The 57,671-nt window shown below is 57.9% G+C and carries 50 protein-coding genes and 1 riboswitch (1 of these 51 running past the window's edge); of the genes, 31 read left to right on the top strand and 19 right to left on the bottom strand.

The genetic code is table 11. The features are described 5' to 3' along the window. Nucleotides 1–144, bottom strand: the start of a protein-coding gene (locus tag AAA069_RS04850; RefSeq protein ID WP_347478567.1) for a tRNA threonylcarbamoyladenosine dehydratase. It extends 654 nt beyond the left edge of the window; only the first 144 of its 798 coding nucleotides appear in the window; the start codon lies at nt 142–144; its stop codon lies off the left edge, out of view. A 459-nt stretch (nt 145–603) separates the two neighbouring features. Here AAA069_RS04850 and AAA069_RS04845 point away from each other — a divergent pair, with 459 nt between their 5' ends. The 5 genes from AAA069_RS04845 to AAA069_RS04825 all read left to right on the top strand — a co-directional run bounded on the left by AAA069_RS04845 (nt 604) and on the right by AAA069_RS04825 (nt 5,230). After that, a complete protein-coding gene (locus tag AAA069_RS04845; protein ID WP_349127706.1) occupies nt 604–882 on the top strand; it encodes an autorepressor SdpR family transcription factor in 279 nt (92 codons plus the stop codon). After that, on the top strand, nt 875–1,579 hold the full coding sequence (locus AAA069_RS04840) for an SdpI family protein (protein WP_349127705.1): 705 nt from the start codon (nt 875–877) through the stop codon (nt 1,577–1,579). Before AAA069_RS04845 ends, AAA069_RS04840 begins: the two co-directional genes overlap by 8 nt. 184 nt (nt 1,580–1,763) lie before the next feature. Continuing rightward, a complete protein-coding gene (gene ettA, locus AAA069_RS04835; protein ID WP_055251458.1) occupies nt 1,764–3,443 on the top strand; it encodes an energy-dependent translational throttle protein EttA in 1,680 nt (559 codons plus the stop codon). A gap of 280 nt (nt 3,444–3,723) precedes the next feature. Beyond that, nucleotides 3,724–4,851, top strand: coding sequence for a hypothetical protein (locus tag AAA069_RS04830; RefSeq protein WP_349127704.1), 1,128 nt, complete (start codon nt 3,724–3,726; stop codon nt 4,849–4,851). Beyond that, nucleotides 4,829–5,230, top strand: coding sequence for a hypothetical protein (locus AAA069_RS04825; RefSeq protein WP_349127703.1), 402 nt, complete (start codon nt 4,829–4,831; stop codon nt 5,228–5,230). The genes AAA069_RS04830 and AAA069_RS04825 overlap by 23 nt, the downstream gene beginning before the upstream one ends. A 46-nt stretch (nt 5,231–5,276) precedes the next feature. On the opposite strand, the gene AAA069_RS04820 is transcribed toward AAA069_RS04825, so the two are convergent. Together AAA069_RS04820 and AAA069_RS04815 are read right to left on the bottom strand one after the other, a co-directional pair. Beyond that, the gene (locus tag AAA069_RS04820; RefSeq protein ID WP_349127702.1) at nt 5,277–6,584 is read right to left on the bottom strand and encodes a hypothetical protein; all 1,308 of its coding nucleotides are present in this window, start codon (nt 6,582–6,584) and stop codon (nt 5,277–5,279) included. Nucleotides 6,585–6,720: 136 nt separating this feature from the next. Further along, entirely contained in the window at nt 6,721–7,671 is a 951-nt protein-coding gene (locus AAA069_RS04815; protein WP_349127701.1) for a hypothetical protein, read from the bottom strand. A 495-nt stretch (nt 7,672–8,166) separates the two neighbouring features. On the opposite strand from AAA069_RS04815, the gene AAA069_RS04810 reads away from it, so the two are divergent. The 8 genes from AAA069_RS04810 (at nt 8,167) to AAA069_RS04775 (ending at nt 19,088) form a co-directional block, all read left to right on the top strand. Then, nucleotides 8,167–8,448, top strand: a complete 282-nt coding sequence (locus AAA069_RS04810) for a DUF2087 domain-containing protein (RefSeq protein ID WP_055251466.1) — start codon at nt 8,167–8,169, stop codon at nt 8,446–8,448. Continuing rightward, on the top strand, nt 8,426–9,610 hold the full coding sequence (locus AAA069_RS04805; RefSeq protein ID WP_148332709.1) for an MFS transporter: 1,185 nt from the start codon (nt 8,426–8,428) through the stop codon (nt 9,608–9,610). Before AAA069_RS04810 ends, AAA069_RS04805 begins: the two co-directional genes overlap by 23 nt. Before the next feature lie 7 nt (nt 9,611–9,617). Then, the gene (locus AAA069_RS04800; protein WP_349127700.1) at nt 9,618–11,939 is read left to right on the top strand and encodes a radical SAM protein; all 2,322 of its coding nucleotides are present in this window, start codon (nt 9,618–9,620) and stop codon (nt 11,937–11,939) included. A gap of 312 nt (nt 11,940–12,251) precedes the next feature. After that, nucleotides 12,252–14,252 carry an NAD(+) synthase gene (locus AAA069_RS04795; RefSeq protein WP_349127699.1) on the top strand — a complete coding sequence of 667 codons (2,001 nt, stop codon included), beginning with the start codon at nt 12,252–12,254 and terminating at the stop codon, nt 14,250–14,252. A gap of 118 nt (nt 14,253–14,370) precedes the next feature. Continuing rightward, a complete protein-coding gene (locus AAA069_RS04790) occupies nt 14,371–15,534 on the top strand; it encodes an aminotransferase class I/II-fold pyridoxal phosphate-dependent enzyme (protein ID WP_006234344.1) in 1,164 nt (387 codons plus the stop codon). 201 nt (nt 15,535–15,735) lie between these two features. Then, the gene (locus AAA069_RS04785) at nt 15,736–16,686 is read left to right on the top strand and encodes an L-lactate dehydrogenase (protein ID WP_349127698.1); all 951 of its coding nucleotides are present in this window, start codon (nt 15,736–15,738) and stop codon (nt 16,684–16,686) included. Nucleotides 16,687–16,812: 126 nt separating this feature from the next. Further along, a complete protein-coding gene (locus tag AAA069_RS04780) occupies nt 16,813–17,973 on the top strand; it encodes an Mbeg1-like protein (protein WP_349090807.1) in 1,161 nt (386 codons plus the stop codon). 110 nt (nt 17,974–18,083) lie between these two features. Further along, nucleotides 18,084–19,088 (top strand): nucleoid-associated protein, encoded by a 1,005-nt coding sequence (locus AAA069_RS04775; RefSeq protein WP_316367139.1) that lies wholly within the window; start codon nt 18,084–18,086, stop codon nt 19,086–19,088. Between the two features lie 254 nt (nt 19,089–19,342). Here the strand turns inward: AAA069_RS04775 and dapD are convergent, their stop codons facing one another. The 3 genes from dapD to dapA are packed head-to-tail and all read right to left on the bottom strand — an operon-like array spanning nt 19,343 to nt 23,144. Then, nucleotides 19,343–20,062 (bottom strand): 2,3,4,5-tetrahydropyridine-2,6-dicarboxylate N-acetyltransferase, encoded by a 720-nt coding sequence (gene dapD / locus AAA069_RS04770; RefSeq protein ID WP_230317452.1) that lies wholly within the window; start codon nt 20,060–20,062, stop codon nt 19,343–19,345. Nucleotides 20,063–20,101: 39 nt separating this feature from the next. Further along, nucleotides 20,102–20,842, bottom strand: coding sequence for a 4-hydroxy-tetrahydrodipicolinate reductase (gene dapB, locus AAA069_RS04765; protein ID WP_349090806.1), 741 nt, complete (start codon nt 20,840–20,842; stop codon nt 20,102–20,104). Continuing rightward, nucleotides 20,835–23,144, bottom strand: coding sequence for a 4-hydroxy-tetrahydrodipicolinate synthase (gene dapA / locus AAA069_RS04760; RefSeq protein ID WP_349127697.1), 2,310 nt, complete (start codon nt 23,142–23,144; stop codon nt 20,835–20,837). The genes dapB and dapA overlap by 8 nt, the downstream gene beginning before the upstream one ends. A 65-nt stretch (nt 23,145–23,209) precedes the next feature. Next, nucleotides 23,210–23,378, bottom strand: a riboswitch (Lysine riboswitch). A gap of 144 nt (nt 23,379–23,522) precedes the next feature. Between dapA and AAA069_RS04755 the strand changes: the two genes are divergently transcribed. The 7 genes from AAA069_RS04755 to AAA069_RS04725 all read left to right on the top strand — a co-directional run bounded on the left by AAA069_RS04755 (nt 23,523) and on the right by AAA069_RS04725 (nt 28,295). Beyond that, nucleotides 23,523–24,710 carry an N-acetyldiaminopimelate deacetylase gene (locus tag AAA069_RS04755; RefSeq protein ID WP_349127696.1) on the top strand — a complete coding sequence of 396 codons (1,188 nt, stop codon included), beginning with the start codon at nt 23,523–23,525 and terminating at the stop codon, nt 24,708–24,710. 102 nt (nt 24,711–24,812) lie between these two features. Next, nucleotides 24,813–25,094 (top strand): type II toxin-antitoxin system RelE/ParE family toxin, encoded by a 282-nt coding sequence (locus tag AAA069_RS04750; protein ID WP_349090803.1) that lies wholly within the window; start codon nt 24,813–24,815, stop codon nt 25,092–25,094. Beyond that, nucleotides 25,066–25,407, top strand: a complete 342-nt coding sequence (locus tag AAA069_RS04745) for a HigA family addiction module antitoxin (protein ID WP_055309779.1) — start codon at nt 25,066–25,068, stop codon at nt 25,405–25,407. Before AAA069_RS04750 ends, AAA069_RS04745 begins: the two co-directional genes overlap by 29 nt. A gap of 83 nt (nt 25,408–25,490) precedes the next feature. After that, entirely contained in the window at nt 25,491–25,760 is a 270-nt protein-coding gene (locus AAA069_RS04740; protein WP_349127695.1) for a hypothetical protein, read from the top strand. A gap of 164 nt (nt 25,761–25,924) precedes the next feature. Further along, nucleotides 25,925–26,368, top strand: a complete 444-nt coding sequence (locus AAA069_RS04735) for an FxLYD domain-containing protein (protein ID WP_347478277.1) — start codon at nt 25,925–25,927, stop codon at nt 26,366–26,368. 32 nt (nt 26,369–26,400) lie between these two features. Next, complete coding sequence (locus tag AAA069_RS04730) at nt 26,401–26,823, top strand: hypothetical protein (RefSeq protein ID WP_022094127.1); 423 nt, start codon at nt 26,401–26,403, stop codon at nt 26,821–26,823. Between the two features lie 98 nt (nt 26,824–26,921). After that, nucleotides 26,922–28,295 (top strand): protein kinase, encoded by a 1,374-nt coding sequence (locus tag AAA069_RS04725; RefSeq protein ID WP_349127694.1) that lies wholly within the window; start codon nt 26,922–26,924, stop codon nt 28,293–28,295. 37 nt (nt 28,296–28,332) lie between these two features. Here AAA069_RS04725 and AAA069_RS04720 read toward each other — a convergent pair whose 3' ends face one another. Further along, complete coding sequence (locus AAA069_RS04720; RefSeq protein ID WP_349127693.1) at nt 28,333–29,466, bottom strand: hypothetical protein; 1,134 nt, start codon at nt 29,464–29,466, stop codon at nt 28,333–28,335. Between the two features lie 234 nt (nt 29,467–29,700). After that, a complete protein-coding gene (locus tag AAA069_RS04715; protein WP_349105275.1) occupies nt 29,701–30,333 on the bottom strand; it encodes an MOSC domain-containing protein in 633 nt (210 codons plus the stop codon). A 234-nt stretch (nt 30,334–30,567) separates the two neighbouring features. On the opposite strand from AAA069_RS04715, the gene AAA069_RS04710 reads away from it, so the two are divergent. Together AAA069_RS04710 and AAA069_RS04705 are read left to right on the top strand one after the other, a co-directional pair. After that, nucleotides 30,568–31,824, top strand: coding sequence for an ATP-grasp domain-containing protein (locus AAA069_RS04710; RefSeq protein WP_349105277.1), 1,257 nt, complete (start codon nt 30,568–30,570; stop codon nt 31,822–31,824). Nucleotides 31,825–31,908: 84 nt separating this feature from the next. Beyond that, the gene (locus AAA069_RS04705) at nt 31,909–32,655 is read left to right on the top strand and encodes an aspartate/glutamate racemase family protein (protein WP_349105278.1); all 747 of its coding nucleotides are present in this window, start codon (nt 31,909–31,911) and stop codon (nt 32,653–32,655) included. A 125-nt stretch (nt 32,656–32,780) separates the two neighbouring features. Here AAA069_RS04705 and AAA069_RS04700 read toward each other — a convergent pair whose 3' ends face one another. The 5 genes from AAA069_RS04700 to AAA069_RS04680 all read right to left on the bottom strand — a co-directional run bounded on the left by AAA069_RS04700 (nt 32,781) and on the right by AAA069_RS04680 (nt 39,612). Continuing rightward, nucleotides 32,781–33,527 (bottom strand): energy-coupling factor transporter transmembrane component T, encoded by a 747-nt coding sequence (locus tag AAA069_RS04700; RefSeq protein ID WP_349105280.1) that lies wholly within the window; start codon nt 33,525–33,527, stop codon nt 32,781–32,783. Beyond that, nucleotides 33,520–35,271 (bottom strand): energy-coupling factor transporter ATPase, encoded by a 1,752-nt coding sequence (locus AAA069_RS04695; protein ID WP_349127692.1) that lies wholly within the window; start codon nt 35,269–35,271, stop codon nt 33,520–33,522. The genes AAA069_RS04700 and AAA069_RS04695 overlap by 8 nt, the downstream gene beginning before the upstream one ends. Before the next feature lie 106 nt (nt 35,272–35,377). Beyond that, nucleotides 35,378–35,953 (bottom strand): hypothetical protein, encoded by a 576-nt coding sequence (locus tag AAA069_RS04690; protein ID WP_347478283.1) that lies wholly within the window; start codon nt 35,951–35,953, stop codon nt 35,378–35,380. Between the two features lie 401 nt (nt 35,954–36,354). Beyond that, the gene (locus tag AAA069_RS04685; RefSeq protein ID WP_138339782.1) at nt 36,355–38,286 is read right to left on the bottom strand and encodes a C69 family dipeptidase; all 1,932 of its coding nucleotides are present in this window, start codon (nt 38,284–38,286) and stop codon (nt 36,355–36,357) included. 408 nt (nt 38,287–38,694) lie between these two features. Further along, the gene (locus AAA069_RS04680; protein ID WP_138339781.1) at nt 38,695–39,612 is read right to left on the bottom strand and encodes a diacylglycerol kinase family protein; all 918 of its coding nucleotides are present in this window, start codon (nt 39,610–39,612) and stop codon (nt 38,695–38,697) included. 98 nt (nt 39,613–39,710) lie between these two features. On the opposite strand from AAA069_RS04680, the gene rnd reads away from it, so the two are divergent. From rnd to AAA069_RS04645, 7 genes are all read left to right on the top strand, one after another. Next, nucleotides 39,711–40,844 (top strand): ribonuclease D, encoded by a 1,134-nt coding sequence (gene rnd, locus AAA069_RS04675; protein ID WP_148345575.1) that lies wholly within the window; start codon nt 39,711–39,713, stop codon nt 40,842–40,844. A gap of 64 nt (nt 40,845–40,908) precedes the next feature. Continuing rightward, nucleotides 40,909–41,613, top strand: coding sequence for a zinc metallopeptidase (locus AAA069_RS04670; protein WP_006234314.1), 705 nt, complete (start codon nt 40,909–40,911; stop codon nt 41,611–41,613). A gap of 115 nt (nt 41,614–41,728) precedes the next feature. Then, entirely contained in the window at nt 41,729–43,180 is a 1,452-nt protein-coding gene (gene xseA / locus AAA069_RS04665; protein WP_349127691.1) for an exodeoxyribonuclease VII large subunit, read from the top strand. A gap of 42 nt (nt 43,181–43,222) precedes the next feature. After that, a complete protein-coding gene (gene xseB, locus AAA069_RS04660; RefSeq protein ID WP_006234311.1) occupies nt 43,223–43,489 on the top strand; it encodes an exodeoxyribonuclease VII small subunit in 267 nt (88 codons plus the stop codon). A gap of 49 nt (nt 43,490–43,538) precedes the next feature. Then, the gene (locus tag AAA069_RS04655) at nt 43,539–43,874 is read left to right on the top strand and encodes a histidine triad nucleotide-binding protein (RefSeq protein WP_035137921.1); all 336 of its coding nucleotides are present in this window, start codon (nt 43,539–43,541) and stop codon (nt 43,872–43,874) included. Nucleotides 43,875–44,021: 147 nt separating this feature from the next. Next, on the top strand, nt 44,022–45,200 hold the full coding sequence (locus AAA069_RS04650) for an acetate kinase (RefSeq protein WP_006234305.1): 1,179 nt from the start codon (nt 44,022–44,024) through the stop codon (nt 45,198–45,200). A 164-nt stretch (nt 45,201–45,364) separates the two neighbouring features. Then, on the top strand, nt 45,365–46,543 hold the full coding sequence (locus AAA069_RS04645) for an acetate kinase (protein WP_349127690.1): 1,179 nt from the start codon (nt 45,365–45,367) through the stop codon (nt 46,541–46,543). Between the two features lie 550 nt (nt 46,544–47,093). Here AAA069_RS04645 and pta read toward each other — a convergent pair. Then, nucleotides 47,094–48,074 carry a phosphate acetyltransferase gene (gene pta, locus AAA069_RS04640; protein ID WP_006234296.1) on the bottom strand — a complete coding sequence of 327 codons (981 nt, stop codon included), beginning with the start codon at nt 48,072–48,074 and terminating at the stop codon, nt 47,094–47,096. 232 nt (nt 48,075–48,306) lie between these two features. Between pta and glf the strand changes: the two genes are divergently transcribed. Both glf and AAA069_RS04630 read left to right on the top strand, forming a co-directional pair. Continuing rightward, on the top strand, nt 48,307–49,509 hold the full coding sequence (gene glf, locus AAA069_RS04635) for a UDP-galactopyranose mutase (RefSeq protein WP_349127689.1): 1,203 nt from the start codon (nt 48,307–48,309) through the stop codon (nt 49,507–49,509). Then, complete coding sequence (locus tag AAA069_RS04630) at nt 49,502–50,533, top strand: glycosyltransferase family 2 protein (protein ID WP_215673854.1); 1,032 nt, start codon at nt 49,502–49,504, stop codon at nt 50,531–50,533. The genes glf and AAA069_RS04630 overlap by 8 nt, the downstream gene beginning before the upstream one ends. A gap of 371 nt (nt 50,534–50,904) precedes the next feature. Here AAA069_RS04630 and AAA069_RS04625 read toward each other — a convergent pair whose 3' ends face one another. From AAA069_RS04625 to ppk1, 5 genes are all read right to left on the bottom strand, one after another. Beyond that, the gene (locus AAA069_RS04625) at nt 50,905–51,906 is read right to left on the bottom strand and encodes a P1 family peptidase (RefSeq protein WP_349127688.1); all 1,002 of its coding nucleotides are present in this window, start codon (nt 51,904–51,906) and stop codon (nt 50,905–50,907) included. A 101-nt stretch (nt 51,907–52,007) separates the two neighbouring features. Beyond that, nucleotides 52,008–52,589, bottom strand: a complete 582-nt coding sequence (locus tag AAA069_RS04620) for a Maf family protein (protein WP_055309802.1) — start codon at nt 52,587–52,589, stop codon at nt 52,008–52,010. Next, entirely contained in the window at nt 52,586–53,128 is a 543-nt protein-coding gene (locus tag AAA069_RS04615; protein ID WP_055287259.1) for a DJ-1 family glyoxalase III, read from the bottom strand. The genes AAA069_RS04620 and AAA069_RS04615 overlap by 4 nt, the downstream gene beginning before the upstream one ends. A gap of 105 nt (nt 53,129–53,233) precedes the next feature. Further along, entirely contained in the window at nt 53,234–54,562 is a 1,329-nt protein-coding gene (gene rlmD, locus AAA069_RS04610) for a 23S rRNA (uracil(1939)-C(5))-methyltransferase RlmD (protein WP_349127687.1), read from the bottom strand. 98 nt (nt 54,563–54,660) lie between these two features. Continuing rightward, entirely contained in the window at nt 54,661–57,063 is a 2,403-nt protein-coding gene (gene ppk1 / locus AAA069_RS04605; protein WP_349127686.1) for a polyphosphate kinase 1, read from the bottom strand. Between the last annotated feature and the right edge of the window lie 608 nt (nt 57,064–57,671).

The raw sequence follows: 57,671 nt of genomic DNA, 5'->3' as shown, positions 1-57,671 counted from the left end.
CTCGCAGCAGTTGGAGCCCACGCCTCCGCAGCCGAGCACTAGCACCGTAGCATCGGCGAGCTTATCGAGTGCCTCGCGGCCCATGATAATCTCGAGCTTGGTGTCGCGTGTCTCGATGGCGGCTGCGGCTGTGGTTTCGGTCATAGATATCCTCCGATGGGGAGTCGGTCGTGTTTTAGCTATCGCCATTATAGGTATTATTGCGATTCCATTTGAGCCCTTGGGCTTGTTGAAATGGGATCGGGATTCGCATAAGATTGAAGCAGATGGCACCCGTTGCAGCGGGTTGGCCAACTCCGAAACACGTTTATGGCGTGAGAAGTGGCCGTCTTCGCATTACGCGGGGGCGGCTATTTCATTCGACCTCCAATGTGGATGCCGAGCTCCACAGCCGCGATTACAAGCAATAACAACGTCAGGACATCGTCAATACTCATAGTCCATCTCCTTCTCGGGTAGAGGGAGCTGGCCCATCTGCTTCAACTTCCATTGTAGCTAAATACGAACGAGTGTTCTATAGATGTTCCTGTATTAGATAGTTAGACAAACATCTAAATATCGAGTATAGTGTGCGCGTCATGAGAGATGATGAAAGGAGGTCTTATGCCGGGAGAGGGTTTTAAGGCGCTTGCCGATCCAACGCGACGGCGCATTTTGGAGTTGCTGCGCGAGGGTAATTGCACAGCGGGGAAGCTTGCCGAGCATTTCGATATCAGCAAGCCGTCATTGAGCCATCACTTGGCGACGCTTAAAAACGCCGGGTTGGTGACCGACGAACGTCATGGCCAAAATATCGTTTACAGCTTAAACACCACCGTCATGCAGGACTTGATTGGCTGGTTTATGGGCTTTACAGACACGGAAGGTGATAAGGATGAATAACGAAAACAAGGGCATTCACGCCACGGGGGTATCGTCGCGCGTGTGGATTGCGCTGGTCGCTCTGTGCGTCGCCAATGTCGTAGTGCACCTCATGGTGATGCCGAGCTTGCCTGAGCAGATTCCCACGCACTGGGGCGCGAACGGCGCCGTCGACGGTTGGGGTCCTAGCTGGATGGCCTCCGCGCTCGGCGTGCTGCCTCTGGCGCTTCTCGCAATGTTCTGCGTGGTGCCGCGCATCGACCCCAAAGGTGAGGCATATCGAACCTCGGGCAAGTTCTATCAGGGCTTCGTAATCGCCTTCACCTTGTTCATGTGCGCCATAAGCTGGCTGGGAGAGTTTACGGTCTGGGGCGTGGTGCCGGCGGTCGGTTCGGTTAACGTGCTGATTTCCGGTGTTGTCGGTTTGCTGTTCATCGGCGTAGGCAACTACTTGCCGCGTGTGAAGCAGAACTATACGCTCGGTATCAAGACGCCTTGGGCGCTTGCCGATCCCGAGAACTGGCGCCGTACGCAGCGCTTTGGCGGTGCCTGCTTTATGGTGCTGGGTGTTGGCCTGATTGCGATGGGCGTGGCAGGTGCGGTGCTTTCGAATGAAGTCGTCGCCGCGGTGATTGCGGTTCTGGCGTTTGGTTCGGTCGGAGCCGTCTACGTCTACTCGTATCTGCTGTGGCGCAAATCGCAGCGAGCCGCTCGTTAAGGTTGCGGAAAACTAGCGTACGCAGTTCATAGTATGTTCCGGGGGACTTTTCCCAGGTAGTATTAGGGGGTATGGGCAACCATGCCCCCTTTTCGTTAAGTTTCAGAGCTGGTTTCCTCATTTCGTTTCCACTAAAGCGAATCAAGAATAGGGAAACAGCAGGTAGAAAGGATAGAACAGACATATGGCGGAGTTTATCTACCAGATGTATCAGGCTCGCAAGGCCCATGGCGACAAGGTAATCCTTGACGACGTGACCCTGAGCTTCTACCCCGGTGCCAAGATCGGCGTCGTGGGCCCCAACGGTATGGGCAAGTCGACCCTGCTCAAGATTATGGCCGGCATCGAGGAGGTCTCCAACGGCGATGCCAGGCTCACCCCCGGCTACACCGTGGGCATCCTGCAGCAGGAGCCGCCGCTCGACGATGACAAGACCGTCATCGAGAACGTGCGCATGGCGTTTGGCGATATGATCGCCAAGGTCGATCGCTTCAACAAGATCGGCGAGGAGATGTGCGACCCGGACTGCGACATGGACGCCCTCATGGCCGAGATGGGCAAGCTCCAGGACGAGATCGACGCCGCTGACGGCTGGGATATCGATTCCAAGCTCGGCCAGGCCATGGACGCCCTGCAGCTGCCCGATTCTGACATGCCGGTTAATGTGCTTTCCGGCGGCGAGCGCCGTCGCGTGGCCCTGTGCAAGCTGCTGCTCGAGGCTCCCGACCTGCTGCTGCTCGACGAGCCCACGAACCACCTGGACGCCGAGTCGATCCTGTGGCTCGAGCATTTCCTGCACAACTACCAGGGCGCGGTGCTTGCCGTCACACACGATCGCTACTTCCTGGATAACGTTGCCGAGTGGATCTGCGAGGTCGACCGCGGCCACCTCTATCCCTACAAGGGCAACTACTCCACGTATCTGGAGACCAAGGCCGCCCGTATCGAGGCGCAGGGCAACCGCGACGCCAAACTCGCCAAGCGCATGGAGGCCGAGCTCGAATGGGTGCGCAGCTCGCCCAAGGCTCGCCAGGCCAAGAACAAGGCCCGTCTGGCTCGCTACGAGGAGATGGAGGCCGAGGCCCGCGCAAGCCAGAAGCTCGACTGGACCGACATCCGCATCCCTGTGGGCCCGCGTCTGGGCAACAAGGTGCTCGAGGCTCATCACCTGCACAAGGAGTTCGATGGCCGCGTGCTCATCGATGACCTTTCGTTCACCCTGCCGCGCAACGGCATCGTGGGCGTCATCGGCCCCAATGGTGTGGGCAAGACCACGCTGTTCAAGACCATCGTGGGCCTGGAGCCGCTGACTTCGGGCGAGCTCGAGGTGGGCGAGACCGTCAAGATCTCCTATGTCGATCAGAACCGTTCTGGCATCGACCCCGATAAGAACCTGTGGGAGGTCGTCTCGGACGGCCTGGACCACATGATGGTCGGTGAGACCGAGGTTCCGAGCCGTGCTTATGTGGCGAGCTTTGGCTTTAAAGGCCAGGACCAGCAGAAGCGCGCCGGCGTACTCTCCGGTGGCGAGCGCAACCGTCTGAACTTGGCGCTTACGCTCAAGCAGGGCGGCAACCTGCTGCTCCTCGATGAGCCCACGAACGACCTCGACGTCGAGACGCTGTCCTCGCTCGAAGCGGCGCTGCTCGAGTTCCCGGGCTGCTCGGTGGTCATTAGCCACGACCGTATGTTCCTGGACCGCGTTGCCACGCACATCCTGGCGTGGGAGGGCACCGACGAGAACCCGGGCAACTGGTATTGGTTCGAGGGCAACTTCGAGGCCTATCAGGCCAACCGTATCGAGCGCCTGGGGGAGGACGCAGCCCAGCCGCATCGTATCCACCGCAAGCTCACGCGTGACTAGTAGCAAGTAGAAAGGCCGCCAGCAAGGGCGGCCTTTCTTGTAGCAATTGCACTGCAGCTATGCCCTGGCTGCCGGTTTGATTCATAATCAAAGTCATCTCTTTGGGATTAAAGCCCGTTTTTGCTATGAGTGATTTTCTAATTCCGTTTAAAACGTAAAGACGTATTGGGTTACAAGGACATAAGCGAATCGAATTGAAATATAACCAGTGCTGTAACGTTACAAAAAAGGTTATAGAATAGGAGTATCTTATAAGTCGCTCCTCTAGAAAGAAGAACATATGCTTTCGCGTCGTCGTTTTCTGCAACTTGTCGCGTCTTCAATTGTCGCCTTAGCCGCACGTCCGAAAGAGGTTTTTGCTTCGACGGGCAATATTGATGGTGAGCAGATACAATTTACTTCTGAAATTGCGCAAGAGCTTGCCGATAAATATATAAAGGGACTCCTCGGCTCTTCGTATACGCCTTCTGACCCTATTCCTTTTGTAGACGTTGATGGGTCCCCGCTTGGTTACATTGTTCCGGTTGTGACATCCAATAGAGCCGCGGGCTATTTGGTTTTAGATGCTTCAGATGATGAAATACTTACGGGATATCGTTTTGGAGACGGCTTAGTCAGCCCTATGGATCGGGGAGGAGATCTTGGTGTCGAGCCTTATTCTTTCAATAACCCAGTCGTAATGATCAATCCATTCGAATTCGGCGTGCAATCTTTGGACGGTTCAATAACAACAAATTGCGGAAGAACAATCCCGGCTGTTTCCATAGAAGGACGGCCTGTCGTTTTATCGAATAAACCTTCAAGCTGGAACGATGTTGTAATTTACGCAACTCAAATGCAGGATTACACAGTATCTGGATTTCGTTCCATTTCTCAGTTTATGTCATATGATGAAAGCGAGATTAAGAGGCTTACCGCCCACTATGCTTGTATGGTGACAGCTTTTTCGAACGTTGCGGAACTGTATGGCATTGCCAATTTATATAGCGACCCTTCGCAATATATGCAGATATGGAATTACACCAATACCCATGCTCTTTCCGATGAAGAACAGACTGTTCCCGGTGTTGTTTTGGGCGGAACGCCGATTTCAACCTGTGCAACGGGGTTTACAAATTACTGCGCAAGCAGAGGGAGTAATCTTATCGCTCGCACTGTCTCCTCCCCGGCTATCGCGAACATTCAAAATGAGATTAACTCTAATAGACCGAATGTTTTACATGCGAGTTTGTACAACGGATCAGCCCATTCTGTAACAGCGGAGGCTTACGCCACACTTACTGGTAAGAAAACTGGAGAGACAAGGCAGATGATTGGCATAGCGGACGGCTGGAATTCATCCTTATCCTTCCTGAAGTATGATCAGAGTTATTATGCGTGGACTTATGGAACGACTTTTTCGAAGTAGGACGATTCGTTTAGTCCTGTCTTTGGTGTTGATGGCTTTATTGGTGAGCTGTTCAACAAAAGAAGAGATGCCGCGCGGAGATTCCGGAGAAATGTCTGTGACAAACTCAGATTCATTGGAAATAGCTGGTGGGCATGCCGATGTGATGTTGCAAGGTAAAGGCATGCTTAGGTCGATTGATGCTGAAGACGCTGTCTGCTCAATAGAGGAATTAAAGACAGGTGAAACTGCATCGTACCGTGTTTCAGATAATGCTGCGAATATGATTGAGTCGATACCGATTGGAGCACAAGTTTCTTTTAGGTATTTTGCTCCGCAACTTGAGGAGGAGCTTGCTTCTCTGGTGTCTATATGTGCTGATGACAGCCAAAAGGTCTGATTTCAAACGGCCCTGGATGGTCAAATGGCTATCCAGGGCCGTTTTGTCACTCGGCCGGGGCGTTGACCTTGTCGATGGTCCAGGCGGCTCCGAGGCCGCCGGTGGTGTTGCGGCGGATGCGCACGGTGACTTCGTGGCGCTCGCCTGCCTGCGTGTAGCGCAGGGGGAAGCTTGCGCGGTTTCGCGCGGCCTCGATGGTGCCGCGTTCGCGGGCGATCCAGTAGTACTCGCCGACGATGCCGAGCGTGTCGGCACCGTAGGGGAGATAGGTCGACAGCTGGTGCAGAAGCGGGCCGGGGCAGAAGACTTCGGTTGCGAAATCGACGGGGAAGTCCTCGGGGATGGCGGGCGCTGCAGGTGCGGGGGCCGGTACTGCAGCGGGGACCGGAGCCGGTGTCGGTGCGGGAATTTGGTCGCAAGCAGCGGCGGGCACGGATTCGATGACGGGTGCGGGCTCCGGCGTTACTTCCGGCTTGACCTCGGAATCTGCGGGCTTCACGGTGACGGGCGCGTCTGCAACTGCGGCTTCAACCTCAACCTGCGTCGCGTTCTCATTCTCGACGCTCGACTTTGCTTCGATGGGCGTGGATGCCATGGTGGTGATGCCGGCATTGGCGTTCTCGGGGTCATAGACGACCGTGAGCGAGATGGCGGGCTGCGGCGTCTCGGGCTCCGGCGCCGACTCGGTAGCGTCTTGATCTGCGGGCTCGTCGGACTGATCGTCCTCGGCCTCGTTGCCAAAGACATCGCTGTTTTGGAACGCAGACGTCTCGGGCTGGTCAGCGGCTTCTTCGGTTGTCGACTTGGGCGCTTCGTTGAGCTCCACAGTGGCTTCCTGCTCGGATATGACTTCGGAATCGGTCGTGGCGGCGATTTCGGCTTCGGCTTCTGCCGTTACCTCAATAGCGACTTCGATCTCTGTCTCGGGCTCGGGTTCCGGCGCGGCTTCAACCATGGCTTCGGGCTCGGGACGCTTAACGTGCTTGGGGCGTACGGCCTTGAGGTCCTTTTCGCCGCGTTTCTTCTTTTTGTAGGACTGCTTGGCACCCTTGGCAGCCTTGGGCTTGTCCTCGCCCTTGGCAAGGGCGGTATCCCAGGCCTCGTTGGCGATGACGGTGGCATACAGGCGGCCGCCCTTAAAGACGGTCAGCTTAATGCAGTCGTTGAGCTCCTCGAGCAGCTCGCGCGTGGACTCGAAGCCCAGGTCATAAGCGGTCATGTCGCCGGCGGCGAGCGCCTCCTCGACCTGCGTCATAAACGTTTGCTTGCCGCACCCAATCGCGTCGCGCAGCAGGCGATACAGATAGATGTGGTTGCCCAGCGAAAGCGTGGGCCTAACTATTGTCTTGCTCATGGCAAATCTCCTCTTTACACATGTAAAGCATCTTACCATCGCATAGCGTTCGCCATGGCGGCGCCCAAGGCAAACGGGCGCAAACCGATATCGATTCGCGCCCGTTGTACAGGTTGCCTATCTGGGGATGCAGGGCCTAGTTGCCCGATGTCGTGCCTTGGCTTGAACTGTCAGATGTCGTGCCCGATGTGGTGCCACTCGAATTGCTGTTGTTGCTGTCTGCTGCGCCCGTTCCCGACGTGGTGTCGCTCGTCTGGCCTCCCGTGTTCGGCTGTGAACCGTCAGTCGTTTGGCTTGAGTCGGTCGTGCCGGACGGCGTGCCACTGTTGGCCGTAGAGGAATCGGTGCCCTGCGATTGGTTTTGGGTGTTCGAGGACGAATCGGTAGAGGTAGAACTGTCTTGCGTGCCGTCCGCCTGTGCCTGCTGATCTTGCGACTGGGTGTCGCCATTTACATCGCTCTCCGTCGTGCGCGACGACAGAATCGGCTCGGGGCGCTCGCCCAGACCCTCACCGGCGGTGGTGATAAGGATGGCACCGGTGCAGGCGATGACCGCGACGATGGCGATGGCGATCGAGAAGATGATGACCTTCTTTTGCGTCTGACTGCGCTCTGCCGCGGCCTTGGCGCGCAGGCTGTCAGGGGCGACGCGGGCCGTGGTCGCGCGCCCCGCAATCTGGCGCATCTCTTGCGTGGTCGCGGCGCCGCCCAGGTGCTCCTTGGCCTCAAACTCAACGGGCTCATAGGCGCCGGCGGGGTAGTCGACGGCGGCATGCGTGCCTTTGAGGGCTTTGGCGCTGGCAGAGATAAAGTGGCGGTAGACCTGCGAGGACACAACGGTGATGACCGAGCTCACGGCGGCGCCAATTACTGAACCAGCGATACCGATCTTGGAGGCAAGCGCGACGCTCGTGGCGGCAGCTGCGGCGCCGGCGATGATCTGGGGAATGGAAATGTCGTCGAATAGGCCCTTTTTGGGCGCGATGGCCATGGTCTGTCCGATGGAATGGTTCTCGTGCACGCCGTTGTTGAGCGATGCCGGTGTCATGACGCGCGTGCGCGGCGCGTCGGTGTACTTGGTTGTCATACGGGGTCCTCCCGGTGTAAATCTGCTTCGTTTCGTGTAGCCATCAGGGTACCCACCAGATGTGAATCGTACGTGACATTTAACAGATACCATCAACTCATCAAGGGGGGGCTTGCTGTCTTTGGCGAAATAGCTTGATGATAAACTGGACTTACGATTGCGAGGTGGTTTACGTGATGTACCCGTATATGACATTCGAAGACGGTACCGAGGTCATTCATTCTGACCTGATTACAGATGGCGATATCGAAAAGGTTATCGTGCATTTTGAGCGACCGACGGCAGAGGGCTTCGACTCCGCTCGTTGTGAGTTGCCTTCCTGTTCGTGGACTGACTGGGAAGGGCATTTTACTCAGAGTGAAAAACGAGCTTTCGAAGAGTGTTTGAGCAAATAATATAGATTAGTTCGAGTTTAGTTCGAATAAAGAAGCCGAATGCGACGACCTAAAGCGTATGCATTTTTAGTATTAGATGCGTATGAAATGGAGGATGTGAATGGATGAGCTAATAGACTTTAAAAAACGATTTCTCAAGAATGGCGAGCTGGTTTCAATTCCAAAAAAGGAAAGCTATAAAAGAATCATGCTGCTATGGGCCGTCTCTTTCTTTGAATTAAATACAAGTTATACGGAGCTTCAGGTTAATCGTGTGCTTTCACAGCTCTATCCTGATTATGCCGTGTTGAGGCGGTATTTGGTTGATTATGGATTCCTATTAAGGGATGAACGAGGCCTGAAATACGAGGTTAATCGTGATGTTCACGGTATTGAGAGCTAGCCGTCCGGTTCGGGTCCTATATATTGCTAGAGGGATAAGCGAAATAGGCAATTGGTGTGCGAATATTGCTTTGCCAATGCTGATTTACGAGGTAACTCACGATGTTTCTGCAACTGCTTTGATGGTCTGCTGCAGATTTGCCCCCTCTCTGTTTTCAGTTGCGCTCGCGCAGCTGCCTCAGAAGATGGGTATCGGGACACTGCAGGCCATGAGATTGGCAGACTTAATTCGCGCGGGATTATTCGTTTGCTATATTTTTGTTGATAGTAAATGGAGTATGTTTGCTATTACGTGCGCGGTATCGCTTTGCCGAACGGTTGAAATGCCCTGCTTTTACTCGTTGTTAAGAGCCAATACGAATAGTATCAATCGCGACGTAATTAATAATTCGTTTGGGTTTCTGCAGAATTTGATGATGGTTCTGGGGCCAGTTGCCGGCGGTTTTGTTGTCGCTCAATTTGGGGCGGAGGCTGTTCTTGCATTAGACGCGCTATCTTTTGCCGCGTCGTTCTGGTTGCTGCGAGATGTTCCGTCGGTTATCGAGGTTAATGATAAAGAGGGGATAAGCAAAAATGAAAAATACAGGACTGCATTTAGTGATCTTAGCGCGAAGCACTTGGCAATTGGTTTCCTATTAATCGATATTTCTAGTGGCGTGGCATTCGGCTCTCTGAATTCTCTTTTGCCAGCTATAGCGCAATTGCAATTTGACTCGTCATCGATACAATACGGATTCCTTCAGAGCAGTCTTACAATCGGACTGTTGTTCGGAAATACAATATATGGTCGTTTAATCAGTGGTTCCGATTGCGTTAAATCATATTGTTTTGTGACGTATCTTGCGCTCGGTGCGTATCTGGCGTTTGGCTATCGCTATGCGTCTGGGATATCGTTTATTTTCCTTTTTATCGTCGGTGCCGGAAACGCCATTCAAGATGTGCTTCTCATAACATCGCTGCAGGATTTGGCGAGAGACGGATCTGAATCGATAGGCCTGTTTTCAATTAGGGAGTCTTTGCAATCGGTTGCTGTTGTTATTTCAACACTCCTTGTTTCGCTGTTCACGAGCATCGCGATGTTCTCAATTCTCGTTACAGGACTTGGTGTATTTTCAATTATGATGGTAGTTGTGTTTCAATTGAATTATTTGCGAAAGATGTGACGTTGATATGCCTAAAACGCTTTTAGTATTTCCCCCAGGATGGAGTCCAGTGGGGCCGTATCTTGCCTTGCCTGTTTTGAAGTCATATCTTCAAGAGGTTGAACAATACAAAGTTGACATTGTTGACTTAAACGTGGAATTTTACGATGACCTCCTATCCTTTAGACATGTCGAAGAGTGCTGTAAAAGGTATCGGGAATCAAAGGATTCGTTTAGTTCGAATGTTCAATTAACAATCGACTTGATACAAAAGTCAGCACTTAATGTTGACGAGGCAAAAGATATTTTTAGATCGAAGAGATACTTCGATCTAAAAGAAAGACAATATGCTGAAAACATTTTTAGAAATGCACTCTATATCATAAATCACGTCTCATATGGAGTTAAATACACGTTCAACTCCATAGATCTGCCCTATGATTATTATTCGACACCAGAAATAATGAAATCGCTTGCGGATACCCTGCATAATCCGTTTATTTCCTTCTATGAAACTGCCTTTCTTAAGCGTATTCAGAGGGAAAAAATCGAGTTTATTGGGATTTCGGTGAGCGGCTGTTTCCAATTGATTTCTGCAGTTACGTTAGCGAAACTGATTAAAGAAGAATGTCCATCTGTTAAACACGTCTCATTGGGCGGCAATTACATTACTCGTTTAGCAGATGACTGCATGAAAGAATGGCATCCCTTTTTTGAATACATTGATTCGATAATGATGTATGACGGCGAAGAGCCGCTTGCACGTCTTCTTGAGGCTCTTGACTCTGGTGATGACAATCTCGACTGTGTTCCAAACCTTTGCCATGCTAAAGGTGGAAAGATATATAAAAACCATCGGATTGAGCAAACATTTATCAACGATACAGTTCCCGATTTCGATGGCTTCGCCCTTTCTAAATACTTCATGCCTGAGTTAATATTGCCGGTTTATTCCTCTAGGCAGTGTTTTAATCATTGCGCCTTCTGCACCATTCCCGGTGCTACCGGTGGTTGTTACCGAAAGATGCCTATATCGAGAGTATTTGAAATAATGTGTCGGTTAAATGAAAAATACGGCACGAGAGTTTTCTCTTTTGTGGATGAAACATTCGAAGGCAAAAGAATGGAGCAACTCGCGGATGAAATAAACGCATCGGGAAAAACGTTTTTCTGGCATGGAGAAACGAGGTTCTCTCCAACCCTAAGTACAGACGTTTTCAACAAGATATACCAAAGTGGATGTAGGCAGATTCAGTTTGGCCTCGAGTCATACAACCAAAGAGTTCTTGATCTAATGAAGAAGAACACGAGAGTTGATTGGATTGATCGCAATATCCATGATTGTCTCAATGCGGGTATTCCTGTTCATCTATTCTTTATGATTGGCTTTCCGACCGAAACTAAAGAAGAGGCTCTGAACACCTTAGCTTATACAGAGAATGTTTTGAATTATTCAAAACAGGTATGTGGTGTTCCATATTCCACGAGAGGATTTACGAATTTTGGTCTCGTTATGGGGTCGGATGTTTGGAATCATCCCGATAAGTATGGTGTCTCTGTAATGCCGAAGTCCCAATATGAGGATTTGCGCCTCGAAGTGGATTATGTTTCAGGCACTGGTTTAACTTTAAATGAAGCAAAATCCTTATCTGATGAGCATCATATTGATTTTTATATGCAAGAGGTCATAAACGGTAGCGACACAATTGACTTGCCCCAGCGGCTTCATATTTCAGAGGTGACCTGGATCCTAGATTCTATTCACGCTGTCAGGTATAAGGGACATTTGACCAAAGTAAAGCGACGGCTAACTAGTCTAAATCCAGCTGATCGAATCTGGCTGGATTCCAAGACCTCTGTCGTGCTCGTTGAGCCATTTGCCTACTTCTATAATTCTGAATACCATCATGTCTATGCTGTTTCCCAGTTGGTATACCTTAAGTTGGCCCGTTTATTGGAGGCCGATTGTAGCATTTCTCTTATTCTTGATCAGGGCGACCTCGAGCTGACAAGGGCGATAGAAGAACTGTTGCATTATGGATTGCTGAATACAAATATCGATGCCGATTATGTAATGCACGATAATGGTTTTCAATTGGTTAAAAGTTCGTTTGTTAAAGAAGTCGGACGCTCAAAAGAGGGGTTAAGAGTACTGCTGAGTTGTGCCACCCATAGAATGTGTGCGGTTAATGATTTTTCGTTCGCTTTGCTTTCGTTGTTTGAAAAGCCGATTACTAAGAACGAGGTGCGCGACATTTTGAAAAAAGAGGGACTATCGACAAACGAGGAGCAATTAAACAAGTTGGTTGATAATTGCATGAAAGCAGATATACTACAATTGATTAGATAGAGGAGGTTTCTGCATGGACGTTATTAATAAAGATCTCTTGGAGCAACTGAAAGAGTCTCAGGAAGAGGGCGTCGTGGTAGAAGTGTTCGACTTTGAGGACTACATGGATAAATTCTGCCATTAGTTTCGGAATTTACTTGCCTCGCTTAAAGGAGAAGTCGATTATCGATTTCTCCTTTTTTAATTAAAGATATTTTTGAAATACATGCTCTTAGCACAGGTTGGCCTCTCAGTAAACTGGGAGGTTGCTTTGGCTAGTTAGAGATATGTGAACGTCCGTTAGACTGAATCTCAGGGTAGAAGGGGCCTCCAGTGTCCAGATCAACAAGGCAATGCTGCGTTTCGACTAATAAGAACGATGGCTTTTTGCGTGTGGCGGCGGCGTCGCCGCAGATTCGCGTCGCCGATGTCGAGGGTAATGCCGAGGTTGCGCTGGCGGCTGTTCGCGATGCTGCCGAGCGCGGCGTTCGCGCGCTGGTGCTGCCCGAGCTTAACTTGTGCGGCTATACCGCGGCCGATCTGTTCCATAACCGCACATTACTGCATGCCTGCGAGGCTGCTTTGGTGCATATCCTCGATGAGACTCGTGAGCTGCCGATTGTCTTTACCATCGGCCTTCCCGTTGCAGTTGCCGAGAATATCTACAACTGCGCCGCCGTGTGCTGCGCGGGCGAGCTTTTGGGCCTCACGGCCAAGAAGTATCTGCCCAACTATGGCGAGTTCTATGAGCGCCGTTGGTTTGCGCCGGCACCTACCGATCCCGTGTGGGTTGAATTTGCCGGTCAGGGTACGGTCCCGCTGGGTTCGGGGCTTGTCTACCGTTGCTGTGATGAGGGCGCCGAGGACCTGGTGCTCGGTATTGAGGTCTGCGAGGACCTGTGGGTGCCGGCACCTCCTTCGACCGAGATGGCGCTTGCCGGTGCCACGGTGATTCTCAACCCCTCCGCTTCCGACGAGATCATCGGTAAGGCAGATTACCGACGCAGCCTCATATCCAACCAGAGCGCGCGCCTGTACTGCGCCTATGCCTATGCGGACGCGAGTGAGGGCGAGTCCACGACCGATATGGTCTTTGCGGGCGAGAACCTCGTCTATGAAAACGGATCTAAGCTCGCCGCCACGAAGCTCCTCACCTGCGATATGGCGGTGGCCGATGTCGATCTTGACCGCCTGGTTGCCGAGCGCCGCCGCTCGACGACGTGGACGCGCGCGGACGATGCGCCGGAGGCCACGATCGTTGAGTTTTCGTTTGAGGGCGTGCTGGCCAAAGAGCCTGTTCTGCGCAACGCCTGCGATATCGACCGCGTCTTTCCCCGTGCGCCCTTTGTGCCGGCCGACCATGGCGACCTGGCCGAGCGTTGCGAGACCATCCTCGACCTGCAGACTGCTGGCCTCAAGACCCGCCTTGCCCACACGGGCACCAAGGCTGCGGTCATCGGCCTTTCGGGCGGCTTGGACTCCACGCTGGCACTGCTTGTGACCGTGCGTGCCTTCGATGCGCTGGGACTGCCGCGTACGGGCATCACGGCGGTCTCCATGCCCGGCTTTGGCACGACGCATCGCACCAAGTCCAATGCCGAGTCGCTCGCTCGCGACCTGGGCGTGAGCTTCCGCGAGGTTTCGATCCACGCGGCCGTGGAACAGCACTTCAAGGACATTGAGCACGATCCGGCCGTGCAGGACGTAACCTACGAGAACAGCCAGGCGCGCGAACGTACGCAGATTCTGATGGACCTGGCCAACCAGGCTGGCGGTTTTGTCATCGGCACGGGCGATCTGTCGGAGCTGGCGCTCGGCTGGGCTACCTATAACGGCGACCACATGAGCATGTACGCCGTCAACGCGAGCGTGCCCAAGACGCTTGTGCGCCATCTGGTGCGCTATGCGGCCGATGTCTTTGGCGGGCGCATTGCCGAGGTCTTGCTCGATATCCTCGATACGCCGGTGTCCCCCGAGCTTCTGCCGCCCACGGGCGACGGCGAGATTGCGCAGAAGACTGAGGATTTGGTGGGCCCGTACGAGCTGCACGACTACTTCCTCTACTACCTGCTGCGTTTTGGCTTTGAGCCGGGCAAGATCTACCGCATGGCGCTCAAGAGCTTCGAGGGCGTCTACGACGCCAAGACCGTCTACACGTGGCTGCGTACGTTCTATCGTCGCTTCTTTGCCCAGCAGTTTAAGCGCAGCTGCCTGCCCGATGGTCCCAAGGTGGGCTCGGTGACGCTCAGCCCGCGCGGCGATTGGCGTATGCCGAGTGACGCCAGTTCGCGTCTGTGGCTTGCGCGGATCGACGCGCTCAATCCAATTGACTAAGGTTGGCCAAATTGAACCAATACGGGGTTTGCAAGCGTTACACTTTTGCAATCTGATGGCCCGTATCGCGCGGCGCTCTTGTCGGAGCGCCGCGTTTTTTATATCGAAAGGTGGCACCATGCAGGCATCGCAGCGTCTCGACCGCTTTGGCGCGGAGGTCTTCGCCTCGCTCAACAACAAGCTTCTCGCACTGAAGGCTCAGGGCAAGACCATTTATAACATGAGCGTGGGCACGCCCGACTTTAAGCCGTACGACCACGTGGTCGAGGCGCTGACCCAGGCTGCGCAGGACCCAGAGATGTGGAAGTATGCCCTGCGTGACCTGCCGGAACTCAAGCAAGCCGTGTGCGACTACTATGAGCGCCGCTTTGGCGTTTCGGGCATTACACCGTCCATGGTGCAGTCGTGCAACGGCACGCAGGAGGGCGTGGGTCATTTGGGCCTGGCCCTGCTCGATCCGGGTGACACTATTTTGGTTCCCGATCCGTGCTACCCGGTCTTTGAGGCGGGTGCCAAGATCGCCGATGCCAAGCTCGAGTACTATCCGTTGGTTGCCGAGCACAATTACCTGCCCTATGTGGCGGGCATCGATCCCGAGGTGGCCGATCGCGCCAAGTATATGATCGTGTCGCTGCCCGCGAACCCGGTCGGCTCGGTGGGCACGCCCGAGGTCTACGAGGAGATTATCGCCTTTGCCCGCGAGCATGATCTGTTGATCGTGCATGACAATGCCTACTCCGATATCGTGTTCGACGGCGAGCCGGGTGGCAGCTTCCTGCAGTACCCTGGCGCGCTCGAGGTGGGCGTGGAGTTCTTCTCGCTCTCTAAGTCGTTTAACGTCACCGGCGCACGCATCGGCTTTTTGGTCGGTCGCGAGGATGTGGTCTCGGCCTTTGCCAAGCTGCGCGGCCAGATCGACTTTGGTATGTTCTTCCCGATTCAGAAGGCTGCCATCGCCTGCCTGAACGGTCCGCGCGATGAGGTCGAGGCGCAGCGTCTGAAGTACCAGGAACGCCGCGATGCCCTGTGCGACGGTCTTGAGGGCCTGGGCTGGGAGCGTCCCAACGCGCATGGCTCTATGTTTGTGTGGGCCAAGCTTCCCGGTGGTCGCACCGATTCCATGGCGTTTTGCGAGGAGCTTATGGAGAAGGCCGGCGTTGTGGTGACGCCGGGCGCGAGCTTTGGCCCTTCGGGCGAGGGGCACGTGCGTATGGCACTGGTCCTGCCGCCCGATCAGATCGCTTTGGCTGTCGAGGCCATTCGCGAGGCTGGCCTGTATTAGAAACCTATTTCGACCCGTCAATAGCTCGAAACCGATTTCGTGCAGTTATTTTACGAATTCTGCAAACAATTTCGGTAAACGGTCGATTTTTGGCTGCGAATAGGAGCATAATCAAAGTCCCGATTGGATGTATTGGGATTACGGCAAGCCGCTCGGGTCGTTCCCGGGCGGCTTGTTTGTGGAGAGAGATGGGAGTTTCTAATGGTTAACGAGAAGAAGGTCGCTATTGTCGGCTGCGGTTTCGTCGGTTCGTCTTCGGCGTTCGCGCTGATGCAGAGTGGTCTGTTCTCCGAGATGGTCCTCATCGACGTGGACAAGAATCGTGCCGAGGGTGAGGCCCTGGATATCGCGCACGGCATGACATTTGCCGAGCCGATGAAGATCTACGCCGGCGATTATTCCGATGTCGCCGACGCCGCCATGATCGTCGTCACCGCTGGCGCTGCCCAGAAGCCCGGTGAGACCCGCCTGGACCTGGTCAACAAGAACGTCAGCATCTTCAAGTCCATTATTCCCGAGATTAAGAAGTCCGGCTTCAACGGCATTCTGTTAATCGTCTCCAACCCGGTCGATGTTCTGACCTATGCCGCCATCAAGATGTCCGGCCTGCCCGAGGGCCATGTCATCGGCTCCGGCACCGTGCTCGACACTGGCCGTCTGCAGCAGATGCTTGGTGCCCACGTCGAGGTTGACCCGCGCGATGTCCAGGCCTATGTCATGGGCGAGCACGGTGACTCCGAGTTTGTCGCTTGGTCCAGCGCTCAGGTTGCCGGCGTTCCGCTGAACACCTTCTGTGAGCTTCACGGCCACCTGGAGCATGAGGCTGCCGAGAAGCGCATCGCTGAGGACGTCAAGAACTCCGCCTACACCATCATCGAGAAGAAGCACGCCACCTACTATGGCGTCGCCATGGCCGTCAAGCGCATCTGCACCGCCGTTATGCGCGATGAGCAGACCGTTCTGCCTGTCTCCTCGCTCATGGTGGGCGAGTATGGCCTGTCCGATCTTGCCATCTCCATGCCGACTGTCGTTGGCCGCGACGGCGTTGTCTGCCGCGTCCCCGTGCCGCTGAACGATGACGAGCAGCATGAGCTCACCGTCTCCGCCAAGGCCCTCAAGGACATCATCGACAGCGTCGATTTCTCCTGCTAAATCAAGCTCGCTAGAGCGAAAAGCTACAATGAAGGCGTCCGGGTCCACACGGCCCGGGCGCCTTTTGGTGCAAAGTAACCTGACCCCAATGCACCATCCCAATACACCATAGTTGATGGGAGGGCCATGTCGGATTCGCCTAATTTTTTGACCTATGCCCAGACGGCGTTTGATCCGTTTGAGGAGCGGCCGTTCTGCGCGGTGGACAGCCTGGTCTTTGCGTGGTTGTCCTATTTGCGTTTGCCGGGTGATATGGCGGAGCTGACGAACTGGCAGGGCCTAGACGTACGCGAGCTGCTGCGTGCCGAGTGCTACCGGGACATGATTGACGACTTGTGGGACCCAGAGGGGAGCAGGGCCTTGCTGGAGGCCGTGGCAGCAAGTCCTCGCTACCGTGGCGTGCACGTTTGCGGCTATCGTGTCGTGAGCGATGTGGTGGCGACAGAGCAGTTTGCAGCCATGGCGTTCCGGTTTCCGGCAGGGTTTAGTTATCTTTCCTTCCGGGGGACCGATAGTACGATTGTGGGCTGGAAAGAAGACTTTAACATGGCGTTCCGGTGTCCTGTGCCGGCCCAGGAATCCGCGGCACGTTATGTGGACGAGGCGGCGGATGCGATTGACGGGCCGCTTTTGTGCGGAGGTCATTCCAAGGGCGGAAACCTTGCGGTGTACGGTGCGGCGATGTGCTCCGATGTCGCCCGTGAGCGAATCGAACGGGCGTATTCCCATGATGGTCCGGGCTTCGTCGAGGAGTTTCTGAACGGCAACGCCTTTGCCGATCTTTCCGGTCGAATCGACAAGACGCTACCTCGGTCGTCGATCTTTGGCATGATGTTCGAGACACAGGAGGACTATGCCATCGTTGAGAGCACCGAGTTCAGCCTGCTGCAGCACAATCCCTTTAGCTGGGTGGTTGATGGTCACGACTTCGTGTACTGTGAGCGCCTGTCTGCCGGTGCTCGATACGTTGATGGTTCCATTCGCGAGATGTTGCTTGCAGTGTCGCCTAGCGAACGCGAGCGTTTTGTAGATGCGTTGTTCTCCGTGTTTGAGGCTACGGGTGCTGAGCGGTTTGCGGATATCGCTGGGAATCTGCGCGAGAGCCTGCCCGTGATGCTCCAGGCTGCGCAAGGCTTTGACGAGGATACACGACGCTTTGTCTCGCAGACCATCGTAGCAATCCTTAAATGCGCACTGCTGCCCAAACGACCTCAGATCGACATGCCCGCTGCCGGCAAGAGTTTGGCAGAACAGCTCGAGGCTTGGCAGTCCGAGCTCCTGCGCTAACCATTGGTGCAAGCAACCTGTCCCCGATGCACCAATCTTCGAAGCGCCTGGGGCGGGCTCGACCGCTATACTGATTCGTGCCGAAATCGATCTAGAACGGAATGCCGTATATGAAAATCAATCACGCGATTCTGCATATCCTGGACTTTGACTCTGCCGTCAACGTCATGAGCCAGCGCGAGTTGGATATCGAAAGCCGTACTGTCCGCAACTTCGTGACCACACATCTGCGTCGCGCGCGCACTTCGGCCGATAACAAGCGTGCCACGTTTGCCGAGAACTCCGCATTCGGCGGCGAGCTCAAGAGCTATTTCTTTGGTGAGCGTGAGTTCGTGGACCTGTCGCAGCAGATTGCGGAGTTCATCTCTTCCGAACTCACCAAGGCCGAGAAAGCTGAGTCCACCGACGTGCTCGTGGCTGATTTTGACGACGATGAGGATGCCCGCTGGTTTGCCGTGATGCTGCTGGGCTCCAAGCAGGCCTTTATGCACGAAGTGGGCCGCGAGGAAGGGGAGGTGCGCAACGACATCGCGCGCCACTACGCCATTCTGCCGAACCCCTCGCAAAAGGTGCCGAGCTATGCCATCGTGCGCGCGAGCACCATGGAGATCGGCTATGTGGACAAGAAACGCAAGATCGCCGGCGAGGACCGTATGCTTATCCCCGATGGCCTGCTGCAGTGCGACACGGGCGTATCGGGCAAGGAGGTCATCGACACCGTGACGCGTGTGGTCGAGGAAGTCGCCGAGGAGCACGGTGCCAACACGGCTGTAGCACTCGCCAAGGTTAAGGCTGCTGTTGCCGAGAAAGTTGAGGATGACGAGGAACTGCCCCCTTGGGATATCGTCGATGAGGTCTTTGAGGACGAGCCGGTCATCAAGGAGAGCGTGCGCGCGGCACTGACCGAGGAGAAGGTGCCTGAGCGTGTGCCCGTGGAGCGCAAGCAGGTCGAACGCGCGGCGGTGCGCAATCACAAGATTCGTACCGATACGGGCATCGAGATCAGCTTCCCGGCAGAGATGGGTTCGAATTCCGAGTACATTGAGTTCGTCAATGAGCCCAACGGCCTCATTTCCATCGAGCTCAAGAACATCGGAAGTATTGAGAATCGATAAGCTGCGCTTGGACGTTGCAGAAAAACAAAGGCCGAAGCCCTTCGGGACTTCGGTCTTTTTTGTTTTCGGCTTGGTTGCTGACATTGCGCCGCAGGTTGGGCATACGTCAGCGAAAACGCCCCAGAGCGAGCAAGGTGACGTGAAAGAGGGGGGCATTGACCTTTTGGTCATGCCCGACGATTGAACGTCAGATTGCCGCTCTGGGGCGTTTGCAGCGTCGACTAGTTACGCGGTTTGGTGAAAACCGCGTAACCCTACAGTTGACGTAAGCCCTCTTCCAGGCCGGTCTTGCTGTTGGTCTTCTCGTCGCGCATCTTGATGACGCGGGCGGGGACACCGGCCACGACGGCACCGGCGGGGACGTCCTCGACGCACACGGCGCCGGCGGCAACTACAGCACCCTTGCCCACGTGCACGCCCTCCAGGACCACAGCATTGGCGCCGATCATGACATCGTCCTCGATGATGACGGGCGTGGCGCTTGCGGGTTCCACGACGCCCGCCAACACGGTGCCGGCGCCGATGTGGCAGTTCTTGCCCACGGTGGCGCGACCGCCCAGCACGGCGCCCATATCGATCATGGAACCCTCGCCGATAACGGAGCCGATGTTGATGATGGCGCCCATCATGATGACGGCACGGTCGCCAATCTCGACGCGGTCGCGGATGATCGCGCCCGGCTCGATGCGGGCGTTGATGCCCTTAAGGTCGAGCATGGGCACGGCGGAGTTGCGGCAATCGTTCTCCACATCGTAGTAATCGATGGAATCGGCGTTGGCGTCCAGGATGGCCTTAAGCTCATCCCAGTCGCCAAAGACGGTCTTGCCGCGACGACCGCCGTAGACATGTGCGTCGCCCCAGGCAACCTTCATGCCGGGCTTTTCGCGCACGTACAGCTTGACGGGCGTCTTTTTGGGCGCGGTGGCGATGTAGTTGATAATCTCTTGTGCATCCATCTCGGCTGCGTTACTCATTTGCTATCTCTCCTTTGGGTGGATTCGGTTGATACCTGGTTAGGCAAACATGACCTGGTCGAAGTTGTAGAAGCCGGGTTCGCGGGCGACGAGCTTCTGCGCGGCTGCCAGGGCGCCGTTGACAAAGATCTGACGGCTCGTGGCGCGGTGGGTGAGCGTGACCTCCTCGTCCTGGCCAAAGAAACTCACCTCGTGCACGCCGGCGACGGTGCCCCCGCGCAGCGAGTGCATGCCGATCTCCTTGGGGTCACGCGCGCCGCACATGCCCTCGCGGCCATAGACGGGGTGGTAGCCTGCCTCGGGTTCAGCTTCGACGACGGCGTCGAGCAACAACTTGGCAGTGCCGCTGGGGGCGTCGACCTTTTGGTTATGGTGCGTCTCGACGATTTCACAGTCAAAGCCGGGCAGCTCGCGTGTGGCCTGGGCCACTAGATGACGCAGGGCTGCGATGCCGATGGAGTAATTGCCCGAGTGCATAACGCGGGTGTTCTGGCCCAGCTCACGCAGGCGGTCCATCTGCTCGGGGGTGTAGCCTGTGGTGCCCGAGACCAACGCCGCGCCCGTGCGCTCGACATAGGCGACGACGGCATCGAAGGTCACGACGTTCGAGAAGTCGATAATCACATCGGCAGCCGGTGCGTTCTCGAGCTTGCTCAAATCGAAGCCAATCTGGGCCACGATATCAAAAACGGGTTGACCGGCGGCGTCGACAACGCCCTCGGCGGTGGTGCGGATGAGCGAGCCCATGCGGCCCGTTCCCATAATGACGGTCTTAATCAAGCAGACCAGCTCCCTTCAGAGCATCGGTAAGTGCAGCGCGCGTGTCGTCTGCCATGGGGCACAGCGGCATACGGTAGTTTGCCTCGATCATACCCATCTGGGCGAGTGCCTCTTTGACGGGGATGGGGTTGACCTCACTAAAGAGGGCATTGATGAGCGGCTGGCCGGCAATTTGGATATCGCGGGCACGCGCCACGTCACCGTCCAAATAGGCGCGGCACATGTCATGCACGAGCTGCGGCTGCACGTCTGCCCACACGCTGATGGTGCCCGAGGCGCCCAGGCTCATGAGCGGCACGGTAAGCGCGTCCTCGCCCGAGTACATGCGAAAGTCGTCTGACAGCAGGTGGGCGATCTTGGCCGCGTAGGCGACGTTGCCCGAGGCCTCCTTAATACCCATGATGTTGGGGTGCGCGGCCAGGCGCTCTACGTTGCGCTCGCTGATACCGCAGCCGCAGCGGCCGGGGATGTTGTACAGGATGCAGGGGATGTTCACGGCATCGGCGACGGTCTTAAAGTGCTGATAGATACCCTCTTCGTTGGACTTGTTGTAGTAGGGGGTAATGAGCAGCAGGCCGTCGGCTCCCAAGCCCTGGTAAGTAAGCGACTTGGTGAGCATGGTCTGCGTGGAGTTGGAGCCCGAGCCGGCAATGACGGGGACGCGTCCTGCAACATGCTTGACCACGGCGGCGACGACGGAGTTGTCCTCGTCGTCGGTCATCGTGGCGCTCTCGCCGGTGGTGCCCAGGGTGAGGATGGCGTCGGTGCCGTTTTGCAGGTGGAAATCGATAAGGCGCTCGAGTGCGTCAAAGTCGACACTGCCATCCTTTTTAAACGGCGTGACGAGGGCGACGATTGAGCCCTCGAGATTGCGGATGTCCATGTTCTTCTCCTTCGCGTCCGCGATCTGGATGCGTTTGTTCCATTGGGCGGCGACTGCCAGGCGCTCGTCTTGGGCGCGACGGCGGGCACTTTCGGCGCGCGACTTGGCCAGCAGCTCTCGGCCGCTCGGCAGCACGTCGAGCGTGGCAAAGTAATCGCCCGGGCGCTCGGCGCGGCGGATGAGGTCGGCCGAGCCATCGGGGCGCAACAGGACCTCGGCGGAGCGCAGGCGTCCATTGTAGTTGTAGCCCATGGAGTAGCCATGCGCGCCGGTATCGTGGATCACAAGCAGGTCGCCCATGTCGATATGCGGCAGCTCGCGATCGATGGCGAACTTGTCGTTGTTCTCGCACAGATTGCCCGTGATGTCGTAGGTGTCCGTGACGGGCGCTGTGGTCTTGTCGTCGCCACCCGGCTGGCCCATCACCGTAATGTGGTGGTAAGCGCCATACATGGCAGGACGAATCAGATCGACGGCACTGGCGTCCACGCCGATATAGTCCTTGTAGATCTGCTTCTCGTGGATGGCCTTGGTGACCAGGCATCCGTAGGGGCCCATCATAAAGCGACCCATCTCGGTGCAGATCGCCACATCGCCCATGCCGGCGGGGACCAGAATCTCGTCGTAGGCTGCGTGTACGCCCTCACCGATGGCGTGAATGTCGTTAGCCTGCTGCTCGGGCAGGTAGGGGATACCCACACCGCCGGACAGATTGATAAAGGCGACATGTGCGCCGGTCTCGCGCTCCAGGCGCACGGCAAGTTTAAAGAGGATGCGTGCGAGCTTGGGATAGTAGTCGTTAGTGACGGTGTTACTGGCAAGGAAGGCATGGATGCCAAAATTCTCGGCGCCCTTGGCCTTGAGCATGCGGAAGGCCTCAAAGAGCTGCTCGGTGGTCATGCCATATTTGGAGTCGCCCGGGTTGTCCATGATGCCGTTGGAGAGCTGGAACAGACCGCCTGGATTAAAGCGGCAGCTGACCGTCTTGGGGATGGGCCCCGCAACGCGCTCAAAGAACTCGATGTGGCTGATGTCGTCAAAGTTGACGATGGCACCCAGCTTGTCGGCGAGCTCAAAGTCGGCAGCCGGCGTGTCGTTGGACGAGAACATGATGTCGTGTCCCGTGATACCCAGTGAGCGGGCGATCATAAGCTCGGTATAGCTCGAGCAATCGCAGCCGCAGCCGTATTCGTTGAGAATGGAGATGAGCGCCGGGTTGGGGTTGGCCTTGACGGCAAAGTATTCCTTAAAGCCTGGGTTCCATGCAAAGGCGTCGCGCACTTCTTGCATGTTACGGCGGATGCCTGCCTCGTCGTATAGATGAAACGGCGTGGGGAACTGCTCGACGATATGCTCGAGTGTCTCCTTGTCCACAAACGGCTGCTTGGCCGCATATGCCTCGTTGGGGGTCAATGCCATGTCCCGTAAACCTCGCTATCCAGACGGCGCCATCTGCGCATCGAATCCGCATAGCGTGGACCCAATGTCCGGATAGCGCTCCCGCATTGCTGCAGACAGTCCTGTGGGTGTTTCCCACAGGCCCACCAGGTTGTTCGTGCCCGAAAAACCCAGTTCGGCGGGTTTCGCCTCCCCACGGGGTCAAAGCCTGCTGGCTCGCCCGCGGTTCTTCGTGCCCGCGCCTCTATCAAGTGGTAAAGACCCTATCACGTTGCACTTTACCAAACAAGAGTATTTGTATATAACGTTTAAAAAATGCAGCAATATGCTGGAAACATGTGTGCCACAATCCTGTATCACAATAAGTTGCAACAGATGTGCCTTACGAAGGGATTCTCTATGACCGAGCTCCAAGAACTCCGTCGCTATCGCCGCGATCTCCATCGCATTCCGGAGCTCGATTTCGATCTTCCGCAGACTATCGCCTATATCGAGGGCGTGTTGGCGCCGCTCGCTTGCGAGGTGACCCATCCGTGTCCCAGCTGCGTCTGCGCTTTCTTCGACGCTGGCGTTGGTGCCGCGCGTGCCACGGCGATTCGCGCCGATATGGATGCGCTGCCCATCGCGGAGGCGACGGGTGCGGCCTTTGCCTCGACGCATCCCGGCAAGATGCACGCTTGCGGACATGACGGACACATGGCCATGGCACTTGCCGCCGCGACGTATGTCGACCGTACGATTCGCGAGCAGCCGGGCGCCATTAGGCGCAACGTACTCTTTGTGTTCCAGCCGGCCGAGGAGACGACTGGTGGTGCCAAGACGGTGTGCGAGAGCGGCGTGTTCGAGCGCTACGGGGCGGATCGCATCTTCGGCTTCCACGTGTGGCCCGATCTGCCCGCCGGCACGTTGGCGAGCTGCCCCGGTCCGTTGCTGGCGCGTTCGAGTGAGACGCACATTCATATTCACGGGACGAGCATCCATATCGCTAAGACCTATGGTGTGCCGGTTGGGGAGTCGCACGATGCCGCGTTGGCGGCAGCGAAGTTTTTGGTTGCCGAGCGCAAGCTGATGGACGAACTGGGCACCGACGAGCCCTGCATTGGCAAGTTCGGCCTGCTGCAGGCAGGCACCGTCTGCAATGCGGTGGCGGGGGAGGCCCATGTTGCCGGTAGCTTGCGTGTGTTTACGGACGCCATGTTCGACCGTGCGCGCGGGGGCGTACGCCGCGTGCTGGACGATGCCTGTGCCGAAACAGGCTGTACGTACGATCTCGACTTTGCCGAGGGCTATCCGCCAGTCGATAACGACCCCGAGCTGTTTGCCTGCATTGCGCCTGCCTTGTCCGAGCTGCAACTTGTGGACGAGCCGCTGCTGATCGCCGAGGATTTCGCGTTCTATCAACGTCATCTGCCGGGCGTGTTCTTCTTGCTGGGCACGGGCGTGCCGGAGGGCCAAGACAACCCGAGTGATTCGGATGGCTGCCCCGCCTATGCCACAAGCGCCCTGCATACCGATAGCATGCTCTTTGACGAGGAAATCCTACTCAAAGGCCTCGATGTCTACAAACGATTACTTTCGCTTGACTAAGGCGTGAAGGACTATTTGTTCTAGAAAACACGAACAAACGTACGATATAATAGAGATGTAAGTCTATAGAAACGTTTGACGTTACTAACGTAAGGCGATACTATGATTGCATCGTATAAAGATGAGGATACCGAACGCTTTGCCATGGGTGTGCGGGTCAGGAGGTTCGTGCCCTTTGAGCGTGTTGCGTTGAGGAAGATTCGCCAACTGCAGGTTTGTGCTTCGCTTGATGATCTTCGCGTTCCACCGGGCAACCGCCTGGAAGCTTTGAAGGGCGTTCGTGCCGGTCAATATAGCATCCGTGTTAACGAGCGCTATCGGGTCTGTTTTGAGTGGAGACAGGAGATGGCTTGGAATGTCGAAATCGTCGATTATCACAAGTGATGAGACTTCGGCCGATTTGCTGTCGCCGGTGACTCCCGGTGAGCTTCTCAAAGAGGAGTTTCTTGTTCCCATGGGCATTTCTCAATATCGCCTTGCGAAAGAGACTGGGATTCCGGCTCAGCGTATCGGGCAGATTGTCTTGGGAAAACGTCGCGTGACGGCCGACACCGACCTCCGTCTTTGCCGTTATTTTGGCCTGACGGATGGTTATTGGCTGCGCGCTCAGGTGGCGTTTGACCTTGAGGCCGAGAAAAGGCGGATCGAACCGGAGCTGAATAAGATCGTTCCTGTCCAGCAGGCCGCTGCGTTGTAGTGCTCAAAGATATTGAGGTTGGAGTGACGATGGAACGACGCCGACAGTCTGCCGTTTATAGTCCCGGTGGGTGTGGATGCGGCTTGTTGTTGCTTCCGGTTATTGCTGTGAGCATTGGCGTGATGTTTGCGCTTGCTGGGCTGGCTGCGGCGGCACTCGTACTGTTTATCACTGCCATCGGCGTGACGATTTGGCTCTGCCGCAATCGCGAGCGACGCCGTGCCGACGGTAAAACCAATGTCGGCTGGGTTGTATTCCTGGTCATTGCGTACCCGCTGAGTGTCAGCTACCTGGTGTTCTTTGTCCTGTTGATGGTCAGTGCCTTTACCGGGGAATCCGTCACGGTGGGTTGATGCGCTGCCGGCAGACGGTCGCGCAAAGTGCGTTTGCTCGGCGTTTGGATAACTGCATTGGCCGTTTACCGCAACCTTAGCTCTCAGCTAATGAATTCAAGTTTAATCCTTCCTACGATGTGCTGTGTGCCGGCACGGTAGCCGGATCGTAGGAAGGATGAATAATGGCAAAAGAGGGAAAGAAGCCGATCGGTAAGATTGTCCTAGGCGTCATCGTGGTGCTGGTTATTGTCGGTGCCGTGGGCTCTATGGGCGGCAACTCAACCGATTCGCCTGCGAGCGATTCGGCAAAACCTGCCGAGACGACACAGCAGGCTGAGGAGCAAAAAGAACCGCAAGAACCGTATACCATTGCTGACGAGGCTGAAGACACTTCCAATCAGTTTGCCTATAAGATCACGGGGACGCTGACCAATAACACGGACAAGGAAAAGAGCTACATTCAGATTGAGTATGTTCTGTATGATGCTGATGGCAACCAGGTTGGAACGGCTCTTGCAAACACCAATCATCTGAAGGCGGGCGGCTCCTGGAAGTTCGAGGCGCTGGGCACGGTGTCTCCCGATCAGGTCGCCAGTTGGGAGCGTTCGGACGTAAGCGGTTTCTAGCATGTTGTATGCACTGGGGGAGGTGAAGTCGTATGCCCGATAAAAAGCTGACTGACGAGTTACTCAATGAGCTTCTCGACGCGCCAAACATCGATGGCTATATCAAAGAACACGACTTTGCCGCCCCGTCGCTTTCGAACTACCTGAAGCAGCTACTGCAGGAAAAGGGCTTGGAGCGCTCGCGCGTGGTTCGTATGGCCGATCTCAATGAGACCTTTGGCTATCAGATTTTTACCGGTGCGCGGCATCCGAGCCGCAATAAGGTGCTGCAGATTGCCTTTGCGATGGCGCTGACGCTCAAAGAGACTAACCGTGCGCTGACGGCTGCCGGGGTAAGCGTCCTTAACTGCAAGGACCGCCGCGATGCGATTATCATCTTTTGCATCGATCGCGGGTGCAGCCTCCAAAAGGTCAACGAGGAGCTGTATCGCTTTGGCGAGGAGACGGTGAGTTAGCGGCTGATATCTGAGCCGGCGGAGCTGCCGAACAACGATGCAAACGAACGGGGCGCGGATGCCATGGGGTGTCTGCGCCCTGCGCTATGATGGAGGCTATGGATACTCAGACCCCAACATATTCCGATGACGAGCTAACCGCAGCGCTTGCCGAGCACCTGGCGTCGCTCGATCGCGACGACAGCTATCGCGTGGAGCGTGTACTTAAGCGCTCGTCCGTTGAAACAACCGAGCTCGTGTACTTTGAAGGAACCGGCGGTGGTTCGCTCGGCCCCTTTGTCCGTAAACGCATCGATGCTTCGGCTCAAATCGGCGGGGCATACGAGCGCCTGTTTGCCGCTCAGCGGGCAGGCAGGCGTTTTGAGCACCTGCCCAGAATCGTCGATTGTCGTCATGTAGGCGATGAGCTTAACGTGGTTATGGAATACATCGAAGGGGAGACGCTCGGGGCGCTGGTGGACCGTCTGGGAGTTACCCCCGATTATGCACGTGAATTGTATCCTGCCCTTTGCGACGCCGTGGGCGAGCTCCATGCCGGTTTTGCAATGGCGGGGGAGACGTCGGCGCCGGTGATCCATCGCGACCTCAAGCCGTCGAATATCATCGTGACAGGTGCCAACTATACGCCTGATGACGGCCTGACGTTTTCATCGCTGGTGATTATCGACTTGGGGATCGCGCGCGTATGGCGCGATGGCGCCGATGCCGACACCGTCAAGTTTGGCACGCGACCCTATGCACCGCCCGAACAGTATGGGTTTGGGCAGACGAGTGTGCGCAGCGACGTCTACGCACTTGGCGCTCTGCTGTTCTTCTGCTTGACGGGAGTCGCCCCTAAACCAGGGCTCGACATGCGCGAGCAATGCGAGGCGCGCGGCATTCCCACTCCACTTGCCGATGTCATCTGCATGTCGATGGCGCTCGACCCGGCCAAGCGTTTTGCGAGTGCGGAAGCGTTGGGACGGGCGACGCGCGCGGCATACGATCTGAGTCGCCCCGTGCGGCCTCCTGCGCCTGTCCGTACTCCGGCCTCGGAGACGGCGTTGACGCCCCAAGGGCTCCAGAACCCCGCAGGGCTTCCTAGGCCTGCCGCCTCCGCTGCATGCGGCCTGCTCTCTCGCGTTCCGGAGTCTCTGGGGCGCATTTGGAATACGCTCGTCTGCTTCTCGTTGCTTGTGTTCTTTGTCGGAAGTCACTTTGCCGTCTTTCACCCCACCGGAGCAAACCAAAGCTACCCGACGTGGCTTCTCATAATCGAGTATTTTTTCTTTGTCGATGGCCTTATGGTGCTTATGCATTTTGCGCTGTTCGATAAGCGCCGTCTTCGTCGGCGATTCGCACTGCTCGACAGCTATCGCGGCAAGAAACTCGCGAAACTCTGGCTCAAGGCATTGGGTGTGCTGCTCCTATGCATGATTGTCATAGTCGCGGTTGCCAATGCGACCGGCGTCGTCGATACTTCCGCCACCTAAAAGAAAAGGGCCCCATTGGGGCCCTTTGCAGTTGCACTTAGATGCGGTTCATCTGAGCGGCGACTTTGTTGTACCAGTCCTGCCACGTGGGCGGGCAGTACTTTTTGGCCGCTGCCGGGGTAAGGGTGGAGCCGTAGTTGGCGCCCAGATAGGCAACGTGAGCGGAGATGCCCTCGCTCCAGCTGCCAAAGCTGCGCCAACCGCCGCCACGTGCACTCCAGCCCCAGGCGTTGTAAGAATTGGCGCAATAAGCACCCTTGGTGCTCTCGATGCAGGCGATGGCGGGGGACCAACGGGGGTCGACACCGGTATTCCAAGCGGCGACGGCAAAGTTATAGCCTTGGCCTGCCATGGGGGAGCCGGCGAGATAATTGTCGATGCGGCCTGTCCACTCATTAATGAACGAATCGTAATCGGAGCTACCAGTATTGGAGCTGTTCACCGTGGTGTCGATGGTGGTGTTGGTGTTGGTGGCCTGGCTGCTGGAATTGCTGCCGCTTACGCCCTCGCCCAAGAGCTTCTCGGCGGCAGCGGCCTTATCGGCCTCAAGCTTGGCAAGCTCGGCGGCATTTTCCTGCTCGGCTTTTGCCTGTGCCTCGCTGCGGAGCTGCTGGGCCTGCGCCAGCGCATCCTCGGCGTTTTTCTGCTCTGCCTCAAGCTGAGACTTGGCCTGCTGGAGCTCAGCCTTGTTCTGCTCGAGTTCGGTTTGCATGTTATTGAGCTCTTCGATCTCGTCGACGCTCGAGCTCGTGATCTGGTTGGTGTATTTGCAAGTCGTGATGAACTCGCCCAGGCTCTGCGCATTGACCAGGAAGCTCACGATAGGATTGGTGCCCTTCTGATACTTGTACAGATCGCGCATGGCGGAGCTTGCCTTGGCCTGCTGCTCGGGAAGCTTAGCCTCGATTTCCTCGATGCTTGCCTCATTGGAATCAATCTGCTTTTGCAGGTCATCGAGTTTGGTGCGGGCGTCGTTGTAGGCGCTCGTGGCGGCTTCAATCTTCTGCTGGGCTGCGGAAAGCTGGTCCTGCGTTGCCTGCGAGGCGGCATACGCCGCAACGGGGGAGAGCATCGGCGTGGCCGTCAGCGCAACGGCGAGCACGGCGCTCGTGATGATACGAGCCGGCTTCGACGCAATGAGCGCTGCGGTGCGATGATTCGAATGCTGCATCCAGTCCCTCTGCAATCAATCGTAGGTTATGGTTCGAACGGTATTCTACTACTGCTTTCGACCTCAACTTGAACCTTAAAGGTTCCAAAGGGTCAAGTTGAACTTGAGGCTTTGGCTTTGACCTGCAGTTATGATGAATTGTTGAGAAACCATAGAGTTCAACTTTAACGTTACAGAGCTCTGTTTGAGAGGGGTTTTGGGCTGTAAAAGCCATCTCAACGTGGGGTTTTATAACTACAGCGTGCCCTTCTGGCGAGCCTGCTCAATCTCTTCGAGGGCCTCGGCGGGGGTGAACGAACAGGTGCCGTCGCCGAGTTTGATTACCTGGATATCGTCGCCGGCGTAGACCTCTCCGCCCTTTAGTACCACGCCAAAAACGCCCTCGTGGGGAAAGATGCAGTCGCCGGCGAGATAGTAGATGGCACAGCGTGTGTGGCAGACCTTGCCGATTTGGCTGATTTCGACAAGCACCTCGCTGCCAAGCTTGAGCTGTGTGCCCAAGGGGAGCGAGAGCAGGTTGATGCCCCGGGTTGTGAAGTTCTCTCCGAAGTCACCCTTGCGCACATCGAGTCCGCGGGCCTGCGCCGTCTGGATGGACTCTGCGGCCAAAAAGGAAACCTGACGGTGCCAATGCCCGGCGTGTGCGTCGGAGGCGAGGCCAAATTGCTCTATAACGGTGTCGTGTCCATCGGCGACGGGCGACTTGCGCGTGCCCTTGTGTGCCGACGTGTTGATCGAGACGATGCGGGCGGGTCCGTTGTAGGCGTCGTTTGCCGTGCACAGGGGAGCGGTCGCTTTCGCACGTTCCGCCAGCTCGCGCTTCGCGGCATTGAGGATAGGATTATCGGTCGGATGGTCTTGGGGCACGTGTGCGCCTTTCGTTTGAGGATGTCAATACGCTGAATCCTACAACAATGGTAGGTTCATTGCCCATTGTCATACAACGGTGAGCGCCGTCTTCGTGCTGGCCTTCGTGCTGGACGATTACGTCGATTGCCATAGATACGGTGGAGCTTTGGGCGCCGGCGGCTTGGCACGCTAGAATAAATCAGTTGCGCAAAGACCGCCCGTTGTGTGGGCAGTTCATGATAGGAAGTTTCCATGGCATTGCAATTTACAGAGCGCGAGTTCATTCCCGTGCTGCTTGGTGGCGACATCAACGCCTATTCGGTGGCGCGCGCCTTCTACGAGGAGTACCAGGTCAAGAGTCTGGTCTTTGGCAAGTATCAGACGGGTCCCGCGTACCGCAGCCAGATTATCGACTACACGCCCAACGTGGATATCGACACCATGCCCGTGATGCTCAAAACCGTCAACGGCATTGCCCAAGCGCATGCCGACAAGACGATTGTCCTTGTGGGTTGTGGCGACAACTATGTCGCTCTCGTGGCTCAAGCCAAAGATGCTCATGAGCTGGCGGATAACATCGTCGCTCCCTACGCGCCCTACAGCATGCTCGAGCAGTGCCAGAAGAAGGAGATCTTCTACGAGCTGTGCGAGAAGCATGGTGTGCCCTATCCGCACACGTTTACCTTTACCAAGGCGATGCTTAATGCCCAGGGTGAGGCGCCTGCCGAAGTGCTCGACCAGATCGATTTTCCTTACCCGATGATTCTGAAGCCTTCTGACGGCATCATGTGGTGGCAACATGAGTTCGAGGGTCAGAAGAAGGCCTATGAGATTGCCGACCGCGCCGAGCTGGAACAGGTCATTCGCGATTCGTATGCCAGCGGCTACACCGACGATCTGATCTTGCAGGACCGCGTGCCCGGCAACGACGAGTACATGCGCGTGCTCACCAGCTATTCCGACCGCAACGGCAAGGTGCGCATGATGTGCCTGGGCCATGTGCTGCTCGAGGAGCATCAGCCCCACGGTGTTGGCAACCATGCCTGTATCATTACCGAGCCCAACGACGAGCTCATGGGCGGCGTGCGCAAGTTGCTCGAGGACCTTCACTTTGTGGGCTATTCCAACTTTGACGTTAAGTACGACGAGCGCGACGGCTCGTTTAAGTTCTTCGATTTCAACACGCGCCAGGGCCGCAGCAACTACTACGTTACCAACAGCGGCTTTAACGTTGCCAAGTATGTGGTGGACGAGTATGTGTTCAACCGTCCGTTTGAGCCGGAGTTTGTGACGGCTCAGGACGAGGCCCTGTGGATGGTCGTCCCCATGGGCGTCGTCGACAAGTACGTCAAGGATCCCGAGTTGCGTGCGAAGGTGCATCGCCTGGACAGGGAAGGTAAGGGCGCCGACCCTTCGTTTATGAAGGGCGACTTTGTCTTTAACCGCTGGCTGCGCATGTGGCACACCAAGCTGCGCCACTTTAAGCTGTTCAAGACGTATTACAAGTAGATGAGCGCGGCGCCCGTCCGGTTTGCATCGGGCGGGCGCGGGTATGATACGCGCAATTGCGCAAGCGTCACCAAGGAGGCGGCGATGGAAAAGCTGGGAGTTATCGGCGGCATGGGCGCCGAGGCCACGTCGTATTACTACGACCAGGTGGTGCGTCATACGGCTGCTGCCTGCGATCAGGAACATATCGACATGGTGGTGCTCTCCAAGTCGACCATGCCCGACCGCACGTTGGCCATTAAGACCGGCGAGCATGCTAAGCTGCTGGCGACCATGAAAGAGTGTGCCCAGGCACTCGAGTCGCTGGGCTGTGCGCACATTGCCATTCCCTGCAACACGTCGCACTACTTCTACGACCAGATCCAGTCGTTTACGAAGGTGCCGATTATCCATATGCCGCGTGAGTCGGTGCGCTATGCTCTGGCCGGTGCGGTGATGGGGGAGTGCGAGTTCGACCCCAACCTGAGTATGCCGGCCGAGCCAGTGCACAAGATTGGCATCATGGGCACCGACGGAACCGTGGGCGCGGGCGTCTACGGCCGCGAATGTAAGGCTGCGGGTGTTGAGGTTGTCTATCCCAGCGAGAAACGTCAGAACGATGTGATGTCGCTTATCTACGATGATGTGAAGGCCGGACGTGAGCCCGATATGGATAAGTTCGACCGCGTGATGTGGGAGTTCGCCCGTAGCGGCTGCGACCGTGTCATTCTGGCCTGCACCGAGCTATCGGTGCTGCAGAAGTACCGAGAGATGCCCGAGATCACCCTCGACGCCATGGATGTCCTGGTGCGCGAATCCATCATCCGCAGCGGCGCTCTCTATCGCCTCTAGCTTCCGACCTGCCAAAAAGGGACAGGTTAATTTTGGTAGGTTTTATCTGGTGAAACAGTAAAGGCCTCGGCTCGTTTGGTGCGAGCCGAGGCCTTTTGCGTTGGGCGGTTGCTGTCGGTGGTGAACTAGAACAGGAAGCCGATGGCGATGAGGACGATGCTGACGATGAGCACGGCGATGTCCAGGCCCTTGATGGGGTAGCGCTTGTACGAGCTGGCGCGCGTACGCAGATAGAAGCCGCGCTGTTCTGCCGCCAAGGCTGTGGCATCGGTCTTGCCCACGCTCGAGATGAGCAGCGGCACGCACAGTGGCAACATGAGCTTAAGCTTCTTGATGGGGTTCTTGGTGTCGTACTCGACGCCGCGTGCGGTCTGCGCCTCCATGATGGCGTTCATCTCCTGACCAAACACCGGCACAAAGCGCAGCGCCGTGGTAAAGGTGAAGGCATAGCGATACGGTACGTGCAGCACCTCGACGCAGGCGTTGGCAAGGTCGTTGAGCTTGGTCACCATGAGCATGAGGATGAGTGGTAACGCCACACCCAGCAGGCGCAGGCAGGCCTTCGATCCTGTGATGAGGCCCGTGTCGGTGATAAAACCCCATACCACGTTGCCATCGCGCATAAAGGCCAGCTGGAGCACCAGCATGATAAGCGCGAGCGGAATCAGCAACTTGAGCAGCGAGAACAGACGGTCGACGACGCCGGCATAGGCACCCAGCGCAAGGGTGAGTGCCAAAAAGCCCAGCAGCGCCACGTAGGTGTCGGACAAGAAGATGCCGACGATGATGGCGGCAGCGAGGCCCAGTTTGACGACGGGATTCAGGCGATGCAGCAGCGTATCGCCCGGCATGTAGTCGATGACGTTAACCACGGTGGACCATCTCCTTGGTAATTCGAACGACATCGGTGACCTCGCTCACCTGCGCAAAAGCGGGCGAGACGGAAGATGCCAGACGGCGCGAGAGTTCAATAACCTGGGGAGGCTCCACGTAGGCACGCCGCATGAGATCGATGTTCGAGAATAGCTCGTGCGTGCGGCCGCGGTCGAGGATGCGACCGTCGGCCATTACCACAATGCGCTCGGCAAAATCCGAGACGACTTCCATATCGTGGCAGACCATGATAACGGCGCAACCGCGCTCGGCCATGGTGCGCACCGTTTCCATGACGGTCATGCACTCGCGGTAATCAAGGCCGCTCGTGGGCTCGTCGAGCACGACGATCTTGGGCTCAACCACTACGACGGAGGCAAGCGCCACCATTTGTCGCTGACCGCGCGAGAGCGAGAAGGGCGCCTCGTCGGCCGGCAAGCCAAAGCGGTCGATGACGAGCTGGGCGCGACGCAGCGCCTCGGCACGGTCGATGCCGGTAAGCTCCAGGCCAAAGGCGACCTCGTCGAGCACGGTGTCCTTGCAGATCTGGCGGTCGGGGTTTTGGAAGAGGGTCGCGACCTCGCGAGCGATGCGGCTCGTGGGAACGGCTGCGGTATCCAGTCCCGTGACGCGCACGCTGCCCGAGGCGGGCTTAAGCAGGCCTGTGAGCAGTTTGGTGAGCGTGGTCTTGCCGGCGCCGTTTTGGCCGACGATGCCCACGAGCTCGCCAGGATAGAGCGTCAGGCTAAGGTCGTGTACGGCGGCGCCGCCATTGGGATAGGCAAACTCAACATGGTCGAAGGTGAGTACGGGTTCGGCGTCCTTGGCATGAGGGCGCAACGACGGTGCATGCGGGGAACCGGCGGGCGCCTGGGCTTCGATAGCCGCGCGTGCGGGGTCGACGATGCCCGAAATCAGGCGCTCGGCCTCATCGACATCCAAGCAGGGGGTACCGCTTACCATGCCATCGGCCTCGAGGCTATTGAAGATACGCGTGACGCGAGGGCAGTCGACGCCGATGGCACGGAGCTCGTCGGTATGCGCGAAGACCTCGTGTGGCTCGCCCTGCAGCGCAATTTCGCCATGGTTGAGCACGAGCACGCGGTTGCAGTACTCCGAGAGCAGGGCGACCTTTTGCTCAACGACGACGATGGTGATTCCAAGTGCGCGGTTTGCCTCACGCAGCGTCTCGAAGACCAACGTGGAGCTGGCGGGGTCGAGTGCCGCGGTGGGCTCGTCGAGAACCAAGACGTGCGGGCGCATGGCGAGGATGGCGGCGATGGCTACCTTTTGCTTCTGTCCGCCCGAGAGCGTGGCGATCTCGCGGTCGCGCAGGTCGCTGATGCCGACGGTCTCGAGCGTTTCGCTCACGCGCTGCTCGATCTGGTCGTGGGGAACGCCAAAGTTCTCGAGGCCAAAGAGCATCTCGTCCTCGACGATCGAAGCGACCATCTGCGTGTCGATATCCTGTAGCACACTGCCGACGATTTGCGACACGTCGGTGAGCGAGACTTCGCAGGTGTCGTGGCCGTCGACCATGACGGACCCAAAGAACGTGCCGGTGTAGTGGTGGGGCACGGCGCCCGACAGGCAGGCGGCAAGCGTGGACTTGCCGGCGCCCGAGGGCCCGATGATGCCGATGAAATCTCCCTTGTTCACGCTGAGTGAGATGTGGCTGAGCGCCTGCTCGGTCTGCGTGCCATAGGAGAACGAGACATCGTCGACGTTGATGATCGTTTCCATGGATACCTTTCATAGTCATTGGGGACGTTCTTAAATGACCAGTCGTTTAAGAACGTCCCCAAAAGCTAGTCGTTTGGGACAGTCTTTACCGATGGCTCACTGTGGGTTAGTTGAGCTTCAGGGCCTTCTGGATGGGCAGGTAGAGGGCGCCGACCAGAATGGCGTTAAAGACGGCGGTCATGGCAACGACGGGCAGCATGGCGGCGGCGAGCTCGCCTACCACGCCGAGCATGGCCATCTTGATGACCATGAAGATGACGCCGGAGACAAAGGTGGTCAGGAAGGTTGCAACAATGGCGATGGCGGGCTTGACCTGACCGTTCTTGCCGGCGGCGTTGACGATGCCGGCCATGAGCATGGCGGCGATGCCCTCGGCGGCAAAATCGACGAACGGCGAAGTGGTGGTGATCTGGATCACGGCAGCCGAGATGAGGCCAATGACGAGCGCCTGACCGATGTTGGGGCGAACGACCAGAATGGTGAGGCAGAAGGCCGAGATGATGAACTCGGGGCTGATCATACCGCCCGAAATGCTCGAGACTGCCTTGCCGACGGTGAAGTTGAGGATGAAGCCGGCGGCGAGCAGGATGGCGAGCAGGACGAGGGCACGGACATCGAGTTTGCCGCGGTCGGCGGTCTGGACGGTGCGGGGCTGGGCGGTGGCGGTGGTGTTCTGAGACATGGTGAAAATCCTTTCAAAAAGGGGAGTGTAAGAGAAAAACGGAGGCGCGTGATGCGAATGCGATCGGGCTCGAGATAGAAAAAGGCCCCCGGTCGAAACCGGAGGCCTTCCAATCACCTAGAGCGCAAAAGCAGGCGTGAGGGACTCACTGTCGACCGATCGTATTCGCATCACGCCACCACCAGTTGTTGAGAGACTTCATCGTGTTCTTCATGTCGGTGGCTCCTTTCATGATGCCGTGGCGCGGTCGCACCTTGTTGCTGTTGCGCTGCACTATAGCACAGCAAAGTGTGTGCGGGGAAATCTTTTTTAAAAAGATTTCAGGCGGGTTTCCCGCCGGTCAAAAGAGCGGGCTGAGCGGGCGAGGCTGCCATTGCTGCCTTGTCCGCTCAGCTAAGACGTTACTCCTTATTGCGACGGTAGAGGAAGTAACCGCCCGCGGAGATGACGGCAACGCCAGCGATGGCGAATGCGGCCACCATGCGGCCATCAAAACGATCACCGGTGGTGGGCAGGCCGCCCTTGGTGTTCGTCTTGTTGGTGGTTACCGTGGTCGTGGTGTCCGACTTGCCAGGCTTCTCGGGCTTGGTGGTGGGCTGCTCGGGCTTAGCGGGCTGCTCGGGGGTACCGGGCTGCTCAGGAGTACCAGGCTGATCCGGGGTTACCGGGTCGGTGGCAAGAGCGTCCTTGGCGTAGGTGATGGACACCTTGAGGCCGTTGGTCTCGGTGTTCAGGTCGCTCGGGGTGAAGGGCTGGTCGAAGTTTTCGGCCTTCTGATAGGCGCGCATCTCCTGGAGCAGGGCCTTGCACTTCTTGTAGGTGTTCTCGGTAGCAGCCTTGCCGGCCTTGTTGGCCAGGGCAGTGCGGCCCTCGGTGGTCGTCTCGGCTAGCATGGCGGCGTCAACTTCCTTGTTCTGCTCGATGAGCTCGTTCTGGAGCGCATCGAGGTAGGCACGGACGCTGATACCAAGGGTGTCAGGGTTCTCAAAGCAGAGCGAGCTGATGTCCATGAGGACGTAGTTGATTGAGTTCTCGGGCTCCTCGTTGTACACGACGTCAGTCTGTTTGCAGTGATCGAAGGAGACGGTCTGATCGCTGAAGTACGGGCTGACCTCAGTTATCAGAGCGGAGTACAACGGGATGGCGACGGAGTACGCGGCGCGGGAGAGCATTTCCCACTGGATGGTAGCGACTTCGGGGTCATACCCGCGACGAATCTGGAAGAGGTTGATCTCGGTGTTGCGCTCGCTGCCGATGCAATAAACACCATCAGTGTTCGCGTTGAGGCCAGGGACGTTCTCGCCGCGGTTGCCGAAGGCGCGAATCAACTCGAAAGTGCTCCAACCAGACTTGCCAGGCTTGAAGAACAGGGGCTGGATTTCGCTGACCATGGCTCCCTTTTGGTCAGGTTTTCCTTTCTCCTTTACTGTGATAATGTCGTAATCTGTGCCTTCGGTCAGCTGACTACCAAAATAATCGCGGCCTTGCACATAGCGGGACCACTGGTTTACGCCGGAATCGGCGAGGCTTTCGCCATACGTTTGGGCGACATCGAATTTGCCGTCAGCGGAGTATTTGGCGAAACCCTTTTCTTCGGGCATGGATTGGATCTTTTCAGAGTGGAGGCAATTCTCGGTGTCATTGAGGTCGACATCGTAGTTGAGGCTCCCGATATTAGGGTTGAGCGACGCGACGTCGTCAGCGAGCTTCATGGCGATCCACTGATGGGCGGAAAGTGTGGCGAACAGCCAGGTCTCGTTGTTGTCGGCGATGATGATCTGGTCGTTGGTGCAGACGCCTTGATCATCGATCAGGCTGCCGAGGAGCTCGACGCCCTCGCGGGCCGTGGCGCTCTCGCCCAGGATGATGCTGCCGTAACTGTACTCGCCCAGACCCACTTCCTCATCGATGAGGTCTGCTGCAGCGGCCTCCTCGTTATAGGAGGTGCTTAGCGTGGCGGAGCAGGAGACGCCCTTCTCGTTGATGCCGGCCTCGGAGTAGGCGTCGGTGCGACCCATCCAGTTGGAGGGGTGGTCGCGTACATAGCTGTAGCGATAGGTAGGCTTGTTCGAAGTGTATTCAAAAGCAGATTCAATCGAGCTGTACTTAAAGCCGGGTTCGTGGGCAGGTTCGATGCCGTAGTGCTTAAGATAGCGCTTGCCAAAGTCCTCGGCGCGGCCGTAGTACGTGTTGCCGTCCGCCGTGAGCTTGCCGCCCATGTAGATCTGCGTGCAGGCGAGCGCAGACGTCGGCATGGACATGATGGTTGCAGCTCCAAAGGCGAGGCCTATGCCAAGCTTTTTGAGCGCGTTGACGGGGTGAGTTTTCCTCATTTTCCCTCCCAGCGTGCGAAAGCTCTCCGTTGCCAGAGAGCTTCAGCCAATAAAGACACCCCATTAGCGTAACGAACTGGAAACAATATTCATCTATGAAAGAAACTTACTCGATAAGCGTAATGAAATATGCGATGAGTGGTTACTTATACTCGGTTTGTAGCTTTACTTTAATAAAGACGTCCTGCAATTACATTACCTGAATAAAGCGCCTTGCACGGGGCGCAAAGAAAATCCCCCGCTGTTTGGCAAATGCATAAACAGCAGGGGAGACGATAATTGGATGAATATCATACCAATGTGGAATTACTTCTTCCGGCGGTGGATCACGTTGATCGCATAGCCGACGAGCATGGCCAAAACGATGATGATAAAGCCGAGCAGGGGATTGTCGTTCATAGGGTCCTCCTATTTTCCGAGCGGGGAGAATTCGTCGACGATGAGGTCGAGGCATTGCGGAAGCGCGCGGGCTCCAAAGACGCCCGAATTGCTGGAGATAATCTCGCCATCGAACTGCATGCCCAGCGACGGGGTGCAGGTGATCTTGGCTTCCTTGGTCTGGATGATCTTGAACTGCGGGCGGCCGAGTACCTTGCCGGCGGGGTCGAGTGCGGCGGTGATCACAGTCGGTAGAAGCTGCACAGTTTTTACGGGTTCGATGACCGCAATGTCGACCATGCCATCGTTCATACGGCAGTCGGGGAACAGGTTGATGTCGTTTTGGATGACCGAGGTGTTGCCGGCCATGCAGCAGATGCCGTCGAGCTCCTCGACAATGCCGTCATGCTCAATCGTAAAGTGCGCCACCGTGGGATTGGGCGTGGCGAGCGCGGAGAGGAAGTAAGCGATCTCGCCGATGTCGTTTTTGGTGGGGGCGGCCTTCATCATGATCTCGGCGTCGAAGCCCGAGCCGGCGATGATGATGAAGCCGTGGCGCTTCTCGTTGCCGTTCTCGTCGAGCCAAAAGAGCTCGCCCATGTCGACTTTGACCGTGCGACCGGCACGGCAGGCCTTGGCGAGCGCCGCCGCCTCGGGGGCATTGCCGATGTTGTTGAAGAACAGGCAGGCCGTACCGGAGGGGAAGACGAGCGTGGGGACACCGCATCCGCGCATCTGGTCGAGCACGTTGGAGACAGTGCCGTCGCCGCCCGAAACGACCACGCGGTCAAACTCGCGCACGTCTGCCACGGCGTCCTCGGGTTCCATGCCATCGCCGATAAAGCGCATCACGACCTCGTCGCCGCCCTGTGCAAGGGCGTGCGTGAATGCGAAGATTTCATCTGAGCTGGGGCCCGATGCCGGGTTGTGGATGATAAGGCAGCGCATACTTACGTTCCCGTTCTGTGACTAACCGAGTATAGTTGTAAGGCAATGCCGATATCCTACCCGTGTTTTTCGGGCCTAACCTTATTCGATGGGTTGATATGTACATTTCCACACATCAGGCTCTACTCGACTTTTGCCAGCGCGCCCGTGAGTTCGACGCGATTGCCGTCGATACCGAGTTTTTGCGCGAGCGCACGTTCCATCCGCGTCTATGTTTGGTTCAGATTGCCACCCCTGCTGAGAGCGTCGCGGTCGATCCCCTGGTAATCGACGACCTATCGCCGCTGGCCGAGCTTATGGCCGACGAGAGCGTGACCAAGGTCTTCCACGCGTGCTCGCAGGATATGGAGGTCATGCTCCATACCGTGGGCGTGCTGCCACGACCGATTTTCGATACGCAGGTCGCCGCCGCCTTTTTGGGCGAGCGCCAGCAGATTTCGTATGGCGCGCTTGTTCAGACGTTCTGCGGCGTATCGCTGCCCAAGACCGAGTCACTGACCGACTGGTCGCGCCGCCCGCTGACCGATAAGCAGATTGAGTATGCGATCGATGACGTCAAGTACCTGATCGTCGCCTATACCGAGATGATGAGCCGCCTGCGCGAGCTGGGCCGTGTGGACTGGGTGCTCGACGAGCTGCGCCCGCTGGCTGACGAGTCGCACTATCGCGCCGATCGCCACGAGGCGTTCCGCAAGGTCAAGCGCATCAATTCGTGCAGCCGTCATCAGCTGGGTATCGCGCGCGAGCTCGCCGCCTGGCGCGAGGACCGCGCCGAGCGGCGCAACATCCCACGCAAGTGGGTCATGTCCGACGACACGCTGCTAGCGCTCGTTAAGCGCAATCCCGTGCGCGTTGAGGAGTTCCGTAGCATTCGCGGTACCGATCAATTGGGGGAGCGCGACGTGGACGGTGCGCTCATGGCCATCAAGCGCGGTGCGAGCTGTCCGCACGATCGCCTGCCGCTCTTGGTGCGCGGACATCGTCAGATTTCGCCGGAGCTGGAGAGCGTGACTGACCTTATGTATGCGCTTATCCGCCTGGTTGCCGAGCGCTCAGGCGTTGCGACCTCGGTCATTGCCTCGCGCGATGACCTGGCCGACTACATTGAGCATCCCGAGCAGAGCCGCCTGCGCGAAGGTTGGCGCTTTGAGCTTGTGGGCTCGCGCCTGGACGATCTGCTTTCCGGCAATATGGGGTTGACGGTGAAGGACGGCAAAATCGAGCTCCTGTAGGGAAGCCTAGCCGGTTGAGTGGGTAAAATGCCTCCAACGTGTAACTCGACTCGGAGGAATTCGCATGCCTTATTACTATGGATACGGCTTTGGCATCGACCCGCTGTACCTGCTGGTTGTTCTTGTCTGCACGGTGCTTGGCCTTGCCGCACAGAACTATATCAACTCGACGTACAAAACCTGGTCCAAGGTTCGCTCGGACGGCGATACGGGTGCCACAGTCGCTCGCCGCATGCTCGATGCCAACGGTTGTAGCGCCGTGGGTATCAAGGGTGTCGCTGGCGAGCTCACCGACCATTACAACCCGCAGGACAACAACCTGTATCTGTCGGATGCCAACCGTTCGGGCGGTTCGGTCGCAAGCGTTGCCGTCGCCTGCCACGAGGCGGGCCATGCCGCCCAGCGTCAAAGCGGCTATGCCATGATGAAAGTGCGTACCGCCCTCGTGCCGGTCGTCAACTTTACCCAGAACACCTGGACCATCGTGTTACTCTTGGGCCTGTTTATGAACATTGCCGGGCTCACGACCCTCGCGTTGATCTTCTTCTCGTTTAGTGTGCTGTTCCAACTCGTTACGTTGCCTGTCGAGATTGACGCCAGCCGACGTGCTGTGGCGTACATCGAGCAGTCGGGCATGAGCTCCAAGCAGGTCAACGGCGCCAAGAAGGTACTGACGGCAGCCGCGCTTACCTATGTGGCTGCAGCGCTCACTTCGATCATTCAGTTGCTCTACCTTATGGCTCGCTACAACAGAAACTCCAACCGATAACAAATGGGACAGGCAGGCGCCGCGGGGATTCGTGTCCTCGCGGCGCTGTACTATGTGTTGGACTTAATTTCGCACGGGGCCGGAGCCTCTGTGCTCGATAACGAAAGGAGGCTGCGTGGCAGGCTGGAACCTAACCGGTAATGCCGTTTCCGCCGAGTTCGACGGTTCGGACGAGCAAGAGCGCAAGGAGCTCAGCGTGAGCCAGGCGGTGGAGATCGCCGCCGGTGCGCTCGATGCCATTCCGCAGCTGAGCGTCTTGGGCGAGGTCACGGGTTTTCGTGGTCCTAACGCCCGAAGCGGCCACTGCTATTTCCAGATCAAGGACGATTCGGCCGCCGTTGACTGCATCATTTGGAAGGGTGCCTATCTCAAGCGCACGTTCGATCTGCGCGACGGTATGCAGGTGAGCTTTAAGGGCAGCTTCAATCTCTATAAGGCCACGGGCCGCATGAGCTTTGTCGCTCGCTCGTTTTCGCTGGCGGGGGAGGGTCTGCTGCGTCAACAAGTGGCGCAACTGGCCGAAAAGCTACGCCGCGAGGGCCTGATGGACGAAGCGCGCAAGCGCCGCATCCCGGTGTTCTGCTCCCGCGTGGCGGTCGTCACCTCGCTTTCGGGTGCCGTAATCGACGACGTCAAGCGCACATTGCGTCGTCGCAACCCGCTCGTCGAGCTCGTCTGCGTGGGCGCCAAGGTTCAAGGCGAGGGTGCGCCGGCCGAGCTTATTGAGGGCCTGCGCCGTGCCGCCGCCATCACGCCGGCGCCCGACTGCATCTTGCTGGTGCGCGGCGGCGGCTCCTTTGAGGACCTCATGACCTTTAATGACGAGGAGCTTGCCCGTGCGGTGGCGGCTTGTCCTGTGCCCGTGGTGACCGGCATTGGCCATGAGCCCGATACCTCGATTTGCGACATGGTGAGCGACCGCCGCGCCTCCACGCCCACGGCGGCGGCAGAATCGGTGGCGCCGGCTATGACGGAGTTGGCCGACGTGCTCGAGGCGCGCCACCAGCGTCTGGGTGCCGCGATGGCATCGATGATTGGGTCGAATCAGGTTGATCTGGAGATGCTCGACCAGCGCGGTCGCCGCGCCTGGGATACCTATACGGCCCGCTTGGGCGATGCGCTCGATGCGGCTGCGTGCCGCCCGTGCCTCAACGACCCAACGTTTATGGTCGAGCGTCGCGAATCGGAGCTTGCGCTGACTGCCGATCGCCTGTCGGGCGCCATAGTACGTTCGGTCGGGACATTCCGCTCCAACTTTGAGCGCCTGCCCGAGCGTCTGGTTGCAAGCACCTCGGGGCTCGATGGTAAGCGCCATGCGCTCGCGCTTGCGAGTTCCCGTCTGGAGCATCAGGGGCGCACGATGCTCAACAAGCCCGCGTCCGACCTGGGCCGTGCGGCAGCCTCACTCGATGCCCTGTCGCCGCTCAAGGTGCTTGCTCGCGGCTATTCCATCGCGTACAGCGATGATGGTGTGGCCACGAGCGCCAAGACCTTTAAGCCCGGCGACGCCATCCGCGTGCGCATGGCAGACGGCAACGTGGCGGCAACGGTCGATACGGTCGAGTAGGCCGCGTTTCATAGCGATAAACCTCTAGGAAAGGAAACAGATATGGCAGAGAAAACCCCGGTCGAGCAGCTTACGTACAAGCAGGCTTCGCAGGAGTTGGAGCTCATCATCCGTAGCTTGGAGTCGGGCGATATGGAGCTCGAGGAGTCGCTCGAGAGCTATACCCGCGGCGTAGAGCTCCTCAAGAGCCTGCGCACCCGCCTGTCCGATGCCGAGCAGAAGGTCTCGGTGCTTCTTAAGGACGTCGACGGCAACGACGTGCTCGCCGATGGCGAAGCCGCCAACACCGACGACAACCTCTCGTTCTAACCATCCCGACCAAATATAATTACCTTGGCCTGTGAGAAAGGAACCAACCATGTGCGATTGCATCTTCTGCAAAATTGCCAACCACGAGATCCCCTCGACCGTTGTCTATGAGGACGACCAGGTCATCGCCTTCGACGACCTCAATCCCCAGGCGCCGGTCCATACGCTCGTGATCCCCAAGAAGCACTACAGTGACATCGCCGACAACGTACCTGCCGAGACCATGGGCGCCATGGCTCACGCCATCCAGGAGGTCGCTAAGGCCAAGGGCTTGGAGGACGGTTTCCGCGTCATCTCCAACAAGGGCGTCAACGCCGGCCAGACCGTCATGCACTTCCACATGCACGTTCTCGGTGGCAAGAACCTGGGCGAGAACCTCATCTGAGGGCGCTTTTTCCTTGCAATGAAACGGAAGCTCAAGCACCGATAACTTATATATCAACGCAATAAACCCGAGCGCGAGGGCGTTTGGGTTTATTATTAAAGCGTATGTAACCTGGCGGCGCCACACCGCCTGTTAGTAGGGAGACACATGAACGTTCTGGTCGTCAACGCAGGATCTTCGACCCTTAAGTATCAGGTCATCGATACCAAGTCCCACAAGGTGTCCGCAAAGGGCTCCTGCGAGCGCGTCTGCTTTACCGGCGGTACCTTCACCCACGCTGCCAACGGTTCCAAGAAGGTGACCGAGAACATCGAGTTCCCCGACCACAAGGTCGCCATCGAGGTCGTCCTGAAGGACCTTGAGGCCAACGGCGTCAAGATCGAGGGCATCGGCCACCGTATCGTTCAGGGCGGTTGGTACTTTGGTGATTCCTCCCTCGTCGACGAGGACGTCCTCGCCAAGATTCGCGAGGTCGCCCCGCTGGCGCCGCTGCACAACAACCCCGAGGCCAACGTTATCGAGTACTGCCTGGAGCAGTATCCCGATCTGCCCAACGTCACGGTCTACGACACCGCTTTCCACTTCAACATGCCCGAGGTCGCCAAGACCTACGCCCTTCCCAAGGATGTTTGCGACAAGCTGCACATCCGTAAGTACGGCGCCCACGGCACCAGCTACCGCTACATCTCCAAGAAGGTCGCCGAGATGACCAACGGCGAGGCCCGCAAGGTCGTCGTGTGCCACATCGGCTCCGGTGCCTCCCTGTGCGCCATCGAGGACGGCAAGTGCATGGACACCACCATGGGCCTCACCCCGCTCGACGGCGTCATGATGGGCACCCGCTGCGGCTCCATCGACCCGGCTACCGTGTGCTACCTGCAGCGCGAGGGCGGCTACACCTTCGACGAGGTCGACGAGATGATGAACAAGAAGTCCGGCCTTTTGGCTGTGACCGGCGGCAAGACCAACGACTGCCGCAATGTCGAGGAGCTCGCCGCTGCTGGTGACCCTGAGGCTCAGCTCGCCTTCGATATGTTCGTCTACAAGATTGCCGCCAAGGCTGCCGAGATGGCCACTTCCATGTGCGGCATGGACACGCTGGTCTTCACCGCCGGCATCGGTGAGCACGCTCCGGCCGTTCGCGCCGGCGTTGCCGACCGTCTGGCCTTTATGGGCGTCAAGATGGACCATGCCCGTAACGCCCTGCGTGGCGACGGCGCTTGGTGCCTGTCTGCCAAGGATTCCAAGGTCAAGATCTTCGTCATTCCCACGGACGAGGAGTTCATGATCGCTTCTGACGTCGAGCGCATCGTCAACGGCAAGTAATTGCAAGAGGGGAGGGGCTGGACGACCGAGCGCCGTTCGGCCCCTCTTTTGTGCTCGTTGGGCGATATGCTTGATAGCTATTTATCAAGTTGTGATAACTTCTTATTAAAATGCGGCCGCCTTAAGGGGTCTGCGTCGACCGTATTGCACTGCAAAGGAGTCTCATGAACGTACTTGTTGTCAACGCCGGCAGCTCAAGCCTTAAATATCAGCTTTTGGATACCGTTACCCGCGAGGTTTTCGCCAAGGGCAACTGCGAACGTATCGGTTCGGACATGGGCATCTTTGGCCACTCCGAGAACGGTGGCGCCAAGCAGACCGAGGAGGTCCCTTTCCCCGATCATCGCTCTGCTATCGCTCGTGTGCTCGAGGAGCTCGAGAAGACCGACTTTACGATTGATGGCATTGGGCATCGCATCGTTCAGGGCGGCTGGCACTTCGATGATTCCGCGGTCGTCGACGACGAGGTCATGGCCAAGATTCTCGAGGTGGCACCGCTTGCTCCGCTGCACAACTACGGCGAGGCCGCGGCGATTGAGTATTGCCGTGAGAAGTATCCGGAGCTGCCCAACGTGGCGGTCTTCGACACCTCGTTCCACATGACCATGCCCGAGGTCGCCTATACCTACGCGCTGCCCAAGGACGTGTGCGACAAGTACCACGTGCGCAAGTACGGCGCCCACGGCACGAGCCACCGCTATGAGTGGATGATGGCCAAGGAGATCCTGGGTTCGCGCTGCCACCGTCTGCTTTCGTGCCATTTGGGTAACGGTGCTTCGCTTGCTGCTATCGAGGACGGCGTGTGCCGCGACACCACGATGGGCCTCACGCCGCTTGACGGTCTGATGATGGGTACCCGCTGCGGTTCCATTGACCCGGCTACCGTATGCTACCTGCAGCGCGAGGGCGGTTACAACTACCGGGAAGTCGACGACATGATGAACAAGCAGTCCGGCCTGCTTGCCATTTCGGGTATCTCCAACGACGCCCGCGACATCCGCACGCGCGCCTCCGAGGGCGATGAGCGCTGCCTGCTTGCCTTCGATATGTTCGCATACAAGGCCATGCAGCAGGCCGGTTCCATGATCGCTTCCATGGCGGGCGTGGACACCATCACCTTTACCGCCGGCATCGGCGAGAACGATTGGTCGATCCGCAAGGCCTTCTGCGACTGCTTTGAGTGGCTGGGCGTACGCATCGACAACAACAAGAACCGCGAGGCTGTGGGCAACGGCCCGCAGGTCATCAGCGCCGCCGGTTCCGCCGTCACGGTCATGGTCATCCCCACTGACGAGGAATACATGATCGCCCACGACGTCGAGCGCCTGACCAAGAACAACTAACGCGCGCATTTGCAAGTAAACGAAAGGCCTCCAGAGCAACAGCTCCGGAGGCCTTTTTACTAGCAGGTGGACGGCGGAAACCCCATCCCATTTCGAGCGCAAATACTGGGACACGCTTTCCGGTTGAGGCACGTTGCGGAAAGTGCGACCCACAATAAAGCAAAATTCCGTCCCAAAGTTTCCCAAACAGGCCCCAAGCGGAAGCCACATCCCACAATCCGCCTCCAAACTGGGATGTAGTTTCCGGCACAACAACCGCCGAAGCCCACCGGCCTTTCAATCTCCAAAGTGATCATCATCAGCAACGCCTGCGCTCCCAGCAACGGCACCCATCCATTCAGATTTTCAGCTCCAGCTCGTAGCCAAGCCGCCGTCCACCCCGGATTCTCTGATTGCTACGTGGCGGCAGGGACCCTACAGGGTAAAGCTCTGAAAATATTCCGCAGGACGCATGAAACCCCCGCCGCACGAAGTGCGCAGCGGGGGTTTCATGCATGTCCGAGGACGTTTTCAGAGCTTTACCCTGTAGGGTCCCGAGGGGATATGTCCGCTACTCAGCCATCTGGGCCTGGACGGCGGTGATGGCCACGACACCCACGATGTCGTCGGCAGAGCAGCCGCGCGAAAGGTCGTTAACCGGCTTGGCGATGCCCTGCAGGATGGGGCCGTAAGCGTCGGCACCGGCGAAGCGCTGGACAAGCTTGTAGCCGATGTTGCCGGCCTCGAGGTCGGGGAACACGAGCACGTTGGCCTTGCCGGCGACGGAGGAGCCGGGGGCCTTGAGCTGGGCGACGGTGGGGACGATAGCGGCGTCGAGCTGCAGGTCGCCATCGATGGCGAGCTCGGGAGCCTTCTCCTTGCAGAACTTCACGGCCTCCTGGACCTTCTTGGCGACCTCGCCGCCGGCGGAGCCCATGGTGGAGTAGGAGAGCATGGCCACGTGCGGCTCGACGTTGCCCATGAAGGTGGACCAGGAGTGAGCGGAAGCGATGGCGATCTCAGAGAGCTCGTCGGAGGACGGGTTGATGTTAAGGCCGCAGTCGGCGAAGATCAGCGTGCCGTCGGTGCCGAACTGCGGGGTGTCGGTGCACATCACGAAGAAGGCCGAGACCAGCTTGGTGCCCGGGGCGGTCTTGAGGATCTGCAGCGCGGGGCGCAGGGTGTCGGCGGTGGAGTGGCAGGCGCCGGAGACCAGGCCGTCGGCATCGCCCATCTTGACCATCATGGTGCCAAAGTAGGTAGCGTCCATCACCTGGGCGCGAGCCTGCTCGATGGTGACACCCTTCTTGGCGCGGAGCTCGGCAAACTTCTGCGCGTACTCCTCGTGCTTCTCGGCATTGCGCGGGTCGATGACGGTAGCGCCGGGAACGTTAATCTCGTCGGGGTTGCCCAGGATGACGATCTTGGCCAGGCCCTCCTCGATAATCTTGGTGGCTGCGACGATGGTGCGCGGATCCTCGCCCTCGGGCAGGACGATCGTCTTAAGGTCGGCCTTGGCGGCAGACTTCATACGGTTTAGGAAATCGCTCATGTTACTCCTTACAAGCGTTTCGCTAAGCTCCAGGCCCTCGGCTGTACACGAATAAACCCGCTGCTAGCGGGTTTACCTTTCAATAATGTACGCCGCGGTGCTTGAGCTTTCCTTGTGTGGTAAGCTCATTATAGGACGCATTAGCGCTATAATCGCTCTGATAAATATGTCTCGACGTATGTTCGAGAAAAAGCCCAGTTAAAAAGCGTGTGGCTTTTGACAAGGAGTATCGATGCAGATTACCTCAGGCCTGCCTGAAGGCTTTAATGCCGGTGCGTACGACATGATCGTTGTCGGCGCCGGTTATGCCGGTGCCGTTTGCGCCCGCCGTCTTGCCGAAACTATCGGCTATCGTGTTGCCGTTTTGGAACGCCGTAGCCACATTGCGGGCAATGCCTTCGACTGCACTGACGAGGCGGGAATCCTGGTCCACGAGTATGGTCCGCACATCTACCATACCTTTAACGAGCGCGTCCACAATTTCCTGTCGCGCTTTACCAAGTGGACGGACTACCAGCACAAGGTGCTCGCCAACATCAACGGTACCCTTATGCCCGTGCCCTTTAACCATACGAGCCTCAAGCTCGCCTTTGGCGATGAGCGCGGCGAGGAGCTGTATCAGAAGCTCGTGGAGACCTTTGGCAAGGACGTCAAGGTGCCCATTATGGAGCTGCGTAAGAAGAACGACCCGGATCTTGCCGAGGTCGCCGATTACGTCTACGAGAACGTCTTTTTGCATTACACCATGAAGCAGTGGGGCCAGACACCCGATCAAATCGACCCCTCGATCACCGGCCGCGTCCCCGTCTTTGTGGGCGATGACGATCGCTACTTCCCGCAGGCTCCTTTCCAGGGCATGCCGCAGGACGGCTATACCGCGCTGTTCGAGCATATGCTCGATCACGATCTGATTGATGTGTTCTGCGACGTGGACGCCCGCGACCTCTTTGAAATCGACGAGACCACCGTCAAGATTGACGGCAAGGTCTATGGTGGTGAGATCGTCTACACCGGTCCGCTCGACGAGCTGTTCAACCTCGACCTGGGCGCGCTGCCGTACCGCACGCTCGATATGAAGTTCGAGACGCTCGATATGGACCAGTTCCAGCCCGTGGGCACCGTCAACTACACTACGAGCGAGGACTACACGCGTATCACCGAGTTCAAGAACATGACCGGTCAGGTCCTGCCCGGCAAGACCACCATTATGAAGGAGTACTCCAAGGCCTATACGCCCGGCTCGGGCGAGACCCCGTACTACGCTATCCTGGAGCCCGAGAACCGTGAGCTCTACGAGCGCTATCTTGAGCGCGTCCAGAACCTGACGAACTTCCACCCGGTGGGTCGTCTGGCCGAGTATCGTTACTACGATATGGACGCCGTGACCAATTCCGCCCTCGATCTTTCGGATGAGATTATCGCCTGCCATGCATAAAGTCATAACATTCGGTATTCCCTCGTATAACGCCGCCAAGGACATGGACCATTGCATCACCTCCATCTTGGAGGGGAGCAATTACGCCACCGATATCGAGATTATCGTGGTGGACGACGGCTCCAAGGACGAGACGGCCGCCAAGGCTGACGAGTGGGAGGCCCGTTATCCCGGTATCATCCGCGCGGTTCACCAGGAGAACGGCGGCCACGGTATTGCCGTCCTTTCGGGTCTGCGTGAGGCGCAGGGCACCTACTACAAGGTTGTCGACTCGGACGACTGGCTCGACGGTGCGGCGCTTTCGACCATGCTGTCGATTCTGCGTGGCTTTGAGGAGCGCGACCAGCGCGTCGACCTGTTTATCTCGAACTACGTGTACGAGAAGGTTTACGAGGGCACGCATACCGCTATTGGCTACAAGTTTGCCCTGCCGCGCAAAAAGATTTTCTCTTGGGACCAGATCGGACACTTCCGTCCCGATCAGAACCTGCTCATGCACAGTCTGTGCTATCGCACCGATGTGCTGCGCGAGTCCAATCTGCCTATGCCGGCACACACGTTCTACGTGGATAATATCTACGCATACGTGCCGCTGCCGCGCTGCAAGACCATGTACTACGCCGACATCGACCTCTATCGCTACTTTATCGGTCGCGAGGGCCAGAGCGTCAATGAGGCCACGATGGTCAAGCGTCTGGGTCAGCAGTTCCGCGTAACGCGCATCATGATGGAATCGTTCCACCTGTACCAGGACGTTGAGTCCTCGCGTCTGCGTTCGTACATGATGGGCTACTTCACCATGATGATGGCCATTTGTTCGGTGCTCACCAAACTTTCCGAGGAAGATTGCGCCGATGAGCGCCTGAAGACGCTGTGGAAGGACCTGAAGGAGTACGACGAGCGCATGTATCGTCGCGCTCGCTACGGCGTGGTCGGATTCTTTACCAACCTGCGTGGACGGGCCGGAGACAAAACCACACTCGGCCTATACCATCTTGCCTCAAAGATCTTCAAATTCAACTAACTGCTGAGTAATCGCTGCTGATAGGTTGACTGGGCCCCTTGGCCTTTAGTTTGCTACTGCGAACAGTCCTGCTCGCACGGAAAGCACATTAAGTGCTTTCCGGCTCGTGCGGAACTTGTATCAAACTAAAGGCCAAGGGGCCTCTGCTATAAGAATCGATTGTCAGGCTGCCTGAATTTGAAGATCTTAGACGCGCGGTACACAGGGGCCTGGGCTGAAAAGACTTGGTTGGTAGGTTGCCCGGTGGGGCTTGGTTATGTTTGTCGCGAGTTCCGCACGAGCCGAAGAGCACTTAATGTGCTCTTCGTGCGAGCCAGGACTGTAGAGCAGCAAACATAACCAAGCCCCACCGGGCAACCGGTCAGGTTAGGCTACTTTGCGGCACCCGGGATGCCGTGGGAGGTTTTGGCGGTTTTGGCTCCGTTTACGATGGCGGTTTCCAGGGCCCTTACGGCGAGCATGCCCAGCAGGTCTAGGGGAACGGCGGCGCTTGCCTGGGCACCCAGTTTGCCGCTGGCGAGGGTGTAGATGGTGTCGCCGTCATTGGTGGTGTGTGTGGGGCGGATGGCGTGCGCATAGGCGTCTGCTGCCATCTGGGAGACCTTGGTGGCCTGGGCCTTGGTGAGCTCAACGTTGGTGATGATGCAGCTGATGGTGGTGTTGGTGCGGTCGAGCGGCATCTGCATGGAGCCGGCGGCGGCAAGGGCGGCGAGCTCCATGTCGACGATCTGGTCGCTATCGGCTGCGGCGCGCATGCCGGCAACCCACTCGCCGGTGAAGGGGTCGATAACATTGCCGCAGGCGTTGACCGAAACCACGGCGCCTACCTTAACGGGACCGAGCGCCACGGCGGCAGCGCCAAGGCCGGCCTTCATGCAGGTGGCGGGCCCCATGAGTTTTCCGACGGTGGCACCCGTGCCGGCGCCCACATTGCCCTGCTCGAGTGTTGCGGGGGTATTGTCGAGCGCCTCGCGCACGGCGGCGATGCCGGCCTCAATGTCGGGGCGCACGGTGGGGTTACCAAAGGCGAGGTCGAAGATACAGCTGGAGCACACGATAGGCACCTGCGTGGGGCCGACGGGAAGGCCGATGCCGCGGCTCTCAAGCTCGCGAGCGACGCCGCTTGCAGCCTCGAGGCCAAAGGCCGATCCACCCGAAAGGCAGACGGCGTGGACCTTGTCGACGGTGTTCTCGGGTCGCAGCAGGTCGGTTTCGCGCGATGCTGGAGCACCGCCGCGAACGTCAACGCCGCCGGTGGCGCCCTCGGGTGCCACGATTACGGTGCAACCGGTGCCGGCCTCCTCGTCCGTATAGTTGCCATAGCAAAAGCCATCGACATCGCAGACGTCAATGGCCTCGAGCAGTGTATCCATGTTTAACTCCTATCGGTTTTCCGCCGCGCCTTGTGCCCGGTCGGGATCCGTACGGTACGCCAAAATTGTAGGCGCCGGGGGATACCCAGCGCCAGATGCAATTACGAGAGTTTTTGAATCGCGCGCGCGACGCGGGCGATGGGTAGGCCCACCACGTTATAGAAGTCGCCCGAAATATCGTGCACGAGCATGCGTCCTCCTGTGCCCTGAATGCCGTAGGCGCCGGCCTTGTCCATGGGCTCACCCGAGGCGACGTAGTGCTCGATCTGCTCGTCGGTGAGCTCGTAGAACGTCACGTCGGTCACATCGACAAAGGACAGGCTTTCGGCGGCATGCGGGGCGGCCGTATCGCCTGCCTTAACGATGCAGACGCCGGTTGCGACCTGGTGCGTGCGGCCCGAAAGCTCACGGAGCATAGTGCGCGCCTCGTCCTCGGTTGCCGGCTTGCCCAGAATCTTGCCGTCAAAGGTGACGATGGTGTCGGCCGCGACCGTCAGCTCATTGGGCTCGGCATACTCGGCAGCAACGGCAGCCGCCTTGGCGCGTGCCAAGCGCTCGACAAGCGTGAGCGGGGCCTCGCCATCAAAGGGCGTTTCGTCGATATCCGCGGGAATCACGCGAATGTTGTAGCCTGCCTCGCGCATCAGCTCTATGCGGCGCGGCGATTGCGAAGCCAAAATCATAGTTGGATGCCCTCGGCGACCTTCTCGACGGCCTTGTCGCCGGCGAGCGTGCGCAGCAGCTCCAATGCAAAGGGGAGGGACTGTGCCATGCCGCTGGCAGTGATGATGTTGCCGTCTTGCGTGACCTTCTCGCCGGTATAGGCGCCTTCGGGGAAGCTTTTCTCAAAGCCAGGGAAGCACGTGGCATGGCGCCCCTCGAGCAGGTCGAGCTCGCCCAGGATAAACGGGGCGGCGCAGATGGCGGCGACGTGCTTGGTTGCGGCGAACTCGCAGACCACGTCGCAGACGCGCTGATCTGCGCGCAGGTTGGTGGCACCGGGCAGGCCGCCGGGCAGCACGACGCAGTCGTACTCGTCAAAGTTGATCTCATCAAAGAGCGCATCGCAGGTCACGGGGATCTGCAGCGAGCTTACGACCTCGCGCGTGGGCATGATCGAGACGAGCGTGGCACGCACGCCGCCGCGACGCATGACATCGACCATGGTCAAGCATTCAATAGTTTCAAAGCCATCGGCGGCGAGAACGGCAACGCTGGGCATGAGGGTTCCTTTCATAGGCGGCATACAATTAGCCGTCTTATACCCCGAAGACCTCCGCTTGCCACGCTCGATTTCCCAATGATTTTCTGAGCAATGATTAAGCGGCTAGTTGCGCCTAAGGTGGACGACGGTCTCGCAGTGGAAGGTTTGTGGGAACAGGTCGACTGGCGTGATCTTTACGGGGGAGAAGGTGCCTTCTTCGACAAAGCGTTTGAGATCGCGCGCCAGGGTGGCCGGGTCGCAGCTCACGTAGGCGACATCGCGGGCACTCGTGCTGGCGATAAGGCCGATCGCCTCGGGGGCGAGGCCTGCGCGCGGCGGGTCGACCACCAAGATGTCGGCATCCTGGTCGGGGAACTCGCGCACCGCGTCTCCGCCAATGACGTCGACGTTATCAAGCTTGTTGATTTCCAGGTTACGGCGTAGATCGCGCACGGCGGGGCCGTAGGCCTCGACGGCAGCGACAAAGTCGCAGCGGCGGGCGAGCGGCAGGGTAAAGGTGCCGGCACCGCAGTACAGGTCCACGGCAAGCTCGTCTTCCTGCGGGTCGAGCGCTTCCATGACAAGATCGATCAAAATCTCGGCACCCTTGGTGTTGACCTGGAAAAAAGACGGGGCAGACAAGCGCATCTGATCCTCGGCGATATTCTCGGTCCATGAGCCCTCTCCGGCGAGCATTTCGACCTTGGAGACACGGCGGGCCTTCTTTTCGCCCTTGCTCATCACGCGTACGATGCTCGTAGGATGAGCGGCGTCCGCCAGCACGCGGGAGACCTGCGAGCGCGGAAAAGAGCCTGTGGGCGTCCAGAGTGCGACCTCGAGTGCCTTGGTGCGGCGCGATGCGCGAATGCCCACGCGTTCGAGCCCCAAGTCATGGCTGCCGCTTAGATAGTTGAGTGCGCCGACGACCGATTTGAGTGCCTTCGGGAAGCGCTTATCGAACAGCGGACACATATCGACGGTCACGATTTTGCTGGGGTCGACACCGTGCATGCCAAGGCGCACGCGACCGTTGACGACGGTCGGTTTGAGCTCGATTTTATTGCGGTAGCCCCAGTCGTCCTTGGTGTGGCAGATGGGCTGTACCAACTCATCTGCCAGCTCAGGAGCGAACTTGCCGATGCGCTCGAGCGTGGAGCGCAGGTTTTGCTCCTTGGCGGCGAGCTGTGCCGTGCGTGAGAGATTGCCCCACGAGCAGCCGCCGCAGATGCCCACGAAGGGGCAGGGAGGCTGAATGCGATTGGGGCTTGGCTCCAGAATCTCGGTGGTGCGGGCGCGCATGAATGACTTGCCGTCCTGTACGACCTCGGCCTCGACGGTGTCGCCTGCCACGGCACCCTGCACAAAGACGGCCTTGCCGTTGTCGGCGTGCGCCAGCCCGTCGGCGCCGTAGGTCATCGATTCTATAGTGAGCTTCATATTCCTGCCTGTCATTCGCGTTGTTGTTCGCACCATGGTAGCAGGGAAAAGCGCCCCGCATCCGAGGCTTTCCTCAAATGCGGGGCGCTTCTACAAACTGCTTCTACAAACGACTATTTCGTCTTGCCGGTAATGAGCGTCTTAAGACCCAGGCCGATCAGACCCAGGCCCATGCGCACGCGGCCGGGGCGATGGCGCTCGATGGCCTTGGTCTTGCCAGCGGGCTTATCGCGACGGGCGCTCGTCTCGGGTGCGGGCTTGGTGACCTGCGGATCGGGCTGAGGTGCAGGTGCAGGCTCGGGCTCAATGACGGTCGCCTGGACCTCTTGGACCTTGGGTGCTACTGGCTGCGGCTCGGCCTCGGAGGCAGGTTCCGCCTCAATGACGGGCTCGGGCGCGGCCTCGGCGTTGCGATAGGCGCGCTCCAGCAGGGCTTCCTGTGAGTTGAAGGGTTTCTCACCCTCTGCACGCTCCACGGGGACCCAGGTGCCGTCGCTCGTGAGGCTGCGGGCCTTCACGTTGTCGCGCAGCTGCATGCCCATGTACTCGTGCACCAGGGCGCGGCAGGTGGGGTCGAGCACGGGGAAGGCAATCTCCACGCGGTGCTCGGTGTTGCGCGTCATCATGTCTGCCGAGCTCAGGTAAATCATGTCCGAGTCCACGCCGAAAGCATAGACGCGCGCGTGCTCCAAAAAGCGTCCGACGATGGAGCGGACATGCACGTTCTCGGTCTTGCCCGGAACACCGGGCTTGAGGCACGAGATGCCTCGGATGATCATGTCTACGCGCACGCCGGCACACGATGCCTCGGCGATCTTGTCGATAACCTCGCGGTCGGTCAGCGAGTTGAGCTTAAAGAACACGCGGGCGGGCTCGCCGGCAAGGGCGCGCTGGATCTCGCGGTCAAGCCCGCGCATGATGAGCGGTTTCAGTCCGACGGGCGCCACACCCAGGAAGCGGTAGTCGCCGCGCAGGTTGCCCAGCGACAGGTTGCGGAAGAACAGGTTGGCGTCCTCGCCGATGCCGGGATGGGCTGTCATGAGCATAAAGTCGCTGTAGAGTTTGGCCGTCTTCTCGTTAAAGTTGCCGGTGCCCAAAAGTGTGAGGCGCGTTAGCGCCATGCCCTCGCGATAGGTGAGCTGGCAGATCTTTGAGTGGCATTTAAAGCCCTCGGAACCATAGATGACGGTGCAGCCGGCCTCTTCCAGGCGCTCGGCCCACTCGATGTTGTTCTGCTCGTCAAAGCGTGCGCGGAGCTCCATGAGCACCGTGACCTCTTTGCCGTTCTCGGCAGCATCGATCAGCGACTCGCATAGGCGGCTCTGCTTGGCCACGCGGTAGAGCGTGATGCGCAACGAGATGCACTCGGGGTCGTAGGCTGCTTCGTGCACCAGGTCCAAGAACGGGTTCATGGCCTCGTAAGGGTAGAAGAGCAGCTTGTCGTGCTGCAGCACCTGCTCGCGGATGGAGCGGGTCATGTCGATGGTGGGATTGGGCTGCGGCTTAAACGGCGTAAAGAGCAGCTCGTTGCGCAGGTGCTCGGGAATCTTGCCCTCAATGCCAAAGACGTAGCCCAGGTTGAGCGGGATATCGCAGGTAAAGACCGAGCGACGCGAAAGCTCGAGCGCCTTGCGGATAGTCTTGAGCGTCGCCTTCTCGAGCGATCCCGAGACCGCGAGCACTACCGGCTGCAGGCGCAGGCGCTTCTTGAGAATGCGCTTCATGTGCTGGCGGTAGTCCTCTTCCTCCTCGACGCCCTCGCCGTCCGGATCGATGTCAGCGTTGCGGGTGGCGCGGATCAGCGCACGATCCAGCGGCTTATAGGAGCCAAAGCAGCTGTCCAGGCAGGCGAGGATGACGTCCTCGAGCAAGATGTAGGAGTAGGTGCCGGTGGGCGAGGGGATCTCGACCACGCGGTTCATCGAGGCGGGAATCTCGATAAGGCCCAGCAGGCTCTCCTCGTCGGTGGCACCGTCCAGACCACAGGCCAGATAGAGCGCGCCATTGCGCAGGTTGGGGAAGGGGTGGCGAGGATCGATGACCAGCGGCGAGATGACCGGTGACACGTAGGCCTGGAAGTAGCGGGTTACAAAGGTGCGCTCCTCGGGCGTAAGCGAATCGATGCGGGCGCGGTGAACGCCCAAGGTGTCGAGCTTGCCCTCGATGCTCTTAAAGATGGACTCCCAACGGGTAAGGAGCCCGGGCATTTCGGCCATGACAGCATCGACCTGTTCGGAGGCGGTCATATTGCTCTTGTTGTCGACAGGTTGCTTTTTGAGCTCTGCCAGATCGGACAGGCCGCCCACGCGCACCATGAGAAACTCGTCGAGGTTAGACTCGAAAATCGATACGAACTTTAGACGCTCGAACAGCGGAACGGTCTCATCGAAGGCTTCGTCAAGCACACGGTTGTCAAAGCGTAGCCAGCTGAGCTCTCGGTTCTGCGTGTACGAGAAGTCGCGAGGCGGTTTGCGCAGCTTTGCGGCGGCTTGCTTTTTTTCGATTTTGCTCGGCATATGCATCTGTCCGTTCAGTCCCCGCAGGGGACGGTAGCCTAACCCTATTCACTATTGTCTCAATTTAGTCGACTTGTGGCACGGACGTATTGTGCGAACGGTATCTTTACCTACTTCTTACGCTGACAAGTCATAGGACTGACGCCCTGCTCGTCTGCAAGCGGTCTATATCCTCACTCAACTGGTACGTAAGTGTGAATAAGAATGATGGATAGCTGAATATCATTGAATGCAGGCGGAAACGTAAACAAACATCATTTATATACATAAAACCGATTTAGCTATGCAATTCTGAATCAAAAGTTTAGAGATGCAATTGCAAATAGTTTTTAGGAAAAAAGAGCGTTTACCTTAGAAAAGTTACTTTAGAACGCCGAAGTACATTATGGGGGAATCTCATGCGATATACCGTTCATCGCACTTTGTTGACCGTTCGGGGGCGAGGTGGAATTGCGGGTGGAATTTGGATATAACTAGAGCTGTCAGCAAGCAGCGTCCGCTATGGAAGGGCGCTGAGAGATTCGGCCGAAAGGCCCGAAAGAAAGGTAGGAGGCCATGACGAAAGGTCTGCACGTGCCTTCCGAGATCGGCAAGCTCAGGAAGGTCTG

Origin of the sequence: Collinsella sp. CLA-SR-H006 (assembly GCF_040097075.1) — a bacterium.
Classification (GTDB): domain Bacteria; phylum Actinomycetota; class Coriobacteriia; order Coriobacteriales; family Coriobacteriaceae; genus Collinsella.
This window is presented reverse-complemented; position numbering and strand designations above follow the sequence as displayed.

Excerpts from the sequence above, each read along its gene's own strand:
- AAA069_RS04720 (WP_349127693.1), bottom strand. The coding sequence starts at position 29,466 with ATGCAGCATTCGAATCATCGCACCGCAGCGCTCATTGCGTCGAAGCCG.
- ettA (WP_055251458.1), top strand. The coding sequence starts at position 1,764 with ATGGCGGAGTTTATCTACCAGATGTATCAGGCTCGCAAGGCCCATGGC.
- AAA069_RS04655 (WP_035137921.1), top strand. The coding sequence starts at position 43,539 with ATGTGCGATTGCATCTTCTGCAAAATTGCCAACCACGAGATCCCCTCG.
- AAA069_RS04615 (WP_055287259.1), bottom strand. The coding sequence starts at position 53,128 with ATGCCCAGCGTTGCCGTTCTCGCCGCCGATGGCTTTGAAACTATTGAA.
- AAA069_RS04630 (WP_215673854.1), top strand. The coding sequence starts at position 49,502 with ATGCATAAAGTCATAACATTCGGTATTCCCTCGTATAACGCCGCCAAG.
- rnd (WP_148345575.1), top strand. The coding sequence starts at position 39,711 with ATGTACATTTCCACACATCAGGCTCTACTCGACTTTTGCCAGCGCGCC.
- AAA069_RS04790 (WP_006234344.1), top strand. The coding sequence starts at position 14,371 with ATGCAGGCATCGCAGCGTCTCGACCGCTTTGGCGCGGAGGTCTTCGCC.
- AAA069_RS04725 (WP_349127694.1), top strand. The coding sequence starts at position 26,922 with ATGGATACTCAGACCCCAACATATTCCGATGACGAGCTAACCGCAGCG.
- AAA069_RS04755 (WP_349127696.1), top strand. The coding sequence starts at position 23,523 with ATGACCGAGCTCCAAGAACTCCGTCGCTATCGCCGCGATCTCCATCGC.
- AAA069_RS04840 (WP_349127705.1), top strand. The coding sequence starts at position 875 with ATGAATAACGAAAACAAGGGCATTCACGCCACGGGGGTATCGTCGCGC.
- AAA069_RS04825 (WP_349127703.1), top strand. The coding sequence starts at position 4,829 with ATGGAACGACTTTTTCGAAGTAGGACGATTCGTTTAGTCCTGTCTTTG.
- rlmD (WP_349127687.1), bottom strand. The coding sequence starts at position 54,562 with ATGACAGGCAGGAATATGAAGCTCACTATAGAATCGATGACCTACGGC.
- AAA069_RS04845 (WP_349127706.1), top strand. The coding sequence starts at position 604 with ATGCCGGGAGAGGGTTTTAAGGCGCTTGCCGATCCAACGCGACGGCGC.
- AAA069_RS04780 (WP_349090807.1), top strand. The coding sequence starts at position 16,813 with ATGTCGGATTCGCCTAATTTTTTGACCTATGCCCAGACGGCGTTTGAT.
- AAA069_RS04810 (WP_055251466.1), top strand. The coding sequence starts at position 8,167 with ATGGATGAGCTAATAGACTTTAAAAAACGATTTCTCAAGAATGGCGAG.
- AAA069_RS04785 (WP_349127698.1), top strand. The coding sequence starts at position 15,736 with ATGGTTAACGAGAAGAAGGTCGCTATTGTCGGCTGCGGTTTCGTCGGT.
- AAA069_RS04815 (WP_349127701.1), bottom strand. The coding sequence starts at position 7,671 with ATGACAACCAAGTACACCGACGCGCCGCGCACGCGCGTCATGACACCG.
- AAA069_RS04625 (WP_349127688.1), bottom strand. The coding sequence starts at position 51,906 with ATGGATACACTGCTCGAGGCCATTGACGTCTGCGATGTCGATGGCTTT.
- AAA069_RS04830 (WP_349127704.1), top strand. The coding sequence starts at position 3,724 with ATGCTTTCGCGTCGTCGTTTTCTGCAACTTGTCGCGTCTTCAATTGTC.
- AAA069_RS04775 (WP_316367139.1), top strand. The coding sequence starts at position 18,084 with ATGAAAATCAATCACGCGATTCTGCATATCCTGGACTTTGACTCTGCC.
- AAA069_RS04805 (WP_148332709.1), top strand. The coding sequence starts at position 8,426 with ATGTTCACGGTATTGAGAGCTAGCCGTCCGGTTCGGGTCCTATATATT.
- AAA069_RS04800 (WP_349127700.1), top strand. The coding sequence starts at position 9,618 with ATGCCTAAAACGCTTTTAGTATTTCCCCCAGGATGGAGTCCAGTGGGG.
- AAA069_RS04670 (WP_006234314.1), top strand. The coding sequence starts at position 40,909 with ATGCCTTATTACTATGGATACGGCTTTGGCATCGACCCGCTGTACCTG.
- AAA069_RS04750 (WP_349090803.1), top strand. The coding sequence starts at position 24,813 with ATGATTGCATCGTATAAAGATGAGGATACCGAACGCTTTGCCATGGGT.
- dapA (WP_349127697.1), bottom strand. The coding sequence starts at position 23,144 with ATGGCATTGACCCCCAACGAGGCATATGCGGCCAAGCAGCCGTTTGTG.
- dapD (WP_230317452.1), bottom strand. The coding sequence starts at position 20,062 with ATGAGTAACGCAGCCGAGATGGATGCACAAGAGATTATCAACTACATC.
- AAA069_RS04695 (WP_349127692.1), bottom strand. The coding sequence starts at position 35,271 with ATGGAAACGATCATCAACGTCGACGATGTCTCGTTCTCCTATGGCACG.
- pta (WP_006234296.1), bottom strand. The coding sequence starts at position 48,074 with ATGAGCGATTTCCTAAACCGTATGAAGTCTGCCGCCAAGGCCGACCTT.
- AAA069_RS04685 (WP_138339782.1), bottom strand. The coding sequence starts at position 38,286 with ATGAGGAAAACTCACCCCGTCAACGCGCTCAAAAAGCTTGGCATAGGC.
- AAA069_RS04650 (WP_006234305.1), top strand. The coding sequence starts at position 44,022 with ATGAACGTTCTGGTCGTCAACGCAGGATCTTCGACCCTTAAGTATCAG.
- AAA069_RS04730 (WP_022094127.1), top strand. The coding sequence starts at position 26,401 with ATGCCCGATAAAAAGCTGACTGACGAGTTACTCAATGAGCTTCTCGAC.
- AAA069_RS04820 (WP_349127702.1), bottom strand. The coding sequence starts at position 6,584 with ATGAGCAAGACAATAGTTAGGCCCACGCTTTCGCTGGGCAACCACATC.
- AAA069_RS04705 (WP_349105278.1), top strand. The coding sequence starts at position 31,909 with ATGGAAAAGCTGGGAGTTATCGGCGGCATGGGCGCCGAGGCCACGTCG.
- AAA069_RS04735 (WP_347478277.1), top strand. The coding sequence starts at position 25,925 with ATGGCAAAAGAGGGAAAGAAGCCGATCGGTAAGATTGTCCTAGGCGTC.
- AAA069_RS04690 (WP_347478283.1), bottom strand. The coding sequence starts at position 35,953 with ATGTCTCAGAACACCACCGCCACCGCCCAGCCCCGCACCGTCCAGACC.
- AAA069_RS04710 (WP_349105277.1), top strand. The coding sequence starts at position 30,568 with ATGGCATTGCAATTTACAGAGCGCGAGTTCATTCCCGTGCTGCTTGGT.
- AAA069_RS04680 (WP_138339781.1), bottom strand. The coding sequence starts at position 39,612 with ATGCGCTGCCTTATCATCCACAACCCGGCATCGGGCCCCAGCTCAGAT.
- xseB (WP_006234311.1), top strand. The coding sequence starts at position 43,223 with ATGGCAGAGAAAACCCCGGTCGAGCAGCTTACGTACAAGCAGGCTTCG.
- glf (WP_349127689.1), top strand. The coding sequence starts at position 48,307 with ATGCAGATTACCTCAGGCCTGCCTGAAGGCTTTAATGCCGGTGCGTAC.
- ppk1 (WP_349127686.1), bottom strand. The coding sequence starts at position 57,063 with ATGCCGAGCAAAATCGAAAAAAAGCAAGCCGCCGCAAAGCTGCGCAAA.
- AAA069_RS04620 (WP_055309802.1), bottom strand. The coding sequence starts at position 52,589 with ATGATTTTGGCTTCGCAATCGCCGCGCCGCATAGAGCTGATGCGCGAG.
- AAA069_RS04745 (WP_055309779.1), top strand. The coding sequence starts at position 25,066 with ATGTCGAAATCGTCGATTATCACAAGTGATGAGACTTCGGCCGATTTG.
- AAA069_RS04645 (WP_349127690.1), top strand. The coding sequence starts at position 45,365 with ATGAACGTACTTGTTGTCAACGCCGGCAGCTCAAGCCTTAAATATCAG.